The 57,671-nt window shown below is 71.7% G+C and carries 42 protein-coding genes and 1 CRISPR repeat array (1 of these 43 only partly in view); of the genes, 25 read left to right on the top strand and 17 right to left on the bottom strand.

Annotated elements, in window-relative coordinates; genetic code table 11:
- Positions 1–904: 904 nt before the first annotated feature.
- On the bottom strand, positions 905–1,570 hold the full coding sequence (locus AHOG_RS21335) for a response regulator (RefSeq protein ID WP_093942931.1): 666 nt from the start codon (positions 1,568–1,570) through the stop codon (positions 905–907).
- Positions 1,567–2,733 (bottom strand): sensor histidine kinase, encoded by a 1,167-nt coding sequence (locus AHOG_RS21330; protein ID WP_157736965.1) that lies wholly within the window; start codon positions 2,731–2,733, stop codon positions 1,567–1,569. Before AHOG_RS21330 ends, AHOG_RS21335 begins: the two co-directional genes overlap by 4 nt.
- A 173-nt stretch (positions 2,734–2,906) precedes the next feature.
- Here AHOG_RS21330 and AHOG_RS21325 point away from each other — a divergent pair, with 173 nt between their 5' ends.
- The 7 genes from AHOG_RS21325 (at position 2,907) to AHOG_RS21285 (ending at position 13,093) form a co-directional block, all read left to right on the top strand.
- The gene (locus AHOG_RS21325) at positions 2,907–3,368 is read left to right on the top strand and encodes a helix-turn-helix domain-containing protein (protein ID WP_211290470.1); all 462 of its coding nucleotides are present in this window, start codon (positions 2,907–2,909) and stop codon (positions 3,366–3,368) included.
- Positions 3,361–3,729 carry a DUF4180 domain-containing protein gene (locus tag AHOG_RS21320; RefSeq protein WP_093942928.1) on the top strand — a complete coding sequence of 123 codons (369 nt, stop codon included), beginning with the start codon at positions 3,361–3,363 and terminating at the stop codon, positions 3,727–3,729. The genes AHOG_RS21325 and AHOG_RS21320 overlap by 8 nt, the downstream gene beginning before the upstream one ends.
- 150 nt (positions 3,730–3,879) lie before the next feature.
- Positions 3,880–4,395: direct repeats of the CRISPR family, unit length 28 nt; unit sequence GTATTCCCCGCGCAGGCGGGGGTGAGCC.
- 207 nt (positions 4,396–4,602) lie between these two features.
- Positions 4,603–5,277, top strand: a complete 675-nt coding sequence (locus AHOG_RS21315) for a hypothetical protein (RefSeq protein WP_157736964.1) — start codon at positions 4,603–4,605, stop codon at positions 5,275–5,277.
- 1,342 nt (positions 5,278–6,619) lie between these two features.
- Positions 6,620–10,141, top strand: a complete 3,522-nt coding sequence (gene dnaE / locus AHOG_RS21305) for a DNA polymerase III subunit alpha (RefSeq protein WP_245857048.1) — start codon at positions 6,620–6,622, stop codon at positions 10,139–10,141.
- Positions 10,138–10,494, top strand: coding sequence for a DUF6300 family protein (locus tag AHOG_RS21300; RefSeq protein ID WP_093942924.1), 357 nt, complete (start codon positions 10,138–10,140; stop codon positions 10,492–10,494). Before dnaE ends, AHOG_RS21300 begins: the two co-directional genes overlap by 4 nt.
- A 654-nt stretch (positions 10,495–11,148) precedes the next feature.
- Complete coding sequence (locus tag AHOG_RS21290; RefSeq protein ID WP_093942922.1) at positions 11,149–11,838, top strand: hypothetical protein; 690 nt, start codon at positions 11,149–11,151, stop codon at positions 11,836–11,838.
- Positions 11,839–12,316: 478 nt separating this feature from the next.
- On the top strand, positions 12,317–13,093 hold the full coding sequence (locus AHOG_RS21285) for an alpha/beta fold hydrolase (RefSeq protein ID WP_093942921.1): 777 nt from the start codon (positions 12,317–12,319) through the stop codon (positions 13,091–13,093).
- Positions 13,094–13,112: 19 nt separating this feature from the next.
- Here the strand turns inward: AHOG_RS21285 and AHOG_RS21280 are convergent, their stop codons facing one another.
- The 4 genes from AHOG_RS21280 to AHOG_RS21265 all read right to left on the bottom strand — a co-directional run bounded on the left by AHOG_RS21280 (position 13,113) and on the right by AHOG_RS21265 (position 16,325).
- Positions 13,113–14,279, bottom strand: a complete 1,167-nt coding sequence (locus AHOG_RS21280) for a methyltransferase domain-containing protein (protein WP_245856364.1) — start codon at positions 14,277–14,279, stop codon at positions 13,113–13,115.
- A gap of 720 nt (positions 14,280–14,999) precedes the next feature.
- Positions 15,000–15,188 carry a DUF397 domain-containing protein gene (locus tag AHOG_RS21275; RefSeq protein WP_093942920.1) on the bottom strand — a complete coding sequence of 63 codons (189 nt, stop codon included), beginning with the start codon at positions 15,186–15,188 and terminating at the stop codon, positions 15,000–15,002.
- 90 nt (positions 15,189–15,278) lie between these two features.
- Positions 15,279–15,467: a DUF397 domain-containing protein gene (locus AHOG_RS21270; RefSeq protein WP_093942919.1), complete on the bottom strand. Its 189-nt coding sequence runs from the start codon at positions 15,465–15,467 to the stop codon at positions 15,279–15,281.
- 6 nt (positions 15,468–15,473) lie between these two features.
- Positions 15,474–16,325: a helix-turn-helix domain-containing protein gene (locus tag AHOG_RS21265; RefSeq protein WP_093942918.1), complete on the bottom strand. Its 852-nt coding sequence runs from the start codon at positions 16,323–16,325 to the stop codon at positions 15,474–15,476.
- A gap of 803 nt (positions 16,326–17,128) precedes the next feature.
- Between AHOG_RS21265 and AHOG_RS21255 the strand changes: the two genes are divergently transcribed.
- The 4 genes from AHOG_RS21255 (at position 17,129) to AHOG_RS21235 (ending at position 20,497) form a co-directional block, all read left to right on the top strand.
- The gene (locus tag AHOG_RS21255) at positions 17,129–17,527 is read left to right on the top strand and encodes a hypothetical protein (RefSeq protein WP_093942916.1); all 399 of its coding nucleotides are present in this window, start codon (positions 17,129–17,131) and stop codon (positions 17,525–17,527) included.
- Positions 17,528–18,164: 637 nt separating this feature from the next.
- The gene (locus AHOG_RS21250; RefSeq protein WP_093942915.1) at positions 18,165–18,725 is read left to right on the top strand and encodes a hypothetical protein; all 561 of its coding nucleotides are present in this window, start codon (positions 18,165–18,167) and stop codon (positions 18,723–18,725) included.
- On the top strand, positions 18,722–18,976 hold the full coding sequence (locus tag AHOG_RS21245; protein ID WP_093942914.1) for a hypothetical protein: 255 nt from the start codon (positions 18,722–18,724) through the stop codon (positions 18,974–18,976). Before AHOG_RS21250 ends, AHOG_RS21245 begins: the two co-directional genes overlap by 4 nt.
- 1,032 nt (positions 18,977–20,008) lie before the next feature.
- Entirely contained in the window at positions 20,009–20,497 is a 489-nt protein-coding gene (locus tag AHOG_RS21235; RefSeq protein ID WP_093942912.1) for a MarR family winged helix-turn-helix transcriptional regulator, read from the top strand.
- Between the two features lie 500 nt (positions 20,498–20,997).
- Here AHOG_RS21235 and AHOG_RS21225 read toward each other — a convergent pair whose 3' ends face one another.
- Positions 20,998–21,915 carry a Vgb family protein gene (locus tag AHOG_RS21225; RefSeq protein ID WP_093944670.1) on the bottom strand — a complete coding sequence of 306 codons (918 nt, stop codon included), beginning with the start codon at positions 21,913–21,915 and terminating at the stop codon, positions 20,998–21,000.
- 365 nt (positions 21,916–22,280) lie between these two features.
- On the opposite strand from AHOG_RS21225, the gene AHOG_RS21220 reads away from it, so the two are divergent.
- The 9 genes from AHOG_RS21220 (at position 22,281) to AHOG_RS21170 (ending at position 36,374) form a co-directional block, all read left to right on the top strand.
- On the top strand, positions 22,281–23,246 hold the full coding sequence (locus tag AHOG_RS21220) for a nucleoside hydrolase (RefSeq protein WP_184451039.1): 966 nt from the start codon (positions 22,281–22,283) through the stop codon (positions 23,244–23,246).
- 744 nt (positions 23,247–23,990) lie between these two features.
- Positions 23,991–25,316: a methyltransferase domain-containing protein gene (locus tag AHOG_RS21210; protein WP_260404288.1), complete on the top strand. Its 1,326-nt coding sequence runs from the start codon at positions 23,991–23,993 to the stop codon at positions 25,314–25,316.
- A 491-nt stretch (positions 25,317–25,807) separates the two neighbouring features.
- Complete coding sequence (locus tag AHOG_RS21205) at positions 25,808–26,200, top strand: pyridoxamine 5'-phosphate oxidase family protein (protein WP_093942909.1); 393 nt, start codon at positions 25,808–25,810, stop codon at positions 26,198–26,200.
- Between the two features lie 127 nt (positions 26,201–26,327).
- Positions 26,328–28,760 carry a Tex family protein gene (locus AHOG_RS21200; RefSeq protein WP_093942908.1) on the top strand — a complete coding sequence of 811 codons (2,433 nt, stop codon included), beginning with the start codon at positions 26,328–26,330 and terminating at the stop codon, positions 28,758–28,760.
- Positions 28,761–29,244: 484 nt separating this feature from the next.
- Positions 29,245–30,351, top strand: coding sequence for a methyltransferase domain-containing protein (locus AHOG_RS21195; protein WP_093942907.1), 1,107 nt, complete (start codon positions 29,245–29,247; stop codon positions 30,349–30,351).
- Between the two features lie 313 nt (positions 30,352–30,664).
- Complete coding sequence (locus AHOG_RS21190) at positions 30,665–32,011, top strand: bifunctional o-acetylhomoserine/o-acetylserine sulfhydrylase (RefSeq protein WP_093942906.1); 1,347 nt, start codon at positions 30,665–30,667, stop codon at positions 32,009–32,011.
- Complete coding sequence (gene metX, locus AHOG_RS21185; protein ID WP_093944668.1) at positions 32,011–33,153, top strand: homoserine O-acetyltransferase MetX; 1,143 nt, start codon at positions 32,011–32,013, stop codon at positions 33,151–33,153. The genes AHOG_RS21190 and metX overlap by 1 nt, the downstream gene beginning before the upstream one ends.
- A gap of 418 nt (positions 33,154–33,571) precedes the next feature.
- Positions 33,572–34,924 carry a helix-turn-helix domain-containing protein gene (locus AHOG_RS21180; RefSeq protein WP_245856362.1) on the top strand — a complete coding sequence of 451 codons (1,353 nt, stop codon included), beginning with the start codon at positions 33,572–33,574 and terminating at the stop codon, positions 34,922–34,924.
- Between the two features lie 856 nt (positions 34,925–35,780).
- Positions 35,781–36,374 (top strand): hypothetical protein, encoded by a 594-nt coding sequence (locus AHOG_RS21170; RefSeq protein ID WP_093942904.1) that lies wholly within the window; start codon positions 35,781–35,783, stop codon positions 36,372–36,374.
- Between the two features lie 936 nt (positions 36,375–37,310).
- Here AHOG_RS21170 and cas6e read toward each other — a convergent pair.
- The 6 genes from cas6e to AHOG_RS21135 form a co-directional block, all read right to left on the bottom strand.
- Positions 37,311–37,952, bottom strand: coding sequence for a type I-E CRISPR-associated protein Cas6/Cse3/CasE (gene cas6e / locus AHOG_RS21165; protein ID WP_093942903.1), 642 nt, complete (start codon positions 37,950–37,952; stop codon positions 37,311–37,313).
- Positions 37,949–38,716 (bottom strand): type I-E CRISPR-associated protein Cas5/CasD, encoded by a 768-nt coding sequence (cas5e, locus tag AHOG_RS21160; RefSeq protein ID WP_093942902.1) that lies wholly within the window; start codon positions 38,714–38,716, stop codon positions 37,949–37,951. The genes cas6e and cas5e overlap by 4 nt, the downstream gene beginning before the upstream one ends.
- Positions 38,713–39,858: a type I-E CRISPR-associated protein Cas7/Cse4/CasC gene (gene cas7e, locus AHOG_RS21155; RefSeq protein WP_093942901.1), complete on the bottom strand. Its 1,146-nt coding sequence runs from the start codon at positions 39,856–39,858 to the stop codon at positions 38,713–38,715. The genes cas5e and cas7e overlap by 4 nt, the downstream gene beginning before the upstream one ends.
- On the bottom strand, positions 39,855–40,748 hold the full coding sequence (casB, locus tag AHOG_RS21150; RefSeq protein WP_157736962.1) for a type I-E CRISPR-associated protein Cse2/CasB: 894 nt from the start codon (positions 40,746–40,748) through the stop codon (positions 39,855–39,857). Before casB ends, cas7e begins: the two co-directional genes overlap by 4 nt.
- A complete protein-coding gene (gene casA, locus AHOG_RS21145; protein ID WP_093942899.1) occupies positions 40,745–42,286 on the bottom strand; it encodes a type I-E CRISPR-associated protein Cse1/CasA in 1,542 nt (513 codons plus the stop codon). Before casA ends, casB begins: the two co-directional genes overlap by 4 nt.
- A 1,601-nt stretch (positions 42,287–43,887) precedes the next feature.
- Positions 43,888–44,703, bottom strand: coding sequence for an SAM-dependent methyltransferase (locus AHOG_RS21135; RefSeq protein WP_093942897.1), 816 nt, complete (start codon positions 44,701–44,703; stop codon positions 43,888–43,890).
- Positions 44,704–45,197: 494 nt separating this feature from the next.
- On the opposite strand from AHOG_RS21135, the gene AHOG_RS21130 reads away from it, so the two are divergent.
- Positions 45,198–45,854: a GOLPH3/VPS74 family protein gene (locus AHOG_RS21130; protein WP_157736961.1), complete on the top strand. Its 657-nt coding sequence runs from the start codon at positions 45,198–45,200 to the stop codon at positions 45,852–45,854.
- A 208-nt stretch (positions 45,855–46,062) separates the two neighbouring features.
- On the opposite strand, the gene AHOG_RS21125 is transcribed toward AHOG_RS21130, so the two are convergent.
- Positions 46,063–46,707, bottom strand: coding sequence for a TetR/AcrR family transcriptional regulator (locus tag AHOG_RS21125; protein ID WP_093942895.1), 645 nt, complete (start codon positions 46,705–46,707; stop codon positions 46,063–46,065).
- Positions 46,708–46,821: 114 nt separating this feature from the next.
- Here AHOG_RS21125 and AHOG_RS21120 point away from each other — a divergent pair, with 114 nt between their 5' ends.
- Positions 46,822–48,393, top strand: a complete 1,572-nt coding sequence (locus AHOG_RS21120; RefSeq protein ID WP_093942894.1) for an MFS transporter — start codon at positions 46,822–46,824, stop codon at positions 48,391–48,393.
- 165 nt (positions 48,394–48,558) lie between these two features.
- Here AHOG_RS21120 and AHOG_RS21115 read toward each other — a convergent pair whose 3' ends face one another.
- A complete protein-coding gene (locus tag AHOG_RS21115) occupies positions 48,559–49,908 on the bottom strand; it encodes an NHL domain-containing protein (protein WP_093942893.1) in 1,350 nt (449 codons plus the stop codon).
- Positions 49,909–50,688: 780 nt separating this feature from the next.
- Between AHOG_RS21115 and AHOG_RS21110 the strand changes: the two genes are divergently transcribed.
- The 3 genes from AHOG_RS21110 to AHOG_RS21100 all read left to right on the top strand — a co-directional run bounded on the left by AHOG_RS21110 (position 50,689) and on the right by AHOG_RS21100 (position 54,269).
- Positions 50,689–51,627 (top strand): tetratricopeptide repeat protein, encoded by a 939-nt coding sequence (locus AHOG_RS21110; RefSeq protein WP_157736960.1) that lies wholly within the window; start codon positions 50,689–50,691, stop codon positions 51,625–51,627.
- A gap of 732 nt (positions 51,628–52,359) precedes the next feature.
- Positions 52,360–53,298, top strand: coding sequence for an SDR family oxidoreductase (locus tag AHOG_RS21105; RefSeq protein ID WP_281258042.1), 939 nt, complete (start codon positions 52,360–52,362; stop codon positions 53,296–53,298).
- Between the two features lie 125 nt (positions 53,299–53,423).
- The gene (locus AHOG_RS21100) at positions 53,424–54,269 is read left to right on the top strand and encodes a helix-turn-helix transcriptional regulator (protein WP_093944666.1); all 846 of its coding nucleotides are present in this window, start codon (positions 53,424–53,426) and stop codon (positions 54,267–54,269) included.
- Positions 54,270–55,203: 934 nt separating this feature from the next.
- Here AHOG_RS21100 and AHOG_RS21095 read toward each other — a convergent pair.
- Both AHOG_RS21095 and AHOG_RS21090 read right to left on the bottom strand, forming a co-directional pair.
- Positions 55,204–57,093: a rhamnogalacturonan lyase gene (locus AHOG_RS21095; RefSeq protein WP_157736959.1), complete on the bottom strand. Its 1,890-nt coding sequence runs from the start codon at positions 57,091–57,093 to the stop codon at positions 55,204–55,206.
- Between the two features lie 465 nt (positions 57,094–57,558).
- Positions 57,559–57,671 carry the 3' end of a hypothetical protein gene (locus AHOG_RS21090; RefSeq protein WP_093942890.1) on the bottom strand. 580 nt of this gene lie beyond the right edge of the window, so 113 of the gene's 693 nt are visible here — the last part of the coding sequence; its start codon lies beyond the right edge, outside the window; it ends in the stop codon at positions 57,559–57,561.

Here is a 57,671-nt window from a genome sequence, read left to right as displayed (position 1 = left end):
TACGACCCCGGAGACCCTGACTACTCCGGATGACCTACCCCGAGGGGCGGCTCAGGGTGGCCCCGGAACGACGGCGGGGCGCCGAGCGGTCTTGGGGGCATTCGTCGGCGGGGGTCGAAGAGCTGCTGACGTGTGGCGCGCCGCGGTGGCCGTCGACCGGGCGGGCCGCCGGTGCGCATCGTCGGCGGCATCCGCCGAGGCCCGGGCCGTCGCGGCGCGGCGGGCGCGTGCTTCCCTGTTCCGCACCACGGCATGGGCGGCGGACCGCCGCGGCGGGCGGACCGCCGCGGCAGGCAGGCCCGTGCTTCGGCGTTCCGTTCGCCGAGAGCGGCCGAGGCTGATCAGTCGATGCGGTCGTTCCGGCTCCGGGGACGGGTCCGCGCGGTCCCGGGCTGATTGAGGGCGCCGGTTACCTCGGAGGGCGGCGTGCGAGCCCGTACAACCGAGGCCTGCGCAATCGGAGCCCCTACGGCCGAGCCCGTACACCTAGGAGCCTGCACACCGGAGCCCGTACAGCCCGACCCCGTACACCGAGGGCTCGCAGCCCGTACGTCGCGAAGCCGCACGGCACGAGCCGCACACCGGAAGCTCGCCCACTTGGTGCCCCCGCACGGGAGCCCGTACACGGCGAGTCCCGTGCTGCGGACCGGCACACCGGACGCTCGCCCACTTGGTGCCCCCGCACGGGAGCCCGTACACGGCGAGTCCCGTGCTGCGGACCGGCACACCGGAAGCCCGCACATCGGCGCACCGCGAGCCGCACCGCCGGCCCGCATCCCCTCGCCCGGCCGGATCGGGGAGGACGTCGCGGCGCGGTGCCGTCCGTCCGCATCGCGGACGCACGCACACCGCACACCGCACTCCGCACTCCGCACGCGGCCGGGGCCGGGGTCGGGGCCGCTGATCAGGCCAGCCAGCGCGGCGTGATCATCCCCGACTCGTAGGCGGTCACGACGAGCTGCGCGCGGTCGCGGGACCGCAGCTTGGTCATGATCCGGCTGACGTGGGTCTTCGCGGTGGCGGGGCTCAGCACCAGCCGGGCCGCGATCTCGTCGTTGGAGAGCCCCTCCGCCACCAGCCCCAACACCTCCCGTTCCCGGTCGGTGAGTCCGTTCAGCAGCGGGCTGGGCTCCGGTGCCCGCCTGCGGCAGGCGATCTCGGCGATGAGTCTGCGGGTGACCGCCGGGGCCAGCAGCGCATCGCCTCGGGCGACCACGCGCACCGCGTGGATCAGCTCCATCGGCTCGGTGTCCTTGACGAGAAAACCCGCCGCACCGGATCGCAGGGCGTCGTAGACGTAGTCGTCGAGGTCGAAGGTCGTGAGGATGACCACCCGGACCCCGCCCAGCCGGGGATCGGCGGCGAGGCGCCTCGTGGCCTCCAGCCCGTCCATCTCGGGCATCCGGACGTCCATCAGCACGACGTCGGGACGGTGCTCGGCGGCCAGCCGCAGCGCGCCGTTCCCGTCGGAGGCCTCGGCCACCACCTCGATGTCGGGTTCGCCGTCGAGGATGGAGCGGAAGCCCGCGCGGACGAGGGTCTGGTCGTCGACCAGCAGGACGCGGATCATCGGCGGTCTCCCGTCGGCAGCAGCACGGTCACGCGGAGGCCGCCCTCTCGCCTGCCGCCCACGGCGAGTTCGCCGCCGAGCGCCCGTGCTCGTTCGTCCATGCCCCGCAGGCCGTTGCCCGGCACCGGGGTGCCACCGCGTCCATCGTCGTCGACCGTCACCCGTACATCCTCGTCCTCGTAGCCGATCCGTACGTGAGCCGTCCTCGCCTTCGCGTGGCGGGTCACGTTGGTCAGCGCCTCTTGGACGATCCGGTAGGCGGCGCGGTCCACCTCGGCGGGCAGCTCCCGTGCGACGCCGGTCGTCTCCACGGTGACGGCAAGCCCCGCCGAGCGGGCGTGTTCGGCGAGCTCGTCGAGTCGATCGAGGCCCGGCGGGGCCGTCGCGGGCGCGGCCTCGTCGACCTGCCGCAGCATCCCGAGGGTGGCGCGCAGTTCCCGTAACGCCGAGCCGCTGGCCTGTTTGACGGCGCCGAGGGCCGCCCTGGCCTGGGCCGGGTCCTCGTCGAAGCGATGCAGCGCCGCGCTCGCCTGCACGTTGATCAACGAGATGTTGTGCCCGAGCGCGTCGTGCAGCTCCCGGGCGATCCGCAGTCGTTCCTCGCTGGTCTGTCGCCGGGCCTCCTCGATCCGGCTGTGCTCGGCGACGGCCGCCCGCTGCTCGACCTCGTGGAGGTAGGCGAGCCGATTCCGCTGGACGGCGCCGATCGAGATGACGGCCACCAGCCAGCCCGCGAGGAGGAACATCGTGGCGTCGTCCACGTTGCGGTGCTCCGCGCCGGCCTCGCCGTAGCCGACGGCGAGCATGGTGCCGACGGCCATGAGGACGGCCGCCGTGACGTGACCTCGGGCGGTGGCTGTGTAGAGGCTCACGGCGAAGGTGACCAGCACCGGCCCGTCGACCTCGAACAGCGGGTAGTACACGCCGCAGACGGCGAGGGTGACCAGGGCGACCGCGACGGGGAACCGGCTGCGGAATGCCAGCGCGGCGCAGGCGAGCACGACCAGCAGCCAGCCCCAGCCGGGGAGGGCGTCGGGATGGCCGGGGGTGCGGTCGTCGAGCAGGGTCCAGATGACGACGACGGCCGTCACCGCGAGGGCGATCAGCCCGTCGTCGTGCGCGCCGCTTCGTTGCCCACGGCGTCTCCCGCCGACGACTGCCATGGGCGGAAGTCTAGGACCCGCCCGTGCGAGGACGGCCGTCCTCGATTCGTCGCTCATGACGAGCCGGGGTCCGGCCCGCCGGGTCGGCGGCGTGTGATCGAGAGGGGAACGAGAGGACGTAGTCCTGCGCTATAGTTCCCTATCATTACCTATCAGGGGTTCTTGAGGGAACGATGAGTGAGGAAATGCTCTCGGTCGAGCAGGTAGCGGACCGACTCGGGCTGCACGTTCGCACCGTGCGCGGCTACATCCGCTCCGGCAGGCTCCCCGCCGTGCGCATCGGCAAGCAGTACCGCGTCGCGCACGCCGACTTCCAGGCGCTGACAGGGGCCGCGCCGGACCGGTCGGGGCCCGCGCGGGCCGCCGACCCGGAGGCGTCGAGCATCGTGCAGATCGAGGGGCTGACGTCGGGTGCGGCGGATCGGCTCGCCACGCTCGTCCTGGCCTCGGTGAACCACGCGCGAGCCCCCGGGCGTCCCCTGCGGGTGCAGACGATCTACGAGGAGGAACGAGCGCGGATGAAGATCGTGATACTGGGCGGCCTGGCCGAGACGGCCGGGGTGCTGACGCTGCTCGACAGCGTGCTCGACGGGGACAACGGACTGGTGACCACCACGGAGGCGCACGATGGCTGACGAGCTGGAGCAGCGGGCGGGCGTCTCGGTGCTGGTCTGCGACCCCGAGGGGCCGACCGTGGCGACGGTCCAGGACGCGCTGGACCTGGTGGGCGCGGTGTTCCTCGGCGCCAGGGCGGTGGCCGTCCCCGCCGGCAGGCTCGACGAGGCCTTCTACACGCTGAGCACCGGCTTCGCGGGCGAGGTCATGCAGAAGTTCGTCAACTACGACCTGCGGCTCGCCGTCATCGGCGACATCTCCGCGCACCTGGCGGCCAGTTCGGCGCTGCGCTCCCTGGTGCACGAGTCGAACCGCGGGGGTCACGTGTGGTTCCTGCCCGACCTCGACGCCCTGGACGCGCGGCTGGCAGCCCTCGCCTGAGCCTGGCACCCCCGACCGGCCTCAAGCCGCCGACCGGACGGCGCGGGTCGACTTCGGACGGTGGGATACGGTGACCCCGTGTTCCAGGTCTCCGGCCCGACGGCTAGTCACAAAACGATAACGCGCCACTGAAAGCCCAGTTGGCGAAGGGTATTCCCCGCGCAGGCGGGGGTGAGCCGCCCGGTGTCGCGCCCGCCGCGCGCCGGCGGCAGTATTCCCCGCGCAGGCGGGGGTGAGCCTGCACCACGACACTGACAGCAATCGGGGCACTCGTATTCCCCGCGCAGGCGGGGGTGAGCCCGCCGTGATGTCGGTGATCTCGTTGACGCTGAGGTATTCCCCGCGCAGGCGGGGGTGAGCCGCTACGACCGGCTGGGGGAGATCGGCAGGTTGCGTATTCCCCGCGCAGGCGGGGGTGAGCCGGCGGGCGGCGATGGCGTCGGCGGTTGGCGGGTGTATTCCCCGCGCAGGCGGGGGTGAGCCGGCCTGGTGGTCGTCGGTTTGGCGCTCCCCCGCGTATTCCCCGCACAGGCGGGGGTGAGCCCCACCTCATGGAGACGATCCTCGACAACCAGATGTATCCCCCGCGCAGGCGGGGGTGAGCCCCCGGACGTGGACATCCACGAGCCGCCGCTTCCGTACGCCCCGCGCAAGCGGGGGTGAGCCGCCCGCCACCAGCCTGGTGGGAACGCGGTGGCGCGGCCGGCGGGCAGGCTTCTCGACCGACCGGGCGACACCCGACGGTTCCGCTTCGCCACTCGGCCGGGCGCGCGATGGTCGCGGGCGACGGGCGGCCCGCGCCCGGCCGTGTCAGGCTGCCAGCAGTGCGCGTCGACCCCGCCAGGCGTGCGGCCGGAGGAAGGGGGAGGGCCGGTGTCCGGTCGTCGGGACCATCCGCCCGCCATCGACCGTGCCGACGCCGACCTGGCCCTGATGGGCCGCTGGCTCGTCGACGGACCGGAGAAGCAGGCCCGCGCGGCGGACGCGCTGCTGGCCGAGCGGTCCGGGTGGGGGTGGCTGGAGGGGCTGATCTCGATCAGCTGCTTCGCGGGCCTGGACGGCCGGGGGATGCTCACCTACTCGCAATGGGTGGACGAGGCGTCGTTGCGGCACTTCATCGCCGTGGAGCGCCCGTCGATGCTGCGCTTCGTCGACCGGATCGTGCAGGGCATCGAACGGCCGGGCGCCGTCCCGTATCGGGTGTATCGGGCGGCCGTGCTGCACGAGAATCGGCCGCCGTTCGAGCGGATCAGCATCACGGTCTACGAGACGGCCGGGCACGAGCAGCAGCGAGAGTTCTCCGACATCGTCGTCGACGGGCTGGCCGCGAGCCGACCGGCGGGCCTGCTCGCGGTGTACATGCACGTCAGCCTCGACGGACATCGGGTGTTCCAGTACATGGAGTGGGCCGAGCACGGCGCCTACGACGAGTACGTCGGCATGTACGCCAACCGTGAGCAGCTGCGGATGGTCGCCCGCTTCCCCGGTGCCTGGCTGATCGAGGTCGGCCAGTACCGGTTCCTGGGCGGCGTCGAGACGGTGGGCTGACCGGGCACGGCGTCGGCCCGCTGATGCAGCGTGCATCGCCTCCGCGCCGGACGCGGTCCTGCCGGTGCCGTACGCCAGTCCTGGTCTGCCGCCGCCACACATGCTGCGGCCGGGCGGGGGCACCGAAGCCGAGGCGTGGCACGGGTGCTCGCGGAGTTCTCGGTTCCCGACGCCGACGCCGACGCCGACGCCGTGACGCCCGCCGCTCCTCGCCGGTCGCCGCTGTCGGCCTGCGGAGTTCGCGGCCAGGTGCGTCTGAGCGGCCCCGCTGCGCGAGCACGCGACGAGATCGCCGCCGGTCGGGTGGTGGCCGCTCATCGGCCGAGGAGGTCGACGCCGGCTGGTCGGCCGCCACGCGGGCGGAGGACGCCTTGGGTGTCCGCGGCGATCCCCGGCCTGCACGGCAGTCGGGACGTCCTCGGTGGCGCAGGCGATCGAGTCGCGTCGCCGCGTCCGATCGCCGCCTGCTCGCTCGGCGAGGCACCGTCGGCTCGTGGCCCCCGCGTCGGTGAGCCACGGCGCGGCGGCTGTTGACACAGCGTCAGCGAAGGCGGTCGCCGACCCGTCGACGCGGGGCGGCCTGCACCGCCGACACGTGCCGCGGGGGCTCCCGCACCGCTGCTGACCGCATCATTCCGCCGGGAATCCGACGTCCCCGGTACGGGCGAGGTTGATCACGGAGAGTATTGGTTGCGGGGTGGTCCCGGTGGCCGCCCGTCAGGCGGGCGGCGGCCGGGTCGCCTACCGTGTCGTCGACGGCATCCTTCGGTGAAACCGCAGTTCAAGGGGGATCTGGCGCCAGGTGATCCCTGGGCTATTGTGGTGTCTCTCGATGGCGGGTCGTCGAGAAGGACTCACTGGGAATTTCACTGGATTTTACTCACGGTATGTGACTATGTTCGATTGGTGAGGGTGCACCGCTGACACGATCATCTTCCACGTAAGCCGCGGCACGGGCGCTGTTTCGGCGATGCCGGCCCGTCTCGGCGGCGAGCGACGGCCGGGCGGGCACGACGTGACGCGCGGCTCGCGGGCGCCCGAGGGATGCCGCACCGCCGACCGTTTCGGGGTCGTGAAGGCGGGGCGTGTGATCTCCGTGCCCGAGGGCCGAGGGCGAGGCGGCTCGGCGCCGGGCGCGCGGTACGCGAGTCCGGCGCCGCGGGCGGCCGGCGGCTCGTCGCCGAGGTCGCCTGGTGAGAGTGCCCGGTCCGGGCACCGCGCGGGCGGGGGCGACGGCCCCAGGGGCGTGGATGGTGAGGTGCCGTGCAGTCACCCTCCGGCCGGGGAAGAGAGCGCTGTGTCGGATCAGTTCGTCCACCTGCACGTACACACCGAGTACTCGATGCTCGACGGGGCGGCGAAGGTCGCTCCCCTGTTCGCCGAGGCCGCCAGGCTCGGGATGCCCGCCGTGGGCATGACGGACCACGGCAACATGTACGGCTCGGCGGAGTTCTACCGACAGTCGAAGAAGGCGGGCATCAAGCCGATCATCGGCATCGAGGCCTACATCGCGCCGGGCAGCCGGTTCCACAAGAAGCCGGTGTTCTGGGGCGAGTCGGGGCAGCGGTCCAGCGACCAGTCCGGTGAGGGCGGCGACGTCTCCGGTGCAGGCGCCTACACGCACATGACGATGCTGGCGGGCAACGCCACCGGGCTGCGCAACCTCTTCGCGTTGTCGAGCCGGGCGAGCTTCGAGGGCTACTACCGGAAGCCTCGGATGGACCGCGAGCTGATCTCGGAGTACGCCGAGGGGATCATCGCGACGACGGGGTGTCCGTCGGGCGAGGTGCAGACGCGGCTGCGGCTGGGGCAGCCGGAGGCGGCGATGCAGGCGGCCTCGGATTACAAGGACATCTTCGGCGCGGACAACTTCTTCCTGGAGTTGATGGACCACGGGCTGCCCATCGAACGTTCGGTTCGTGAGGGGCTGCTGCGCATCGGCCGGGAGCTGAACCTGCGTCCGCTGGCCACCAACGACTCGCACTACGTGACCAGGGACCAGGCCGCGGCGCACTCGGCGTTGCTGTGCGTCCAGTCGGGCAAGACGCTGAGCGACCCGACGCGGTTCAAGTTCGACGGCGACGGCTACTACCTGAAGTCGGCCGAGGAGATGCGCGCCTACTGGGACGCCGAGGTGCCCGGCGCGGCCGACAACACGCTGCTCATCGCGGAGCGCATCGAGTCCTACGACGAGGTCTACGCCCACGTCGACCGGATGCCTCGGTTCCCGCTGAAGGAAGGCGAGACGGAGAACGGTCTGCTGCGCGCCGAGGTCGAGCACTACACGCCGACCCGTTTCCCGGACGGCCTGACCCAGGAGTATCAGGACCGTATCGACCGTGAACTCGGCGTCATCGCCAACATGGGCTTCCCGGCGTACTTCCTCGTGGTCGGCGACCTGGTGCGCTGGGCCAAGGAACAGAAGATCGCCGTCGGCCCCGGCCGTGGTTCGGCGACCGGGTCACTGGTGGCCTACATCCTGCACATCACCGATCTCGACCCCATCGAGCATTCGCTGCTGTTCGAGCGGTTCCTGAATCCCGAGCGCATCTCCATGCCCGACATCGACCTCGACTTCGACGAGCGTCGTCGGGGCGAGGTCATGGACTACACGGTCAACAAGTGGGGCGCGGAGAACGTCGCGCAGGTCATCACCTACGGCACGATCAAGACGAAGGCGGCCATCAAGGACGCCGCGCGGGTGCACTTCGGGCAGCCCGGCTTCTCGATCGCCGACCGGATCTCCAAGGCGTTGCCGCCGCCGGTCGCGGCCAAGGACATCCCGTTGGCGGGCATCGTCGACTCCTCCCACGAGCGTTACGCCGAGGCGGCGGAGATCCGCACGCTGATCCAGAACGACCAGGAGGTCTCGACGATCTTCGAGACCGCCCGAGGTCTGGAGGGGCTGACCCGCAACGCGGGCGTCCACGCCTGCGCGGTGATCCTCTCCTCGCAGCCGCTGCTGGACGTCATCCCGTTGTGGAAGCGGGACGACGGTTCGATCATCACAGGCTGGGACTTCCCGGCGTGTGAGGACATCGGGCTGTTGAAGATGGACTTCCTCGGGTTGCGGACGTTGACGGTCATCGACGACACCGTCAAGGAGGTCGAACGCAACCACGGCCGGGTGATCGACACGGCCACCCTGGGGTTGGACGACACCGCGTCGTACGAGCTGTTGAGCCGAGGCGACACCCTGGGCGTCTTCCAACTGGACGGCGGCGGCATGCGGGATCTGCTGCGCCGCATGCAGCCGACCCACTTCGGTGACATCGCCGCCGCCATCGCGTTGTACCGGCCCGGTCCGATGGCGGCCAACGCGCACCTGGACTACGCCGAGCGTTCGAACGGTCGGCAGAAGATCTCCCCGATTCATCCCGAGTTGAAGGACGCGCTGGAGCCGATCCTCGGCGAGACCTACCACCTGCTGGTCTATCAGGAGCAGGTCATGGCGATCGCCCAGCAGCTCGCCGGCTACACCCTGGGCGGCGCGGACCTGCTGCGTCGCGCCATGGGTAAGAAGAAGAAGGAGGTCCTGGAGCAGGAGTTCGAGAAGTTCCGCTCCGGGATGGCGGGCAACGGCTATTCCGCGGAGGCGATCCAGACTCTCTGGGACGTCATGCTGCCCTTCGCGGGTTATGCGTTCAACAAGTCCCACACCGCCGGTTACGGCCTCGTCGCGTATTGGACCGCGTATCTCAAGGCGAACTATCCGGCCGAGTTCATGGCGGCCCAGCTCACCTCGATCGGCGGCGACAAGGACAAGTCCGCGATCTATCTCGCCGAGTGCAGGCGCCTGGGCATCAAGGTCCTCGCCCCGGACGTCAACGACTCCGGCCTGCATTTCGCCGCCGTCGGCAGCGACATCCGCTTCGGGCTGGGTGCCGTGCGCAACGTGGGTGCGAACGTCGTCCAGTCCATCGTGTCCCGGCGTAAGGAGAAGGGCGGCTACACGTCCTTCACCGACTTCCTGGACAAGGCCGAGATCGTGACCTGCAACAAGCGGGTGGTGGAGTCGCTGATCAAGGCGGGCGGCTTCGACTCGTTCGGTCATTCGCGGCGGTCGCTGTTCGAGCATCATGAGGCGGCGGTCGACGCGGTGATCGGCCTCAAACGCCAGGAGGCCCTGGGCCAGTTCGATCTCTTCGGCGGGGGTGACGAGGACGGGGAGAAGTCTCCCGACGCGTCGCCGCTGGCTCATCTGACCTTCGCGCCGGAGGAGTGGCCGCGTAAGCAGCTGCTGGCCTACGAGCGGGAGATGCTGGGTCTGTACGTCTCGGCTCATCCGTTGGACGGCGCGGAGCGCATCCTGCGCAAGCACGCGCCGAAGACCATCGCCGCCGTCCTCCACGAGGCGCCGAAGGAGGGCGAGATCGTCATCGCGGGGATGATCTCCAGCGTCGACCGGCGGGTGAACAAGCAGGGCGAGCCGTGGGCGATCGTCACGATCGAGGACCTGGACGCGGCGGTGGAGGTGCTGTTCTTCGCCAAGAGCTACAGCGTGCTCCACGCCGACCTCGTCGCCGACTCCGCCGTCGCGGTGAAGGGCCGGGTGAACTGGCGTGACGACCGGATGTCGGTCTTCGGTTCGGGGGTGATCCCGCTCGACATCAGCGAGGCGGAGACGAACCCGGGCGTGGCGCCTGCCGTGGTGCTGCGGGCCGAGGCGGAGCGACTGACCAGGGACGCGGTCGCCGAGCTGCGGAGTGCGCTGCTGGCTCACGCGGGGGACGCTCCGCTGCGCCTGGTGCTCGCGCACGACGGGGTGGAGGAGACGTACACGGTCGACCGCTATCCGGTCTCGGGGTCGCCCGCGTTCGCCGCCGAGTTGAAGGCCATCCCGGGGTTGACCGTCGTCTCGTGACCGATGGTGTCGAGGTCGATCCGACGCGCGACACGTGCCATCGGTGTGGTGGCCCGCTGTTGTTGTCCGTGCGGATCCCGCATTCGATCACCGGTCGCGGTGGCGGCGGGGAGCGGTTCGAGGTGCGGGGGCGGCGGACCGTGCCGCTGTGCGCTCGCTGCGATCGGGACGACCCCGGCGCGATGGGCGTCATCGCGTTCTTCACGGTGCACGAGACGATCTCGGACGAGACGGTGCAGGCGGCGGCTCCGGTGCTGCGGCAGTGGATCGACGAGGCCGTCGCCAATCCGCCCGTCTACACCGACGCGGATCTGGACGCGGAGATCGACGCCTGGGAGGCCGGGGAGACGTAGTTCCGAGGTCGTCGAAGCCCTGCCCGCGCGGACGGGCGGGGTTTCGACGATCGGGAGCGGGGTGCCGGTGTCGGTGTCGGGTTAGCCCTCGTCGGCGGCCTCGGGAGCGTCGGTGCCGGAGTGTTCGGTGCCGGAGCACGCAGGGCCGGGCTGTCGTCGGCGGCGTCGGACCGTGCCCGGTTCGGCGGCCGTCGGCGGACCGCCCTGCCGTTCACGGGCGGCCGGTCCACGTCGGCGCTCCGATCATGGCCGGGCAAGGAGGGCGTCGACCTCGCCGACCTCCCCACCGCCGCACGGCGGACGGCTGCCGGTCGTGGCCGACACGCGGGGAGACGCCGTCGATCGTCCGAGGCACGAGGGTGTGCCGTCGGGCCGATCCTCGGCGGCGGACGCCCAGGAGGCCCGGGCGTGGCGCGGGCCGAGGGGGACAGACCCGCCGAACCGGGGGCTGCTGCGCGCGACGCGCGGCCGTCTCGCCGGTGGCGGCGTCACCGCGCCGGGCTGGTCGTCGATCGCTGAGTTCGACGTGGCGCACCTCGGCCGTGGCCGGGCGGGCCGTTCTGCTGCCGGGGTGACGAGGAGTGTTGACCTGAACCTTAGTTCGGTTTGCAGGATGGTCTCGATCTGACGGCACGATGATCGGAGTCCTCGGCGATGACCACCACTGTCCCGGAGCGGCGTGATGAGACACCCCGCGAAGCAGGCACGATCCTGATCAGTCCGTGGATCGTCGGCACGCCTCCACGGCAGCGTGCCGCGGCGGACTCGTTGATCGGCGAATGGGAACGCCCGCCGTGGCCCGCCGGATTCCAGGCCTTGACCTGCCTGTTGAGCGTCGACGGCACCACGGTGCTCAACTATGCGCAGTGGCGGAGTGACGCCGACCATCTCGAGTTCGTGCGGACTCGGCGCCCGGCCATGGTCCGCGGTATCGATGAGGACGTCCCGGACATCGAACGTCCGGGGGTCGTCCGATATCGCCTGCACGGCGTCGTCGGCGCGGGCGCGGCGGCGGGCCGTGTCGATCATCGGGCGGCGGCGGTCATCGAGATCAGCACGGCCGACACCGAGGACGCCGAGGCGCAGGCGCGGCTGCTCACCGCGTGGGCCGGCGCGGCCGCCCGGCCGGTGGCGGGCCGGACCGCGTTCTACCTGCACCGCAGCGTGGACGGCACCCGGGTGCTGGCCTGCTCGCACTTCTCCGACGAGGCGGCGCGCGACGCCTTGCACGCGGAGCCGCGGGCAGCTCTCCCCGCGGTCGACGCGATCGAGGGGGCGGGCGGCCTGCGGACCGCGGTCTTCCGGTGGTACCGCGAGGTGGTGCCGTCCGAGCTGCCGGGCTGACGTCGGAGTCGACGAACGCGATGCCTGCGCACCTCGCGCCGTCCCCGCCGTCCCCGCCGTCCCCGCCGTCGATGCCGTCCCCGCCGTCGACGGTGCCGGACGCGACGCGCCGACGGGTGATCGATCGACGAGCGCCCGGAATCTCGGTGCCGAGCCTCGGAATGTGCGGCCGAGGACGCCGTTCTTCCGGCTGCCGTGGTTCGGTGAGCGAATCGTCGAGTCCGTTCGGGCACGGGAATATGTCCGTTCGGTCGAATAGGAGAAGTCGTCAAGTGAATTTCGGGTCTGTTCGGGCAGGGAGGACTACCCGTCTGGTCGTGCACCATTGGTCGGCGAGTGAACCGCGGATCGCACGAATCACGTGATAGGCGTGATGTCCGTCATCGAGCGCGGACGTCGCCGTCGAGCTGATCCGGGAGTCGTTCATTCTTCTCGATGACGTGATCGACGAAGAGCGAATATCGAAGAGGAGTCGGATGTGACTGCGGTGTTCCTGCACGGGGTCCCGGAGACGGGCGCGATCTGGAATGGCGTGCGTCTGCGGCTGGCGGACGCCGAGGTGCCGAGCGTGGCCCTCGACCTGCCTGGTTTCGGGTCGCCGAGGCCCGCAGGCTTCGGCGCCACGAAGGAGGAGTACGCGCAGTGGCTGGCCGCCGAGCTGCGGGGCTTCGACGGCCCGGTCGACCTCGTCGGGCACGACTGGGGAGCGGGCATCGTGCTGCGCGTGGTCACCGCGTTCGACGTCCCGGTCCGCAGCTGGGCGGTGGACTGCGCCTCGGTGACGCATCGCGACGTCGTCTGGCACGACATGGCGCGGATCTGGCGCACTCCCGGTCGCGGCGAGGACTGGATGGCGGAGTTCGTGGCCGCGTCCGCCGATGCGGGCGGTCGCCCCGGTGAACCGGGCTGGATGAAGACCGCGCTGCTGGCGTCGTGCCCGACGCCGGGGGACGCGGCACAGATCGAGAAGGACCTCGACTCCACGATGGGCGAGTGCATTCTCGCCCTCTACCGGTCGGCGACCCCGAACATCTTCGCCGACTGGGGCGCCGAGCTGTCCCGGCCCACGTCGGCGCCCGGCCTCGTCCTGCGGGCGACCGCCGACGACTCCGACGACCCGGCCCGGTCCGCCGAGATGGCGCGCGGGCTCGGCGCGCGCACGGCGGAGCTGGCGAGGCTCGGCCACTGGTGGATGATGGAGGACCCGGACGCGGCGGTGACGGCGCTGCGGTCGTTCTGGGCGTCGTCGCCGTAGCCGTCGGCTCCGATCAGGGCTACGTGGGGTGCGGGTCGTGGAGCGTCCAGGCCGGTCCGGCGGGATCGTCGATCCACACCACATGGGTCCGGCCGGTCACGGTGAGCCCGAGCCGCGACCAGGTCGGCCTGCCGCGTGCTGTCCAGATCTCGTGACTCCGTTCGACGGCGGACCACAGTGCCGCGGGGCCGCCCTCCCACACCTGCCGACCGTCGCGGGAGACGTCGAGAGCGACCTCGCACCACGAGCCGTCGGGGCAGCTCAACGACACGGCGTCCGGGCGGCCCGTCTCCGGATGCAGGGTGTAGCCGAAGCGCACGCCCGAGGGCATCGACAGACAGGCGAGGAACCACCACACCGGGGATTCCCATGGCCGTTCCTCCCGCACCGCCGTGTGCCTGCGGCGTGCCCGACCGCGATCCCGCTCCGGATACCCGGTGACCGGTGGGTGCGCCTCGCCGCGCATGAGCATGAACGCCGAGTACCCGTCCAGGAAGGTGCCCTCGGCGCCGTGCGCGGTCCGGCGCAGGCGGACGAGGTTCCCCGTGCTGGTCCCGATCTTGAGGTCCGCGAGGATGATCCCGCCGTCGCGAGTCTGTTCGAGCCATGCCGTCGGTATGCGGCTCACGGCGCAGGTGGCGATGAACCGGTCGAACGGCCCGCCGCCGGGCCAGCCCGCGACGCCGTCGGCCCGCGCGAGGTTCGGTTCGTGGCCGACGCGGCGAAGACCGGCGGCGGCCTGTTCGACGAGTTCGTCCTCCAGATCCACGGAGAACACGTTCTCGGCACCGAGGCGATGCGCGAGCAGGGCGTAGTTCCACCCGGTCCCCGTGCCGATCTCGCACACCCGATGTCCATCGTGGATGTCGAGTGCCTCCAGCATTCGCGCCATGAGCGCGGGCGACGAGGATGACGAGGTCGGCCCCACGCCGCCGTGATGCAGGGTGCCGAGCCGGGTCACCAGCGGCCGATTCGTGTAGATCCGCGTCAACCAGTGTTCCGGGTCCGAGTCGGCGGTGACCGCCTGCCATCGTCGGTCGTCGCGCTGCTCGTAGAACCGCGACACGAACTCGTGCCGGGGAACCGCTCGGAACGCGGCCTGCCATTCCGGCGCGGCGACCTTGCCCTGTGCCACGAGTTCGTTCACCAGGTCGTCGGCGAGACGCGGCCATGCTGGGACCGTCACGTGAGCCCTTTCGTCAGTAGGCGTGCCATCGCGCCGACCATGGAGCCGGGCGCGGGGCTGGTGCTGTCGGCGTCGGGTGGACCGCCCTTTCTCGCCATGGGGCGCCGGGTGTCTGTCCAGGCCCGTCCGGTCCGTGCTCCAGGGCTCTCCGGTCGGGTCAAAACTCCCGTCCACCGCGTCGGCGTTCTCGACATCCCCGTACAGCGTGTGCGCGTCAGGAATCCGATACGTCGGATATCGTCGCCCGAGCCAGTAGGGATCAAACTCCATGCCGGTCTGTTGCTCCATGAGCGCGAAACAGGTCTGACGGACGACAGCCGTGTCCTGTTCCGGTCCGACGGCCCAGGCGGGCGGATCTCGCCCGGTTCCTGACTCGTCGCGACGGGGTAGAGCGTCTCGAACCGCGCGACGATGTCGCCGTCTTTCGCTTCGGTGACGAGCCCGAACGCGTTGGCGTTCCAGTACACGCTGAAGAAGTGCCCGCTTCTCGTCGAGGGAGTGGCCGGTGAACGCTTGTTGATCAACGGGCGTTCGCAGCGGCGACGGGGCGGCCACGGTGCGAGGTGCCTGCGGCGCCAGTCGGCGTTTCACACCGACTGGCGCTCGGCGGTCGGCGAGGTAGACAGGCCTCGGCGAGACAGACAGCGCCTCGGCGAGATCTCGACGATCGACGGCCATCGAGAAATCGGCCCACGGGCCGGCGGGTCGCCGTTGATGTCGTCAGCGGAGTCGGTCGGCGCGGATGGAGGTGAGGAGCGCGTCGAAGGCCGCGTGGGTGACGAGGAGGGTGCCGCCGTGGCGGTTCTTGGTGTCGCGGATGCCGACAAGGCCGGGGGCCTGGCCGATCTCGACGCACGACGACTCTGCGCCGCTCCGCGAGGACTTCTTCCAGTTGCGCAGCTTGGTCATGGTGCTGTCTCGATTCGTCGGGTGGTGCCTCACATGGTCGGGTTGCCGTCGGGGTGGCGGCCACCGGCTGACGCGGTGGCCGCCACGGGGTCAGCGGAGTCGGTCGGTGCGGATGGAGGTGAGGAGTGCGTCGAAGGCCGCGTGGGTGACGAGGAGGGTGCCGCCGTGGCGGTTCTTGGTGTCCCGGATGCCGACGAGGCCGGGGGCCTGGCCGATCTCGACACACTGGCTCTGCCCGCCGGATCGACTGCTCTTCTTCCAATTGTGGAGTACCGTCATCGTGCGCTACCTCTCAGTGACTGCTGTCTGGCGGTGCTGGTCCTGATAGGTCGCGATGAGCCTGACCGAATCCTGTGGGCTCATCGCGACCTCACGGAGACTATCGATCGCTCGGAAGAACACGTTGACCTCGGATGTGTCGTCTACGAACAAGCCGCTGCTCAGGTGCTCCAGATGGACGATCGGGTCATCTTCGGCGAACTCAAACGTCGAGAAGGGGCCGTTGATCGCGATGTTCGACCGTGTGACCGGTACAACACGCACGATGACGTTCTTCCTTCCGGCCTCCTGCGACAGGTGCCCGCACTGATCGGCCATGGCCGCCGCACCGCCGAGCGGTCGCATCAGCACTGACTCGTCGATGATCACCTCGAACTTCAAGCCTTTGTCGAGGAGTTTCTGACGTCCGAGCCTGACGGCGACCATCGCCTCGATGGACTCTTCCGCGTTGCCGGAAACCCGCATCACCTCCTCGGCGTACTCGGAGGTCTGGAGCAGTCCGGGAATCAAGAGCGGTTGCACCTCCATCACACGGGTAGCGCGTCGTTCCCACCGCAGCAGCGCTGTGAGCTGATGGGGGAGACCCGCCCCGGTCGCGGCCCACTGCGGTGCAGCGGCGGTGTCGACCATCCGTAGGAGTCGGTCGCGGTCCTCACCTACCACGCCGAGCGTTGCTAGAAGGGTCGCCAGGACCGTCGGTGTCGGTGTGCGTTTCCCTGACTCGATCCTGGAGACGGTGCTCGGATGGAACCCCGATCGGAGGGCAAGTTGCCGCGCGCTCATACCGACTTCTTCTCGCCGTGCGGCAATTTCGTCGCCTAGTGCCCTGGTTGCCGGATTGCCAGTGTTGCCAGCCATGCAATGAATTCTAGGGCGGCGTCCCGGCGATTGACAACCCAATGTTGCCTCAAAAGTTCGTTGTGGATAAAGTGTTGGCAACGGGGCTGAGCTGCAAGAATCGGGAGAATATTCATGTTCATTGCCTCAAGTTGTGCCGCGTTCATCTCCGGGTTCGTTGATCCATTCGTGGCCAGGTTGTGCCCGATGGTGGCAGAGGGGAACGTTGTCGCTCGTCTTGCTTCGGCGGGAGCCCGTCATCCTGGACTCGGTGACCGCCCTGATCCCATCGTTTGCTTGCCCGGCGTCGCAGCATGTGGCTCGGCGCTACTTAAGAACCACTCCAGCGGACCGCCAAACCGCCATCTCACGGACGCCCGATGAAGCCCTGGATGCGCCCTCGGCAGGGCGAGACCGAGCGTGCGCGCGGCGGGCGGCTGGCGCGGACCTGTTGTTGGTGTGGGCGGGAGGACGTGGACTTTCCGACCTCCGATGCCCATGAGACCGACTGTTCCTTCAAGCCCGATCGGGGGCGTCGATCCGTCGCCCCCGCACCGACTACGCGCGAATCGAGGTGTGATGACGACGGCATTGGCTGATCCTCGGCGGGACACCGGAATCACGAGAACTCCGCTCGTCCCGGACTCCCGCTTCGGCCGGCGCGAACGGGTCGGGGCTCTCCCGGCCGCTGTTCCGCCCGCCGCTGTTCCGCCCGCCGCTGTTCCGCTCGCCGCTGTCCTGCCCGCTGCTGTTCCGGTCGCCGCCGTTCCGCTCGTTCTGGCTTCGCCGAACGCCGCGTGCTCGGGTGCCGTCGGCGGTGACTCATGACCACCGTGGCCGACGGGCTGTTCGCCGTGCTCCTCGCCCTCTGCATCGGCCTGCCGGTGCTGGACGTCGTCTGGCGCCGGTGGCGCACCGCGCATCCGGCTCGGCGGGCGCCCTCGCGGGCGGACTGGGCTCGGCTGCGTCGCGCCGACGAGCGGGCCGCCGAGGCACGACGCTCGACGTCGGCGCGTGACCCGAAACCCGCCGTGCGGTCGGCGGCCGCAGCCGACGGCGACGCCGAGGCGCGGCGGCGGTTGCGGGCCCGGCGTGCTGCGGTGCGGCGGCGGCTCGCGGTGGTCGCCGACCAGTGCCGTTCGGCGGCCCGGACCCGGCCCGCCGCGCCGCCGGACGGGCCGCCGCCCGGCTGGACACGGGCGATCTCGGGGACGCTGACGTGACCGGGCAGCGCGCCAACCGTCGTAGGCCGCGACGGGCGACAGCGTCGCCGCCGGGTCTGGGCGCTCGCCGGCGTCGGCGGGCCGGGGTCGCCGTCGCCGGCCGGCTGCTCTCCCGACTCGTCCGCATCCCGCGCGATCTGCTCGGACAGGTGGCCTCGGGCTCGGCGCGGGCTTCGGCGTCGGCTCGGGCCTCGGCTCTGGTTTCGGCGTCGGGCTCGGGTTCGGCTCTGGCTTCCACGTCGGCGCTGGCCTCGTCGGCGCCGTCTCCGTCTCCAAGCGGGTCCGGCACACCGGCTCGCGTCGCTGCCGACCGCGTCAGGGGCGCGCGTCGGCGGGCCGGGTGCGGTGCGGCCCTGCCCGCCCTGCGCGCTGCGGCCCTGGGCGCTGCGGCCCTGCGTCCGGCGGCGCGGCGTGTTGCGGCCCTGTCTGCTCCGGCCCTGCGCGCTACCCGGCCCGCTGCGATCGGCCACCGGCAGGAACGACACGTCCGGGCCGTGCCCGGCGAACCGCCGCGCGGCCAGGGCATGTGCGGCCCCGGTCCGCGCGGCCGGAGTGGTGCGGCACGGGTACCTCGGGCGGCCCTCGCCGCGCGGGTCCGGCCGTTCGTCCTCATCGGACGAATGCGGACGGTGGACACATGAGCGGCGTCGCCGAGACGGTCGGCCTGGTGACACCGCAGCGCGAGCGTCCCGCCGAGGCGGCCCGCGCGGTGATCCCGCCGCGTGCGCGTCCCACCGGCACGGCTCGCGTGGTGATACCGCTGCGCGAGCGTCCCGCCGGGGCGGCCGGCGTGGTGACCCTGCTGTATCCGCGTCTCGCCGCGACGGCCTGCGCGGTGATACCGCTGCGCGAGAGTTCCGCCGAGACGGCCGACGCGGTGATTCCGCTACGCGAGCGTCCTTCTGAGACGGCCCGCGCCGTGAATCCGCTGCGCGAGCGTCTTGCCGAGAACGACCCGTTCTCGGGAGGCTGGGGTCGGCTGCCCGTGCCCGCCGCCCCGCAGCGCTGGGCGGGCCGCTTCCGGCGGCTGGAACACCGCCGGGACGACACCTACCGATCCCTTGACGTGGCGGTGTGCGGGGCGGCCCTGGTGTCGGTACAGGAATGGGTGCGGTTACTCCGCTGCCCGGCCTGCTTCCCGGCGAGCGAACAGGCCGGGTCGCAGGCCGATCCCGCACCGACGGCGGCCGAGCCATGACGGCGCGGGCCTGGTTCGTGCGCACCGTGCGCACCGGCGACACCCATCTCGCCGCCGCCGACTGGAACGGCTCCGACCCGATCCGCCCGCTCTGCGCGCCCGACGTCCAGTACCGACCCATGAACCGACGCCCCATGCGGGTCTGCTTCTACGACGAACAACGCTGCCCGCTGTGCCTCGGGCACGCCGCGCCCTCACCGCCCGTCCTGCGGGCGGCCGTTCCCGCCGGGAACACCGACGACCCGAGATGAACGACGCCCAGGCCGCGTCGATCCGGCTGCCGCACACCCGACCCGGCCGCCGCACACCGACCGCCGGCGTTCGGCAGCACCCTGACCCCGTGCCCCGCCCCGGCCGTCGGCTCGGGGGAGCCGACGCCGAGTCGTTCCGAGCTGCCTTCCTGCCCTGATAGCTCCGGCCCGTCCGGAAATCGCCAGGTCTCCGGCTGCGCCGCGCGGTGCGCCGAGCCCGACGCCGCTGATCCCGACGCCGCTGATTCCGATACCGCTGATCCCGATACCGCTGATCCCGATACCGCTGATCCCGATACCGCTGATCCCGATACCGCTGATCCCGACACCGCTGATTCCAACACGGCTGATTCCGACACCGCCGAGCCCGACGCCGTGTGACTCCGGCACCGCCGGGTCCAGCACCGCTTGATTCCCACCCCGCCGAGCCTGACACCCCGCGCCGGACGGGCCGATTCCGACACCGCCGGCCCGACATCGCATGGCCCGACCCCGCCGAGCCTGACACCCCGCGCCAGACGCGCCGATTCCGACACCACCCGGCCTGACCCGCCCAGCCCGACCCGCCCGGCCCAACCCGCCCGATTCCGACACCGCCGACCCGAGTCCCGCCGGACTACACCGCCGGACCGCCGAGATCCCCGGCGGCACGAGCACACCAGCGGGGCGCCCGCCGTCGGTCCCCGACATCGATCGATTCGAGGAGAGAACCAACGCATGTCCGACAACACTCCGACCGTTCATCCCCGATCCGTTCCGGCGTCGCCGAGTGCTCGGTTCGCCGAACCGTGTTCCCCGGAGTCGGCTCCCGCATCAAAGCCGAATTCCTCGCCGGAGCCGAATCTCTCGGTGGGACGGAATTCGTCGGCGAAGCCGACCGGTTCGGCGCCGGTGAATCGTTCATCGGACCCGAAGTCCTCGGTGGAGCGGAATTCGTCGGCGGGGCCGAACACCACGGCGTCGCCGAATCCCTCATCGGGGCGGACGTCCTCGGCGGGGTCGAAGTCCGCACGGACGTCGAGGTCGCCGGGTGTGCCGGTCGCCGCAGGCGCCCGGCGGTCGGTTCGGCCGGTTCCCCTGGACGTGGCGGTGGGGGCGGGTGCGGTGTCGGCGGAGCCGTGGGTGATGTGGGAGACGTTGATCGCGGCGGTGCAGCGGTGGACGGTGCGGCCCGCGGATGTGTTGCGTCATGATCATGGGATTTCGGTGTATGACTTTCGGTTGTTGCGGTTGTTGGCGCGGTCGCCGCATCCGGTGCGGAAGGCGATCGCGAACACGGCGTTGGATCTGCCGCCTCGGAGTCTGGATCACAGTGTGGTGCGGTTGGCGGATCGGGGTTATGTGGTGGTGGCGGGTCGGGGTGGTGAGAAGCGGTTGGCGTTGACGGATTTCGGGATCGAGTTTCTGGAGGCGGTGGTGGAGACGTTGCGGGCGGCGACGGCTGAGGGGTTGGCGGGGACGTCGTTGGCGCCGGGGGATCGGGCGGTGCTGATCACCCTGCTCAACCGACTACGCCGCTGACCCCCACCCGCAGCCCCCGCCCGTGCGGTCGGTCGGCGTGCGGATCGTCGCCGCCCGCGAACCCGGCCTCGCGGTGCCCGGCCCGGCGGCCGGTGTCTCGGCGATTGGTCAGCAGGCTGCCCGCCCGGCTGCGATACGGACGGCAGCGGCATGCTCGATGCTCGATGCTCGATGCTCGATGCTCGATGCTCGATGCTCGATGCTCGATGCTCGATGCTCGATGACGGGCGACGGGCGACGGGCGACGGGCGACGGGCGACGGGCGACGGGCGACGGGCGACGGGCGACGGGCGACGGGCGACGGGCGACGGGCGACGGGCGACGGGCGACGGGCCACGGGCCACGGGCCACGGGCCACGGGCCACGGGCCACGGGCGACAGCGGTCGGGCGACAGGCCACGGAAGACAGGCGCCGGGCGACGGAGAACGGCCACGGGAGACGGCCCGTTCGGTACCCGTCCGCCAGGCGCCCGCCGCACCGACGCGCCGCGTGGAACCGATCAGCCGCCCGTGCCGACGGCGATGCGTGCGAGCGCCCCGGACTCCAACGCCGCCCACAGCGCCCCGTCCGGACCGGCGGTGATGCCGTGCGGCTCCGAACCGGGCGTCGGCAGCGGGAACCGCTCGGTCCGGCCGTCCTGCTCGATACGCCCGATCCCGTTGCCGCCCCACTCGGTGAACCAGCAGGCGCCGTCCGGACCCGCGACGACGGCATGGGGACGGGCGCCCGAATCGGGCAGCGGGAACTCGGTGATCTCGCCGCCGACGGTGATCCGGCCGACGGCGCTCGCCCCGATCTCCACGAACCACAGGGCACCGTCGCCGCCCAGGGTGATGCCGACCGGCGCGGCGTCGGGCGTCGGCAGCCGATGAAGCGTCACCGCGCCGCCCAGATCGACGCGGCCGACGGCGTTCGCCTGATTCAGCGTGAACCACAGCGCGTCGTCGGGGCCAGCCGTGATCGCCGACGGCATGGCGTCGGGGACGGGCAGCGGGAACTCGGTCACCTCGCCGTCGACGGTGCAGCGACCGACGCGGTTCGCCGCCAGCTCCGTGAACCACACCGCCCCGTCGGGTCCGGCGGCCACGCCGTACGGGCCCGACTCCGGCGTCGGCAGCTCGAACCCGACGACCTCGCCGTCGGTGGTGATCCGGCCGAGCCGATGGCCTCGGTACTCGCTGAACCACAACGCGCCGTCCGGGCCGGGGACGATGACCGTGGGGCCGCCCGTCGCCGAGGACAGCGGATGCACCCGGACCTCGCCGTCGGTCGTCACCCTCGCGACGGCGCCCGCGTGGACCAACGTGGTCCACAGTGCCCCGTCCGGCCCGGCGGCCACGCCGTACGGGCCCGCCGCCGACGCCGAGACCGGGAACTCCTCGATGACGACCCGCGTCGCCCCGTCGTCGGTCCGCACCCTGGCTCCTCGTCGTCGGCGATCGACTCCGCCGGAACCGTAGCCGCGCCGCCGCCCGCCCGCATCCGGATATCGCGCCCGGTCCGACCATCCGGGGTGGTCGTCCGGCGTGGTCATCGGGCATGACCGTCCGGCGTGGTCATCGGGGCGCGACCACCCGGCCTGACCACCCGGCGCGGTCATCCGGCGCGATTCGCCGGCCTGACCACCTGACGCGACCACTCGATGCGACCACCCGGCCCGACCACCCGCCCCGACCCCCGGCGTGCACCCCGCCCGACCATCCGCCCGGCGCCCGCCTGCGCATGGTCTACTGCGGACCGCCGCCCGGCCCGCGACGGCGACAGGAGAAGGGAGCCCGCCCGATGACACCGATTCGCGTGATCGTGGATGCCGACCCCGGAGTGGACGACGCCGTCGCGCTGCTCTACCTGGCCGCCCAGCGTGAGCGGGCGGAGATCGTCTCGGTCGGCAGCGTGCACGGCAACCTCGCCGCCCGACCCGCCGCCGAGAACGCCCTGCGCATCCTGGAGGTCGGCGGCCTCGGCGCGGTGCCGGTCGCCGTCGGCGCCGAACTTCCGCTGGACCGCTCGGCGCTGCCCGCGGGCGGATTCGTCCACGGCGACGACGGGCTCTCCGGCGCCGCCGGACCCGCCGCCACCGCACGGCCGGTCGACGAGCACGCCGCCGTCCGACTGGCCCGGCTCTGCCGCGAGAACCCCGGCGAGCTGTCGATCCTCGCGCTCGGGCCGCTGACCAACCTCGCGCTCGCCCTGCACCTCGAACCGGCCCTGCCCCGGCTGGTCCGCTCGGTGATGTGGATGGGCGGCGCGTTCCATCGCCCCGGCAACATCACGGCCCACTCCGAGGCCAACGCCGCCCACGACGCCCAGGCCGCCGACCAGGTGCTGAGCGCGGGCTTCCCGCTGACGATCGTGCCCGTGGACGTCACACTCCAGGTGTGGGCCGGTGCGCCGTGGTGGGAGGCCGTCGCCGCGGGCCCCGGCGCCCGCGCCCGCGCCATGACGGCCTGGGCCCGCCGCTACCGCGAGGCCTACGCGGTGTACGAGGGCAAGGGCGAGCTGGGCACCGTCATGCACGACCCGCTGGCCGCCGTGCTGCTGTTGGAACCGGACCTCGCCGAGTACGAGGAACACCCGGTCGTCGTGGAGCAGACGGGCAGCCGGACGCGCGGCGCCACGCTGATCGACCGGCGCGGCTACACCACCGAGGTCGACCCCGGCCCGAACCGCCGCGCCGTCCGCATCGCCACCGCCGTCGACGCGCCCGCCGTGCTCGACCGCATCCAGGCGGCGCTGCTGGCGGAGTGACACGGTCGGCGACGCCCCGCCCGAACCCTCGGCGAGACTCGGCGGGACGGGCCGGCCCGCCGTCGTTCGAGGAACGAGCGGAGGCCTCGGACGCCGACGGCATCGCACCGTCGGCGAGCGGAGGCCGCACCTCGATGCTCGCCCACACCCGGCCTCGCCGACACCGTGGATTCTCCGCCTGGGAGGACCGGCGCCGCTTCAGGGAAGGGCGGGCCGGCGGTCCGACCTGTCACCGGTGCGGTAGACGGCCGGACGTGGTGGCGGGATTCGGTGAGGGCGGCGGGTCTGCCGAGGGTGAGGCGGATGGAGGCGCCGAGAGTGTGCGGCTCGGTGATGTCAGGCGACAGCGGCCGGCCGGGCTTGTCGTAGCCGTAGACGGTCAGGAATCGGCTTCCGTCCGCCTCGGGTTCGGGGAGGTGATCAGAGACGCCGGTGCCGAGGTTCAGTTCACGGGGGCCACGGCAGGTGCCGTCCCAGTCGATCAGCGGCCGACGGTCCTGATCGGAGTCCGGGTCTCGGACCATACGGCGCACCGGACACCCCATCGGCGGCCGGGCACGGCCGTGGCCGCTGCGCGACGCCGCCGGCTGCGACGTGGAAGACCACATCGGGGGCGGGTCTTCGACCGCGACACCCCCGGCGGCATCGCGCCGCGCCCGCGATCCGACGCCGCCACGCTGGTGGCGGTGGCCAGTCTTCTTCGCTCGTTCGGGATCTTGCGCCGATCAACCCGCGCTCCCCAGGATGGAGGAGTCCAACGCGACATCGACTGACGAGCGGGACGGCCGGGTCAGCCTGGCCGAGCACGAGAACGAGGCCGAAGGCGACGGGCATGGCACCTTCGACCTGTCGAAGACCAAGGACGTCGACGACTCCGGTAGCGGCCGCCACGACTTTCGAGGACAAGGGCGAGGACAAGTAGATGACCGCCGATACCGCCCCGGCCTGGCGAATCCTGTTCGAACAGGTCCCGAGGGCCGGGTTCATCCCGGACACCATCTGGGTCGACGACCCCGACGGGCCGGGATTCACCGCGGTATCCCGCCACACCGACCCCGAATCCTGGGATGTCGCGGTCGCGGCGAACGCGCCGGTGATCACCCAGATCAACCTCGGCGACCCGCACCGCGACGGTGGGGAGAACTTCCCGTCCAGCTCGTCTCGCAGCCGAGCATCGTCGCGGACATGCTCGCCGCTCTCGACCCGCAGCCGGGTGATCGGGTGTTGGAGATCGGCACCGGAACCGGGTGGAACGCCGCCCTGCTTCGGCATCGGGTCGGCGCGGCCGGGCGTGTCACCACCATCGAGGTCGACCCCGGTCTCGCCGAGAGCGCCCGTCGGGCACTCGCCGCGGCTGACGTCGCGGCGGAGGTCGTGACCGCGGACGGTACCGCGGGTTGGCCTGCGGGCGCGCCGTATGACCGGATCATCGCGACCGCGTCGGTGCGGGAGACCGTGCCGCCTGCGTGGCCGGCCCAGCTGCGGCCCGGCGGGCGGCTGGTGACCCCGTGGGGCACCGACTACGGCAACGGCGCGCTGCTCACCCTCGACCTCGACGGCACCGCGGCCGGGCGGTTCGCAGGCAACCTCGCGTTCCTGCGGCTGCGAAGCCATCAGCGCAGCCTTTTCGGCTGGGAACCCGATCCGGACACCGTCGCCGCCGCCGAGGTCACCACGACCGATGTCCGTGGCAAGGACCTGGACATGATGCTCAACCCGGAGAAGGGCCGCTTCGCCATCGGTACCCGGCTGCCCGGCGTCGCGCTGGTCGTCGACTGGGACGCGAACGGTCCCGGCCGACACGTTCTCGAGCTCGACGACCTGGCCACCCGCTCCTATGCCCGGCTCGACGCCGACGTGACCGACCCGGCCCCGTTCACCGTCCGTCAGCTCGGGCCACGCCGGCTGTGGGACGAAGCCGTCGACGCCTACGACTGGTGGTACGAGAACGGCAGGCCCGGCCCCGACCGGCTCGGCCTCACCATCACCGGCGATGCCCAGACCGTGTGGCTCGACACCCCCGAGACCGTCCTGCGCACGTGGCCGCAGGCCGCCGAGCGGCGCCGGTGATCTCCTCGTCGATCCCGACCCGCTCGGCGGTGGGCCAGGCGTGAAGCGCGACGCGGGAACCGGCGGCGTCGCCGCTCCGGACCAGTCGTGGCTCGCCTTCCACAGTGTCGAACGGTGTTCGCGCGGGTTCGTCGGACCAGGACGGTGGACGTCATGGCCACGCCGCCTGCGATGACCGACCAGGGCGCCGACCGTGCCGGGACGCGGCAGGCGGACAAGACACAGCCGGATCGGAGACCACCGCAGGCCGGCCCCGTCGCAGGCCGACGCCGTCGCCGATCGACGCTGTAGTCGATCGACACCGTCGCAGGACAAACACCGTCCCAGGACAAACACCACCGCAGGCCGACGCCCCGAGTCCGCAGGCCCCCACGGCAGGCCCGCCCGCCCCGCGCCCCGGCCGCCGCGACCGTCCTCGCGCACACCCGCTTTCGCCTCGTCCGACCGAATCCGGCTGCCCGGCTTTCCCGCCGTACTGGTGGGATGGGGCGATGGCCGAACTGAGCGATGCGGCGTCGAAGCGCCTGACCACCGAGCGCACCACCTGGCTGTGCACGGTCCGCCCCGACGGATCACCGCATGTCACGCCCGTCTGGTTCGTCTACCGGGACGACACCTGGTGGATCAGCACCCAGGAAGGCAACCGCAAGACCCGCAATCTGATCGCCGAACCCCGCGTGTCGCTGGCCCTGCCGGACGGCGACGCCCCGCTGGTCGCCGAGGGCCGGGCCGTGGTGCACCGCGAACTCCACCCCGAGATCGTCGCGGCCTTCGCCGAGAAGTACGACGGCTGGGACCTCACCGAACCCGGCTACGGCTCGGGCGCGAGCGTGCTCGTCGAAGTCCCGGTGACCCGCTGGCTGCTCGCGGGCGAAGCGCACTGACCCCGGAATCGGCCTCGTGGACCGGTCCCGCGACCGGGACGCGCCGCAGACGGGCGGCGCACCGGAGACGGGCCGTGGCGCGGCAGAATGCACGGCGACCGTGACGCAATGGAGGCGGGCCCTAACAGTGACGACGTCCATTCATTCCAAGATCGCCGACGAGCTGGGTGTACGGGAGACCCAGGTGCGCTCGGCGGTCGAGCTGCTCGACGGCGGGGCGACGGTGCCCTTCATCGCCCGATACCGCAAGGAGGTGACCGGCACCCTCGACGACGTGCAGCTGCGGACCCTGGAGGAACGGCTCCGCTACCTGCGTGAACTGGAGGAGCGCCGCACCGCGATCCTGGATTCCATCCGATCGCAGGGCAAGCTCGACGAGGCGCTTGAGGCCAGCATCATGGCGGCGGACTCCAAGGCACGGCTGGAGGACGTCTACCTCCCGTACAAGCCCAAGCGGCGCACCAAGGCGCAGATCGCCCGCGAAGCCGGGCTGGAACCGCTGGCCGACCGCCTGCTCGGGGACCCGACGCACGACCCGCAGGCCGAGGCGGCGGGCTTCGTCGACGCCGACAAGGGCGTCGCCGACGTCCAGGGCGCGCTGGACGGCGCCCGTTCGATCCTCGTGGAGCGCTTCGCCGAGGACGCCGACCTCATCGGCGGACTGCGCGAGCAGATGTGGACGCAGGGTCGACTCACCGCCCGGGTCCGCGAGGGCAAGGAGGAGGCGGGCGCCAAGTTCTCCGACTACTTCGACTTCTCCGAGCCGCTCACCCGGCTGCCCTCCCACCGCATCCTCGCGATGTTCCGCGGCGAGAAGGAGGAGATCCTCGACCTCGTCGTCGACCCCGCACCCCAGGAGGGCGGCGAGGCCCAGCCCGGAACACGGCCCGCCCCCACCGAATACGAGACGCGGATCGCGGCCCGCTTCGGCATCGCCGACCAGGGCCGACCGGCCGACCGCTGGCTGGGCGACGCCGTGCGCTGGGCCTGGCGGACCCGCATCCTCACCCACCTCGGCATCGACCTGCGGACCCGGCTCCGCCAGGCGGCCGAGGAGGAGGCGGTGCGCGTGTTCGCCGCCAACCTGCGGGATCTGCTGCTCGCCGCGCCCGCGGGCAGCAGGGCGACGATGGGACTGGACCCCGGCTTCCGCACCGGAGTGAAGGTCGCCGTCGTCGACGGCACCGGCAAGGTCGTCGCCACGGAGACGATCTACCCGCACGTGCCCGCCAGGAAGTGGGACGAGTCGCTGGCCGTCCTGGCCCGCCTCGCGCAGCGCCACGCCGTGGACCTCGTCGCCATCGGCAACGGCACGGCCTCGCGCGAGACCGACAAGCTCGCCGCCGAACTGATCGCGAAGCACCCCGAGCTGAAGCTGACCAAGGCCGTCGTGTCCGAGGCGGGCGCCTCGGTGTACTCGGCCTCGGCCTACGCCGCGCAGGAACTCCCCGGCATGGACGTGTCGCTCCGCGGCGCGGTGTCCATCGCGCGACGGCTTCAGGACCCCCTCGCCGAACTGGTCAAGATCGACCCGAAGTCCATCGGCGTCGGGCAGTACCAGCACGACCTCGCCGAGGCCCGGCTGTCCCGATCGCTGGACGCCGTGGTGGAGGACTGCGTGAACGCCGTCGGCGTCGACGTCAACACCGCGTCGGCGCCGCTGCTCACCAGGGTGTCCGGCATCGGGGAGGGCCTGGCGGAGAACATCGTCGCCCATCGCGACGGCAACGGGCCGTTCCGCTCGCGCACCGCGCTGAAGGACGTCGCCCGCCTCGGCCCGAAGGCCTTCGAACAGTGCGCGGGCTTCCTGCGCATCTCCGGCGGTGACGATCCGCTCGACACCACCAGCGTTCACCCGGAGGCGTATCCGCTGGTCCGCCGCATCCTCGACGCGGGCAAGACCGAGATCGGCGCCGTGCTGGGCAACGGGCGGGTCCTCGCGGGCTTCTCCCCGGAGCAGTTCGTCGACGAGAAGTTCGGCCTGCCGACGGTCACCGACGTCCTGAAGGAGTTGGAGAAGCCGGGTCGTGACCCTCGGCCCGCCTTCGTCACCGCCACCTTCAAGGAGGGCGTGGACAAGATCGGCGACCTGGAGCCGGGCATGCTCCTGGAGGGCGTGGTGACCAACGTCGCGGCCTTCGGCGCGTTCGTCGACGTCGGCGTCCACCAGGACGGGCTGGTCCACGTCTCGGCGATGTCGAACGACTTCGTCAGCGACCCCCGCGAGGTCGTCAAGTCCGGCGACGTGGTGCGGGTCAAGGTCCTCTCGGTGGACGTGCCCCGGCAGCGGATCTCCCTGACCCTGCGGTTGCAGGACGAGGTCGACAAGCGGGGCGGCAACGGCTCGGGCGGCAACGGCAGGCGGGAGTCCGGCGGCGGCCGCAACGGCGGCGAGGGCAGGCGCGGCGGCGGTGGACGCGGCCGGTCCGGCGGGGGCGGCGGCGGCAACGCCGGTCGCGGGGGCAACGGCCGCGACCGAGACCGCGTCGGCTCCGGCGGCGGCGCGATGGCCGACGCCCTGCGGCGGGCCGGGCTCGACAAGGGGCTCGGCGGGCGCTGATCCTCCGCGAGCGTGCCGGACGGGCCGCGTCGATCCGATTCGGTCGGGCTCGGCGCGGCCCGTCCGTCGTCGGCGGGTCGGCGTCCGCGCCGCGCTCATCCGGCCGCTCGGCGCGAGACGTCGGACCGGGACGGCGGGCGCCGGGCTGCTTCTCCGCTGCCGGAACGGCGTGGTCCGGGAGCGCCGCCCCGACGGCCCGGGCCCACACCGCACGGGCTGTGGCCGCAGACGCCGAATGAACGCCAGTCGACCACACTTTGTGATTCTCGTGTTGCTGACAGTTGTGTTTCGGTCGTGGGTGCCGTAGTCAGGACGTGTGGGAGATTCCGCGGCACACGAGACGACGGGGGTCCCGACGATGGGTGAGAAGGACGTCGACCGCGACGGTCAGGGCGAGGCGCAGCCGGACAAGTGGGAGAACCGGGGCAGCAAGGACGACCAGAACAAGCACGAAGGCGACGACGACAAGTAGGGCGGCACCGTCGTGACTGGCTGGCACGAACAACTCGCCGTGCCGCGTGCGCCGTTCATCCCGGCCGTCGTGTGGGTCGACGACCCGGCAGGCGACGGGTTCGTCGCGCTGTCGCGCGACGACGACGAACCGCGCTGGCGTGCGCTGGTCGAGGAAGACGAACCGATCATCACCCAGGTGGACGACGGCACGACGAGACCAGGCGAGACCGGGCGGCGGCCGTCCAGCTCCTGTAGCCGACCATCGTTGGTCGCGGCCATGCTGATCGCGCTGGACGTGCGCGAGGGACACCGTGTCCTGGAGATCGGGACGGGAACCGGGTGGAACGCCGCCGAGCTGTCCCGGCGGGCGGGCAGGAGCGGACATGTCGTGTCGGTCGAAGTGGACCCGGCCGTGGCCGACGACGCCCGCCGCGCGCTGGCCGCCCTCGGCTGCGCGCCGCTGGTGGTCACCAGCGACGGCACCAAGGGCTACGCGGCCGACGCGCCCTACGACCGGGTCGTCTGCACCGCGTCCGTCAGGACGATCCCCCGGTCGTGGGTCGACCAGACCCGGCCCGGCGGCGTGATCGTCGCCCCGTGGGGCACCGACTACGGAGACGACGCGCTCACCCGCCTGGAGGTGCGCGAGGACGGTTCGGCCGCAGGCCGGTGCGGAATCGACCTGGCGTTCATGCGGGTACGCCACCAGCGTCGGGACTTCCTCGAACCGACCGCCGACGAGGTGAACGACGCCGACACGACCCAGACCGCACACAGCGGCCGGGAACTGTTCGAGATGGTCGCCTTCGCCCGTGCCGCGTTCACGATCGGCCTGCGGGTGCCTGCCTGCTACCTCACCGTGGAGGACGTCACCGACGACCGCCGGCTGATCGAACTGCACGACGTGCGGTCACGATCATGGGCACGGGTCACGCTCGTACGCGGACGAGATCCGTGGACGGTCCACCAGCTCGGGCCGCGTCGCCTGTGGAACGAGGTCGCCGCCGCCCACTCCTGGTGGCAGGAGGCGGGCAGGCCGACCCCGGACCGCTACGGGCTGACCGTCACCCCGGACGGAACCCACGAAGTGTGGATCGACGCGCCCGCCGCCGACCGACGGTGGTCCTTGACGTTCTGATGCCCCCCGTGACCCTCGATTCGTCCGGTCGATCCCCCGACGGGCCTCGAGACCGACGGCGTCCCGGCGACGCTCGGGCCGACTTACTCGCTTTGGTTTCCCCCGAACGAGTGGAGATCGGTCCACATGGTGGACACGGTGGACCGGCCATTGGGAGCAACCTAGCCTCGCCGACAGGATGGCGACGACATCACCACCGGTGACGTCCGACCGCCGCCGTTTCCGGCCGCGCGTCGAGGCAGGTCGGGCACCGGTCGAACCGGCGTCCGCCTCGACCCGGCGTCGAGGCAGTCCCGCGAGGAGGAGTCCACCGATGACCGTCGAGGCACCCGACACGACCCCCGTTCCCGAGCCGTCGGCACCGGACACCTCGGGCTGGTCCTTCGAGACCAAGCAGGTGCACGCGGGCGCCGCCCCGGACCCGGCCACCGGGGCGCGGGCGACCCCGATCTACCAGACGACGTCCTTCGTCTTCCGCGACACCCAGCACGGCGCCGACCTGTTCAGCCTCGCCGAACCCGGCAACATCTACTCGCGCATCATGAACCCGACCCAGGACGTCCTCGAACAGCGGCTCGCCGCCCTGGAAGGCGGCGTCGCGGCGGTCGCCTTCGCCTCCGGCTCGGCGGCGACCACGGGCGCGATCCTCAACCTGGTCAACGCTGGTGATCACCTCGTCTCCAGCCCGTCGCTCTACGGCGGCACCTACAACCTGTTCCACTACACGCTGCCCAAGCTCGGCATCGAGGTCACCTTCGTCGACGACCAGGACGACCTCGACGCCTGGCGGGCCGCCGCCCGGCCGAACACCAAGCTGTTCTTCGCCGAGTCGCTGGCCAATCCCGGCAGCAACGTGCTCGACATCCGCGCGGTCGCCGACCTCGCCCACGAGGTCGGGGTGCCGCTGGTGGTCGACAACACCGTGCCCACGCCCTACCTGCTGCGGCCGCTCGAACACGGCGCCGACATCGTGGTGCACTCGGCGACCAAGTACCTCGGCGGGCACGGGACGACCATCGCGGGCGTGGTCGTCGACGGCGGCACCTTCGACTTCGGCGCGGGCGACCGGTTCCCCGGCTTCGTCGAGCCCGACCCCAGCTACCACGGCCTGAAGTACTGGGAGGCGCTCGGGCCCGGCGCCTTCGCCGCGAAACTGCGCGTGCAGCTGCTCCGCGACACCGGCGCCGCCCTCGCCCCGCTGAACGCCTTCCTCATCCTCCAGGGCATCGAGACGCTGTCGCTGCGGCTGGAACGGCACGTCGCCAACGCGCAGGCCCTCGCCGAATGGCTGGAGTCGCGCGACGAGGTCGAGGTCGTCCACTACGCGGGCCTGCCCAGCAGCCCCTTCCACGCCGCCGCGCGGAAGTACCTGCCCAAGGGTGCGGGCGCCGTCGTCTCCTTCGAACTGCGGGGCGGCGTCGACGCGGGCCGGGCCTTCGTCGACGGCACCGAGCTGTTCAGCCAGCTCGTCAACATCGGCGACGTGCGCAGCCTCATCGTCCACCCGGCCAGCACGACGCACAGCCAGCTGACCGAGGCGGAGCAGCGCTCCTCCGGCGTCACCCCCGGCCTGGTGCGGCTGGCCGTCGGGCTGGAGGGCGTCGACGACCTGCGGGCCGACCTCGAAGCGGGCTTCCGGGCGGCCAAGGCCCACCAGTGATCCCTGCGCCCAGCGGGCCGCCCACCCCGGTCGGCCGGTTCTGGCGGGACGGCGACGATCCCGGCGACCGGCGGTGGGCGGCGCTCGACTCGCCGCTGCGGCTGGAGTCCGGGACGTCGCTCCCCGGCGTTCGGCTCGCCTACGAGACCTGGGGCACGCTCGACGCCGCCAAGTCCAACGCCGTGCTCGTCCTGCACGGACTCACCGGCGACAGCCACGTCGTCGGCCCCGCCGGGCCGGGACACCCCACGCCGGGCTGGTGGGAAGGGCTCGTCGGCCCCGGCCGCCCGCTGGACACCGACCACTGGTTCGTCGTCGCCCCCAACGTCCTGGGCGGCTGCCAGGGCAGCACCGGACCCGCGTCGCCGGCCCCCGACGGCGCGCTCTGGGCCGCCCGCTTCCCCCGGATCACCGTCCGCGACCAGGTCGCCGCCGAGGCGCGGCTGGCCGACACGCTCGGCATCGACACCTGGGCGGCCGTCCTCGGCGGCTCCATGGGCGGGATGCGCGCCCTCGAATGGGCCGTCGGCAGACCCGACCGGGTCCGCGCACTCCTGGCACTGGCGTGCCCGGCGGCGTCCTCCGCGCAACAGATCGCCTGGACGTCGACGCAGCTGCACGCCGTCCGCGCCGACCCGCACTGGCACGGCGGCGACTACCACCGCCACGGCACCAGCCCCGACGTCGGCCTCGGCGTCGCGCGACGCATCGCCCACGCCACCTATCGCAGCGAGGGCGAACTGGGCGAGCGGTTCGGCAGACGGGTGCAGGACGGGGAGGAGCCGAGCCGGGGCGGCCGGTTCGCCGTCGAGTCCTATCTCGACCACCAGGCCGCCAAACTGGTGCGCCGCTTCGACGCGGGCAGCTACGTGGTGCTCGCCGAGGCGATGAACTCCCACGACGTCGGACGCGGCCGGGGCGGGGTCGCCGCCGCGCTGCGCCGCATCACGGCCCGCACGCTGGTGGCGGGCGTGGACTCCGACGCGCTCTACCCGCTCGCCCAGCAGCGGGAGCTGGCCGAGGGCATTCCCGGCGCGGGCCCCCTCCGGCTGATCCGGTCGCGCTACGGACACGACGGCTTCCTACTGGAGACGGAGCAGTTGGGCGTCCTGGTGCGCGACCTGCTGCCCGCCCCGCGCTGACCGCGTGCCCGACCCGGCTCCGGGGCGGGCAGCCTCGCCGGACGAGCCGATCGCAGCGGCGAGACCGTGCCGTACTCGCTCGGGCCGTCGACGCCGGCCGGCGGGTCGACTCTCGACGTCCGACCGGGCGTTCCGCCTGCGACGGCGGGGAATGCGGCGCATTTCCCGCCGGATCGGTGCGTCGGCAAGAACAGAAGTCGATCTAGGAATGCGTCGCCGATTCCCGGATCCGCTTCGGACCCACCCGATATCCTCGTCTTAAGCCGCCGCGGGGAAGTCGACGAAGATCACTCGAACGGTTCTCCCGGGCCGTGATCCCCGCGGGTGATCTGCTTGGCCTATCACCTTGCTCCGAAATGCTCCTTCGCTACCCGCGATCGGATACGTTGATCGGCGGGGGAGTGGTAAAGGGGGCGGAATGAACACAGCCGGTGACAGCCCGAAGGCACCCGTTGATCCGGCCGTGTGGCACGAACCGGAGATGCGTGCGTGTCTGGCGGTCCGCGATATCGGTGCGGTCTATCGGCAGCTCAAGCGACGCGGCGTCTCGCAGCGCAGGATCGCGGGTCTCACCGGCCAGGCGCAGCCGGAGATCTCCGAGATCATGAACGGCCGACAGGTGATGGCTTATGACGTGCTGTCTCGTATCGCCGACGGTCTGGGTGTGCCACGTGGATTGATGGGTCTGGCATATGACGGTGCACAGGCCGTCGATCTGCGAGAACAGACGGAAGGAGACAGCGACATGGAGCGTCGAGGCTTTCTCGGCCTGGTAGCCAAGGCCGCCGTCGTGGGTTTGAGCGCCAGTGAACTCGAGAGTATTCGCGTGCTCCCGGAACCTGGACCCAGACCGAGTCGCGTCGGAATGCAGGACGTCGCCAATCTGGAGGCGACCATCGGCTTCTTCCGCGCCCAGGACGACAGATACGGCGGTGGTTCCGTCCGATCGGCCGTCACCGCACACCTGAACTGGGCGGACGGACTCCTGGAGGCCGCCGCGAGCGACGTGGTGCGCACCCGATTACAGCAGACCCTCGCCGACCTGCACTCCCTGGCCGGATGGGTCTCCTTCGACCTCGGCTCGACCCGACAGGCCGTGCGGCACCTCGCCAACGCGCTGGTGCTGGCGAAGGACAGCCGCGAACACGCGCTGGCCGCGAAGGTGCTCTTCCAGATGGGACGGGTCTACCTGCACGACGGCGAGCCGGACAACGCCCTGAAGGTCTTCCAGCTCGGGCAGATGTCGGCGCAGGACGCGAACTCCCCCCGCGCGGTCGCCCTGCTGCACCTCAACGAGGCATGGGCCTACGCGGAGCTGGGCAACGCGCAGCAGACGAGGGTGCAGCTCACCAGGGCGGCCGAGGAGCTGACCAGGGACACCGATCAGGATGTGCCGTCCTGGCTGGCCTTCATGAGCCAGGCCGAGATCGAGGGCATCGCGGGCATGGCGTACACCGCGCTGTCCGCCCGGGACCGCTCGTTCGCCGAGGCAGGCCTCGAACACGCCACCCGCTCCTTCGACATGCGGGCGGAGACCGACGCGCGCTCCCGGACCTCCGACCTCATCGCGATCGCCGTCAACCGACTGCGCGCGGGCGAGGTCGCGGGCGGGGTCCGAGCGGGCGCCGAGGTGCTGGAACGGATGAGCGGCGTGCGATCCTCCCGGCTGGTCGACCGGCTGGGCTGGGTGCAGCAGGCCGCCGAACTGCACGCGGGTCGGTCCGACGCCCGGGACCTGGCCGAACAGGTCTCGCGGCTCCGTTCCGCCTGAGACCTCGCCTGAGACCTCGCCGGAGACCCCCGTGACACCCCGTCGGATCCCCTTCGGACGCGGGCGTGCCGCCGCCTCGGCGGACCCCCGGGGTCGCGCTGGTTGGGTCGGGACTATCGGCTTCGCTCCTCGCTCGTTCGGGTGGTCGGCCGCCACCCTGAAGGCGTCCGCCCAGCGAGGGGAGTGTTCGAGATGTCCTGGTCTCCGCATCCGACGGTCTCGCCGACCACGGGGCACCCCGCGTCACCCGCCCACGGCGCGAACCGGCCCCGACGTCCTGCCACGCCGTCCGGGGCGGCGCATCGCCATGCCGACGGCCGGCGGGCGGGAGCCGACCGACGCGGCAGACCGGTGCCGCCGATCGGCCGCCACACCGCGCCCCGCCTGCACGGCACACCGGTTCGCGGGCTCCCTCGCCCCGCCGTGCGTGGCCGGCGATGACGGCGGACGGCGGCTCCGAGCCGACGGCGGCGGGCGGTCGTCGTTGGATCGGGGTGTTCCGACGTCTGGAACACCGGATGGACCCCCATTACCATTCGGTGACCGTGGCGGTCTGTGGTGCGGCATTGCGTCCGGCGGACGCGGCGACCCCGATGTCGCCGTGTCCACTGTGCTTCCCTCCGACGCCGCCCGCGGCGGAGTCTCGGACCGACGCGGTGCGACCGGGGCCCGAACGGGGGCGGGAGCGCCCCTCGGCGCCGCGTCCCGAGGCGCCTCCCCCGCCGTCGACCGGCGGCGGGCCGCCGCGATCGACTCCGATCCGCCGAGCCGCGCCGATCATCGACGACGTCCGGCCGGTGCAGGCCCGCCCGGCCGCGCCGGTGTCGATGGCGGGCCGCTGAGCAGAGGAGACGACATGCGATCACGGGGGGACGCCAGAGGACCGGAGACGTTCCGGCAGTCGGGCCGGGGCACCGTCGCTCCGCCTGCGGCGGGACGGCACCAGGAGGCCGAGCGGTACCACCAGGACACGCTTCCGGACTTCGGCCTGCTGCTCGACCGCCATGTCCTCATCGGCGGCAGACCGCCGCCCGGCGCCGAGGCGACCACGGTGTGCGGGCGGAACGTGACGATCCGGCCCGCACCGCTGGAGATCGAACCGGGAGTGCCCGCCGTCGGCGCTCGCGACTGTCTCGACTGCCAGGACGTGCTCCGCGGCACGCCGCGCGAGGCGCTGTCCGATCGCGGCGCCCCGCCGCTGCTGCCAGCCCGCCTGTCCGGTCGATTCGACGTCGTCGGGACCGCCCGCTGGGTAGTGCATCTGTGCTCGCTCACCGAACCCGACGGCGTGACGGTGACGACGCGCTGCGGAATCGATCTCCCCGTCGACGAGATCGAGACGGTCGACGCGGGCGAGGGCATGCCCTGCACCGCCTGCCTGCTGGCCGCGGAGACGCCCGCCGCGCAGCAGGCGACCGCCGACCGGCTCGGCCGCGCCGCTCGCTGCTGACCGCGGCACGTCGGCACCCGCCGGCACCCGCGTGCACGTCGGCACCCGCCGGCACGTCGGCACCCGCGTGCGGCTCGACACCGAGGAGGACGTCAGAGGCCGTAGCGGCTGCGAGGCTGTCGCCAGAAGTCCTTGGCCACCGAGGCGTCGAACTCGGTGACGTGCGAGGCCGTGCCCGCCTTCACCAGGAAGCCGCCGACACCGGTGGGCGAGTCGTAGGAGTCGTCCAGTCCGAACGTGTGGCCGACCTCGTGCAGGCGGATATGGATGTTCTCCTGCCCGAGCGAGTCGACCAGGTACTCGTCGTCGAAGCACTACCCCGGTCACCGCCCGCGCCGCCGAACCAGCGGACACCCCCACGAGGGTGGGGAGAACGGCCGCGGCCGCGGCGGTCGAGCCGCACCCTCGGACTCACCCCCACCGTGGTCGTGAGGAGACCGGCATCGGCCGGACCGGTGATGCGGTGCCGACGGCCGACCCCGGTAGACCCCCACGGTCGTGAGGAGATGGTGTCGTTCCGGGGAACTCACGCTCCCGCCGTGCGGAACACCCCCACGGACGTGGGGAACGGCGAGCCGGCCGTCGATCTTGCTGTGTACCTCCGTGGCACCTCCACTCGGATGGAGACGACAGTGAGGAGACGCGCCACGTCCTCGGGCGTGACGCGGTTTCGACCGGAGAACTCGCGCGATCTCCGTTCCGCCGCCGTCGCGTCGCGGCGGAACCGGTATCGAGAGGGAGAACCCTCACGGAGGTGAGGAGAAGACCTCGCCCGACGCTGGTCGCCGATGCGGACTGGGGTGCACCCCCACCGCTGTGGGGAGCGACGCGGACGCGCCCGGCAGGACTGCCCACACCGCCGGGAGACCGGCCGGTTCGTCAAGCCCGGCGATGCGACCCGCCGGCCGGCCGTCAGCCGCCGAACGGCCACCGAGATCACGCCCGCGCTCTGGCGGGAACCACGCTGAGGAGCCCGCAGCCGTAGGCGCGCGCCCGGCCGATGCCGGAGAGCACCGCGTCGCGCAGCCGCTCGGCGTCCACCACGGTGGCGACCCCCTGGAACCGGGTGCGGGCATGGCGGATCGCCGCCCGATCCCTGCTGCGCGGCGCCGTCACCGCCGTCGCCTCCACCGACGCCAGCGCGAGGCCGTGCTCGGCACTGCGTCGATGCCACCAGTCCAGGATCTCCTCGCCCTTGAGAGAGACGAGCTGCCCTCGACGATGGCGATCGGTGTCCTTGGCCAGTCGCTTGCTGGTGTTGGCGACCAGCCGGTAGTGCACGACCATGGTGTTCTCCAGTGTGTCGAGCAGCGTGGTCAGCTCGGTGGTCCGCAGCGTGCCGTAGTCCGGCGGCAGCCGGGCAGGCTCCGGGCGCAGGCTGCTCTGCACCAGCAGCTGGTCACCGGCCGGGCCGGAGTCGACGCGGAACAACGCGCCTGCCTGCCTGCGCGGTGTGTCGCCCAGTTTCGCGGGGAACAACGACATGACGGTCCGGTGCAGCCCGACGAAATCGTGCAGATCCGCCCGGCTGCGCGAATTGCTCAGGTTCGGCTGAATACGGGTGAGCCATGTGGTCATGGTGCGGAGATCCCAAGGTAGGCGGCCAGGGTGTCGAGATAGTCGGCGCCGATGCCGCCGCACAGGCCGGCGGGCAGCGCCTCGGTACGGACCACGACTCGTCTGGTGTGGTAGGTCCGTCGATGCGGATGGAACGAGATCGGGATGTCGTCCAGCTCCTCGCCGTGGTCCGACCCGGTCGGACCGCCGTGCGCGGAGCGGATGAAGTCGACGTCGACCCGATCGCACGGCCGGTCGGGACGCGGACGCGCCAGCGGCACCCGGTACAGCTGCGCCTCGGCGTCGTCGATCGGTTCGCTGGTGAGCAGCATCGGCTGATCGGCCGGGCAGGACCGCCTGCCGAGGTAGGGCGCCCAGTGCGGCGCCCGCAGCGCGGCGGCGGCCCGGTCGAGAAGCTCGTCGGGGCCGTGGGCGGCCACGACGAACGCCGCGTCGCTCAGATAGTGCCGTCGGGAGACCAGCGTGGCGGTGGCCTCGGACCGCCGCCTGCCCTCCGAGGTCGGCACGGTCCGGCCGCGCGGATAACCGCCGCCGACGGTGTGGAAGTCGACCAGCCGCGTGCCGGGCCGATCGACGCGCACGGTGAACTCCACGGCACCCCAGGCGGGATCGAGATCGTCGTCACGGGAGCGCCCCTCGGCGGCCAGGATCATGCCGAGCAGGGCCGATCGGGTCGGATGACTGCGGGTGTCGCGCTCGGCGAACGCCGCCGCCGTGCCCCAGGCCTGCAACGGGCCGGCGAGTCGGAGCAGCACACCGCTCATCCCGGCAGCCCGTTCACCGCACTCAACGCCTCCGAGACCAGCTCGGGGAAGCTGCGCCGCCGCTCGCCCAGGGCGTCGAACGGCCCGTCGTCCAGGGTGGCGTGCCCGTGGAACGCGAGGGCGACGTCGCCGAGCAGCAGGCCGATCTTCGCGTTGTAGTCGTTCAACCGATGCCGGGAGGCGGTGGCGAACCCCGCTCCGTCGCGGGCGGCCACCGCGTCCTCGAAGGCGGCGGCCAACGACACGGGCCGGTCGCCGCGCACCGCGACATAGGCGAGGTCCGGGACGGTGAACGGCGCGGTGCTGGTCTTCTTCGCATTCGGCAGCGCGCTCAGGAAGGCCGTCACGAAGGCCTCCGTCACGGCGGCGACCTCCGCCCGGTCACCGCCGAGGTTCCTGCTCAGGTCCGCGAGGTTGAGGCTGGCATAGCGATAGAACACCCCGGAGCTGAACTCGGCGGTGTTCAGGTGCCCGCCGCCGGTCGCCTCCACGGGATTGAGGTCGTCCACCGCGGTGAAGAAGTCGATCTCGGGTTCCGTGGCGTGCGTGGTGAAGGCGTGCGCGAGCTGCACCGCGCCGTCCACCTTGGACTCCGGCAGCTCGGCGAGCATGCGGCCGAACAACGCGGTGATGCTGTTGCGCCCGCCGATCAGCTCCTTCACCCGGGCGGCGGGCAGGACGCTCTCACCCTTCTTGGCCTGCGGTCGTGCCCGGCCTCTGAGCGCGACCAACGCGGCGTCCAGCTCGCCGCGGTGACCGACGCACAGTTCGACCAGCTCGTCGACGGCCTTGGCGGGCAGGAAGACGAGCACCGTCAGATCGTCCTTGTCGACGCCGAGACCCGCCGCCGCGGCGACGTGTCGACCGGCGAACTCGGCGAGTTCCGCTGGCCAGCCGTGTCGGTCGGCCAGCTCCCTGGCGACCTCGACGGGAAGCCTGCGGGTGCGGACCGCCGACTCTCCGACGCCGCTCTCCACCGCCAGCCGCACCGCGCGCTTCCAACATTGACTGGACACCCTGGTGCGGGGCGTGCCGCCGAAGAGCAGCGACTTCGGCGAGCCGAGGTCGTCGCGGTTCAGATTCGAGTACGGCAGCGTGTGCAGGATGTGGATGTCGAGATGACGGGGAGCGGGCGTGGTCATCGCTCTGCCTCCTGGGTAGCGGGGTGGATGTCGCGGGGGAGGGTCCGGTAGAACGACTGGAGCCACTGACGTGCCACCGTGCGCGGCTCGTCCTCCCAGGTGAGCAGGTCGCCGAGCAGTCGTGACCAGTCGATCTGCTGATCGAGGTCGTGCAGCCGTCGCACCACGGCGGGCAGGTGACGGTGAATACCGGTGAGGCCCTGCCGGGCCAGCAGGTGCAGGTGCTTCTCCGCGTTGCTCACCGGCATCGGTCGCCGCTCGCCTCGGTGGGCCACGGTGGCTCTGGCCAGGACGTGGCCGAGGTCGGGCTGGTGCGGCGCGGCCGGACGCCGGTCCGCCGGATGAAGCGACCTCGGAGGTGCGGCCGTCGACGGCGTCACGTGCCCGTGGAACGCGGTCGGATCGAAGGGCGCCGGTCCGGCCGCGGCCTCGTCGAGCGGTGTCGGACCATGCGGTGTCGGATCCAGGGCCGCCGGATCGAGCGACACGGGAACCGGACAGGCCGGACTCGCGACCGGCTGCCGGGCACTCGCCGTCGCGTCGGCCACCCGTGTCTCGACGATGCGGACGTCCAGGCCGGGCGGCTCGCCTCGGTCCGGATCCGCGTGGTCGGCGTCCGCACCGTCCTGCCTGCCCGCTTGCTCGCTCGGCGGCCAGGGACGGGCGGCGATCAGACCCGCGATCGTGTAGAACGCCTGCTCGGTGCCGGGTGAGACGTCCGGAGGGAGACTGCTCGTCACGGCGGCGTGCACCTCGGGGGCCATGCGCTCCGGCCTGCGGCCGATGCCCGCGCGCAGGGCGGACCGAACCCGTGTCGACTCCGAGCACAGGCGCATCACGTGCGCGACGAACTCCTCTCGCATCTCGCGACTGGGCTGGGCTCGGGTCACCGGGTCTCCTTCGTCAGGGCTCGGCTCAGCCTGCGGCGGGCGGCCTCGACCGCACGCGCGATGCGCAGATCCGCCTCGTCGGTGGGGCTGAGCGCCGCGTCGATCGCCCGATGAGCGAGCTGCTGGAAGACCCACGGGTCGGCGTCCACGTCTCCGGTGCGCAGCCGGGTCCAGAACTCGCGTTCCGCCGCGGGCCAGTAGTGCTGCGCGGCACGCACCGGCCAGGGGCCGCCGCGATCCTTCTCCCGCGACGCCGCCGACGTGACGTCGCGCCAGGCGTCGGCGAGACAGTGCTGGAGCCTGCGGCCCACGGCCTCGGCGCTTCGGCGCAGCTCGCCGATGTGGACCGCCGTGATCGGGTCGTGCTCCTCCAGATGACGCAGGACGGGCGGTATCGAGGCGGAGAACCACTGCCGGTCTCGCGTCTGGCCGTCCTGATCGAAGCCGTAGGCGGAGAGCCGCAGCCGATCGCGTACCTCCGCGGGCAGCGTCGCCAGCCCGTCGAAGACGGCGGGCCTGCGTGGGGTCGCTCCGGAGTCGACCGCGTTGCGCAGCAGCAGGGAGTCCAGGTCACGCCACACCGCGCGATCGCTGGAGGCCGGCCTGGGGTAGGCCCGGCCCTCGCGGCTGACGTCGTAGACGAGGTAGGGATCGCGGGCCTCGGTGGAGGGGGTTCGCCAAGCCCACGTGAGGTAGGCGTCGGTGACCAGGGTGCCGGTGACGTCGGGGACGAGCAGGACGGCGTGGCGAGTGCGGCCCGTCAAGAGCCCGCCGGGCCAGGTCGGCTCCGGCGGCCGGCCGAGCGGATCGAGGAGCGGCTGTTCCCAGCCACAGCGATCGTGATCGTCGTTCGAATTCGGCGGCGGGCCGGGCACACCGGCGACGAGGGACTCGAAGAGGTTCGCCCCGATGGGATGAAAAGAGGTGGTCGAGCGCAGGATGCCTTTGGTGCTGTTCGATTCGGCGTGGCCCGCGATGCGGCGGGCGGTGCACTTTCCCGCCGGCCCGTAATAAAGCTGTACCAGCAGGTGTAAGGCCGCTTCGCCCGCTGGTATCGGTTGTGGCTCGACATCGCTGAAGTGCCCGAACCAGACCTGATTGTTGCCCGCGGGCCTGCCTGCGACGAGCTTGTTGACACCGGACGCAACTAAGCATTCCTCGACGAGGCGAGGTTCTTGCATCCAGGGCCGGTCCCCGTGAAAGAGGTAGAACTTTGAACGATGTGCCGCGAAGTGCTCCGCGACGAGGTCCGCGCTCAGCGCACCCCGTGCCAGCACGGCGTTCCTGGCGTCCGTCCAGACATCATCGCCGGGATCGGAGCCGGTTAACGCCCTGTTCAGCCCGGTTATCTGTGCCGTGATCGCATAGAGCACCCGCCAGAGCGCCGCGGCGGCGGGTGGGATGGGCACCGCCAGATCCTCGATCTCGTGGGCTTTCTCGAACAACTCTCGTAAACCGATGTGGCGTACCGCCGCACCGGTACGTACCGGAATCCAGGGTTGTTCGGTCAGGTTGAAAGTCGACCGGTTGTCGACCATTACTCGACTCCTGTTCACTGCGTGCCGTCAGGTCGGCACGGTACATTCTGTTCGAGCATCGTCCGTCTGCGCGACCCCGTTACGGCGTACGGGTGATTGCCCGACCGGGGCTTTTGTCGCCGCCAATTCGGCCACGAGCTTTTGGCCGTGGGCCGATTATTCGTGGTTCGTCCGCGACGTGAACTGCGGCGACGGCTCTAACGGCTGCCCTCGTCGGCCGCCTCGCCCGTGGTGGTGCGGCCGTGACCGCGCTGCCGGGCAGGCTCGGTCTCGATGCTCCTCGGCCGAGGGAACCGGGCCGGAATGACAGGCCGTGCGGCAGGCGCGCTCGGGTGGGAACCCGTCGTCTCAAGGTCCTCCCGGCCCCGCACCGTCCGCCGGCCGGGCAGGCCGACGTCCAGGTGCCGTCCGGACACGACGGCGCCGATCAGCGACAGATCGATCGCGAAGCGGCAGCGGCCGGCGGGGTCGGGATCGACGCGGCCGGCATCCGCGGGGCGGTGGTCGGCTGGGCCGCGAACGTGGTCGACCGGGTCGGGCTCCGAGTGCGTCGGGACGCCGCGACGCTTCGTGCCTGCGTCCGGCCCGGCCGCGCCCCGCCGATCGTTCGACGGCCGAGTGCCCGCGGACCCGGCGCGGTCGACGTCGCCGTTCACCGAGGAGTGGCGGGGCGCCGAGCGCGAGTCGGCCGCGGGCTCGACGACGCGGGCGAGGACGTCGGGCCGGGAGCGCCTGCCGCTCGGTCCCCGATGGAGCCGAGGCAGCCTCGCCGCGGCACCGGCCGCGGTTCCGACGTTCCCCGCCGAGGTGGGGGGACGGCGGGGGACGGGTTCGAGGACGGCGGCAGGTCGGCGCATGTGGTTCGACGGCGTCACGATCGGCCGAGACCCGTCGACGGATGTCGGCTCGACGGCGACCATGACTCGGCCCGGCCCCAGTGGGGCGCGAAGGAGACCGGCCGACTCGGACACTCTCGCTCGCGACCAGAGGGCTGCCTCTGTCTCCAGACTCACGGTGACTCCACCCTGCTCATCCATCTCCCCGCACACAGCTTGTTCACTGTGCTCACAAGATGCAGCAGCTTCGGCAGACATCACCCGATTAGGTGAGATTCCGTCGCTCTGCCTGTTTCGGGGCGTGGCGTGATCCCCGACGGCGCCGCGTCGGGGTCCGGGAGTTCCTCCGCACGTTGATCCGCTGCCCCGGGCCGTCGACGGCGCGACAGGCGAACCGTGCTCGCGGGTCGTCCTGGGGTGTCTCCGTCGGGGGCGTCTCCGTCGCGGCGCCGCTGCCGGGGGCGACGTCCTGCCGCGATGGTCCTGTCGCGACGGCCTTGGCAGGTGCCCACGCGGAGCGCTCGGCGTCGCTCCGTCGTCGGCGTCGAACCTCACCCTAACGGCGTAGTCAGGTGACGGAAAGGCGCGCCGATCTACTGGGTACCTCCTTACCGGCCCCGGCACTGTCCATTCGTGTCGGGGCCGTGCTCTTTCTCGGAGATCCCCGTCGCACCTCCCGACGTCGGTGATCCGCCGCCACGAGGTGGCGGCGTGTCCTCCGGCGGGCGGCCCGCCCCGATCGGCATCCGAGGCGGGCCGGTCGAGTCAGTCGCGCTTGCGTCCCAGGGCGGCATAGGTGCCGGACCGTTCCGGTTCGTCGCTGAGCAGCTCCTCCGGGCCGTCCGGGCGCCACTGCGGCGTCCAGACGATGCCCGGCTCGACCAGGTCCACCTGCTCCGACAGCAGCGAGGTCAGTTCCGCCCGGCTGCGGTGGGTCACCGGGCTGGACGTCGAATCGAAGAGCTTCCGCATCTCGGCGGCCTGCACCGGATCGACGGCGTCCACGGTGGTGTGGGAGACGGCCAGCAGGCTGCCCGGCGCGAGCGGGCCCAGATACCGCGCGAGCAGCCCGGCCGGGTCGTCGTCGGGCGAGACGTAGTGCAGGACGGCCACCGCGAGCAGGCCGACGGGCTGCGAGAGATCGAGCATCGCCGTCTCGGGCGCACCGAGCACCGACTCCGGGTCCCGGATGTCGGCGGCGACCATCTCGACGCCGTCGATCGCGTTGAGCAGCCGCCGCGAGTGCGCGACCGCGACCGGCTCGTTGTCCACGTAGACCACCCGCACGGTCGGGTCCACCGACCGGGCGATCTCGTGGGCATGGCCCTGGGTGGGGATTCCCGAGCCGAGATCGAGGAACTGCCGGATGCCCTGATCGACGCAGTACCGCACCGCCCGACGCAGGAACGCCCGGTTGGTCTGGCCGACCAGCGCGGCGTCGGCGTCGATGGTCAGCAGCTTGTCGAATGCTTCGCGATCGACGGCGAAGTTGTGTGCCCCGCCCAGCGCGTAGTCGTACATCCTCGCCGGGTTGGGCCAGTCCAGATCGATCCCGAGCAGCGGCTCTTCCTGGTCGGACATCTTCGGCCTCCTGGCTGGCACGCTCGTTCATGGGTACGCCGCCTGCTCGACCGGCTGCACCGGTTCCGCATGGCGGAGGGATCACCGTATCGGGTGATGGTGTGATCTGTTCGAGTGTAATGACCAGGGATATTCCGGGCACTTCGCGGCGATGCCGATCCGCTCGGCCGCCGCGGTCGGCCGTGACGGCTCGCCTGTCCCGTCGGCCCGGGAGCAGCCGTGCCTGCGTCGACGGTCCTCCGGACCGCGCCTGCCTGCGCCGAGATGCACCGCCGGGCGTGCCGGTTTGAGACGGGGCGGTACCGGTGGGCAGCGCGGACGGGCAGTGCGGACAGACGGCGACGCGGACAGACAGTATGGACGGGCAGGGCAGGCGGGGACGGCGCGGACGAGGCGGCCGGAGCGCGGCGCTCTCGGCAGCCCCGACCACGCGGCACGAACCGATTCACGGACTCTTCGGCGCTCGGCGGGGCGGACACCGGAAGATTGGTGCCGTGGATGTTCCAGAGACTCTCGCGCCCCGGCTCTACCTGCTCGCCTGCGACCTCCGGCGGCAGCGGCTCGTGAACCGCGATTACCTCGGGCTGGTGCTGCGTGCCGCCGCCCTCGATCAGCTTCTCACCGCCGGGCTCCTGACCGACGAGAACGGCAGGCCCGCCACGGTCGACTCCGGCGTCACCCCGACCGACCGGCTCCAGGGAGATCTGCTCGCCGCCGTCGCCGAGGAGAAGCCGCGCGCCTGGAAGTGGTGGGTGCGGCGCCACGGCAGGGCCGCCGTCGACGGGGTCGGCGAGCAGTTGGCCGACGCAGGCCTCATCCGGGAGTCGCAGGGCCGGACACTGGTCATCCTGCCTGCCAGGCGCGTCGAGGTGCTGCGGCCGGAGATCGTCGAGGAGCTGCGTCGCCGGGTGACCGAGGTCCTGCGGGAGGACGTGCCGGTGGAGCGGGTCGACCGGCAGGACGCGGCGATGGTGTCGCTGGCCGCGGAAGGGCAGCTGCCCACGGTCCTCTCCGGGGGAGAACGGCGGCGGCACCGTGCCCGGCTCGCGGAGCTGCGTGCCCACGTCGGCCCCACCGCCCTCGCGGTGCGCAAGGCCGTCGAGGAACGTCAGGTCGTGGTGGCCGGCAGCGGCGGCGGCGGGGGCGGCTGAGACGCCCGCCGGGTGCCCGCGTTTCCGCTGATCGCGGCGTGTCCCGGCGCCGTACTCGGCGGGGCCGTGCCGTGTTCGGCGGCACCCGGCTCGCGCCGGTGATGATCGGCGGCGCCATGCCGACGGCGGCCTCGAACCCGTGGCGGGCGCCGCCTGCGGGAGGGGTCGCCGACCGGCGGGACGCGGAGGCCGCCGCGGGGCCTCGGCCTCAGTCGGCGGAGCCGGGCAGGTGCCACTCCGTGGTCAGCGAGGACGGCAGCAGATCGAGGGTCAGCTCGATCGCCTCACACAGGTCGGCGGGCGCAGGCCCGGCCCGGCCGCACAGCATGCCGTGCGCCACCCGGATCGCCGTGGTGAAGGCGCCCACCGCCAGCCAGGCCCGCAGCACCACCTCCCGGCTCGACCGGCCGCTGCGTCGGACGATCTCGTCGACGATCATCGCCTGCCGTTCGTCTCGACGCCGCAGCTGCGCCGCGAGCAGCGCCGGATTCTCCTCGCAGAGCCGTGCCGCCAGCGTCTGCCGTCGCGAGACGGCCTCGTCCAGGCTTCCCCAGGTGGCCAACGCGGCCGTCCGCAGCGAGACGAGCGGGTGTTCCTCCACCGGGCGCTCCCGGAACCGCTGGAGGAAGTCGTCGTCCACCGTGTCCTCGACGGCGGTGACGACGTCCTCCTTGCTGTTGAAGTAGCGGAAGAACGTGCGCTGCGACACCTCGCAGGCGGCCGCGATCTCCTCGGTGGTGGTCGTGGCGAACCCGCGCTGGGCGAACAGCCGCAGGGCCGTGTCGATCAGCGCCTCATGAGTCCGCGCCTTCTTGCGTTCCCGAAGGCTCAGGACCGCGGCCGAATCCTCCATGGGACATCGCCTCCTGAAAAGGAGGGTATCGGGTCGGGCAAGTTATGGCATTCTATGTCAAGAGTCAGCGATTGCCATTTCGTGTCCGACGGCTCACCGAAAGTGAGGACGTTCATGAGCCTGCCCACCGCCGATGCTCACGCGCCGCCGAAGGCGTCCAAGGTCAACCCCTGGGCGACCCTCGTCGCGATCAGCTTCGGGGTGATGATGGTGGCCGTCGACGGCACCATCGTCGCCGTGGCCAACCCCGCGATCGGCGCCGACCTCGGCACGACGCTCGCCGAGCTCCAGTGGGTCACCCACGGTTACCTGCTCGGCCTCGCCGTCTTCCTGATCACCTCGGGGAAGTTCGGCGACCGCTTCGGCCATCGCCGCGTCTACTTCATCGGAGTGATCGGTTTCGGCGCCACCTCCCTGGCGATCGGCCTCTCCCAGGGCATCCCGGCGCTCATCGGACTGCGCATCCTGCAAGGCGCCTTCGGCTCCGCCATCATCCCGTCGGCGCTCGGACTACTCCGCCTGAGCTTCCCGAAGGAGAAGCTCAACCGGGCGATCGGCGTGTTCTCCGGCCTGATCGGCGCCTCCACCGCAGCCGGTCCGATCGCCGGCGGCGTCCTCGTCTCCGCCGTGAGCTGGCAGGCCGTGTTCTTCGTCAACGTCCCCATCGCGGTGATCGCCGTGGTCCTCGGCCTGCGCCTGCTGCCCGCCAACCACGCCGTCGACCCGGACTCCCGCTTCGACGTCGTGGGCATCCTGCTGCTCTCGGTGGCGATGTTCGGCGTCGTCTTCGCCCTGGTGAGTGCACCGGAAGAGGGCTGGACGCACCCGGTGACCCTCGGCTCCGCCGCCACGGGCCTGGTCATCGCCTGCGCGTTCGTCTGGTGGCAGAGCAGAGTGCGCGAGCCGCTGCTGCCGCTGAGCATCTTCCGCTCCGCCTCGCTGTCGATCGGCACGGTCCTCACCCTGCTCATGGCGTTGGCGATGTTCGGCTCGATGTTCTTCCTGACCTTCTACTTCCAGGGCGTCCAGGGCCTCACCGCGCTGGAGACCGGGCTGCGGGTCATGCCGCTGTCGGTGATGCTCGCCTTCGGCCCGCCCGTGGCAGGTCGGATCATCGAACGGTTCGGCATCCGGCTGCCCGCCGCCCTCGGCCTCCTCGCCACCGCCGTCGCGCTGTTCGGGATGTCGCTGGTGGACGGTGACACCGGACCCGTCACGACCGGATCGCTGTTCCTGCTGCTCGGCGGCGGCCTCGGCGTGGTGATGGTCGCGGCGACCGACGCGATCGTGGGCAACGCGCCGATGCGGCTCTCCGGCGTCGCAGGCGGGATGCAGCAGGCCGCCATGCAGCTCGGCGGCTCCCTGGGCACCGCGGTGCTCGGCGCGCTGCTCGGCGGCCGGGTGGCGGCGTCGCTGCCGGACCGGTTCGTCGAGGCCGGACTCCCCGCGCCCGGCGCGGGCGAGATCGAAGGCATGCGCAGCCAGGTGTCGCAGGCGGTGCCGGTGATCCCCGACGGGGCGAGCGCCGAGGTCGCCGCCGCGACGGCCTCCGCCAGCCACGCCGCCTTCCTCGACGGGATGGGCTTCGCCTTCACCGTCGGCGCGGCCGTGGCACTGGTCGCGGCGGGCCTGGCGCTCTTCCTCAGCAGGGGCGAGGCGGAGAGCGGGCCGGTGGTGCACGTCTGAGGCGACACGCACGCCTGCGGCATGAGCCGCAGGCGTGCGTGCCGGTGAAGACCGACGCGACGTCGGGCAGGGGTCGACGTCGAGTCCGCGGGACGTCGGCGGAGATCGGGGTGCCGCTTCGCGATCAGCGCCGTCGTGCGGTGCTCGGTGTTCTGACGCCGCCGCTCATCGGGCCGGGCTCGCCGCCGCCCGCGGCGACTCCACGGCGGCGGTGAAGGCGGCGACCCGGATGCCGACGGCCGCCTCGATGCGCACCGTGCCGGGCGTGGGACCCGCCGTCAGCTCCGCGGCGGCCTCCCCGGCCAGGTTCGTCCTCGCCACCCACCGCGTCGGCGTCGACTCGCTGAACCGAGCGCCCGACGTGGTGTCGCCGGTGATGGTGAACGTGACCGGCACGGCGATCACCGGCCTGCCCTCCCTGGTGATCCGCACCGTGAGCGGCCGGGGGAAGATCGAGCCCGGTGCGGGCCGCTGCCCGTCGCCGCCGACCGTCGCGACGCGGTCCACGAGCGTGATCTTGCGAATCCGATGGCTGCCCGTGTCGGCCACGAAGACGTTGCCGAACTCGTCGACCGCGACACCGCGCGGCGAATCGAACGGCGTCGTGACTGCCCGGCCGCCCAGCTCGCCGCGCCCCGGAAGCCCGGTGCCCGCGACGGTGCGCAGGACGCCCGCCGCGAGCTTGCGGACGCGGTGACCGCCGGTGTCGGCGATGTAGACGTCGCCGTCGCCGCCCACCGCCACCCCGCACGGCCCGCACAGCCGCGAACCGGCGCGGTCGTCGTCGACTCCCCGACCCGCGATCGTCGTGACCGTGCCGCCGGGCTCGATCCGGCTGACCCGATCCGCCCCGTACTCGGCGACGTAGACCACGCCCGCCCGATCCACCGCGATCGCCGTCGGCTCCACGAGCCGATCCCGCACGGCCGCGCCGCCGCCCGCGACGGTGGTGATGTGTCCGGTGTGGTCGACGCGGCGGACGCGGTGGTTGTCTCGGTCGGCGATGTAGAGGATTCCGTTGTCGTCGACGGCGACCCCGGTAGGCGAGGCCAGCCTCGCCGCCACGGCGGCGCCGCCGTCACCGCCCGGCCCCGGCTCGCCGGTGCCCGCGACGGTGGTGATGTGTCCGGTGTGGTCGACGCGGCGGACGCGGTGGTTGTCTCGGTCGGCGATGTAGAGGATTCCGTTGTCGTCGACGGCGACCCCGGTAGGCGAGGCCAGCCTCGCCGCCACGGCGGCGCCGCCGTCACCGCCCGAGCCCGCCTCGCCGGTGCCCGCCACCGTGGTGATCACGCCGTGCTGGATGCGGCGCACCCGATGGTTTCCCGCGTCGGCGATGTAGACGATCTTGCGTGCCGCGTCGACCGCGATCCCGGTCGGACGCCGTAGTTGCGTGCGGACGGCCCGCCCGTCCCTGTCCTCATCGGATCCGCCGGTGCCGACACCGGCGACGGTGGTGACCACCGCGTCCGTCCCGCCCGTCGATCCCGGCCTGGATGTCATCGAGCCTGTCATGACTGACACTCCCGTTACCTCGGCGCGCCCGACGTGCGCGACGCGCGATGAAAAGGGACACGCCGAATCGATCGACGCGCGTCCCGGCGAGGAGAGGCCCTGGCAGCACCGAAGCCGCCGCTTGCGCTTCTCCTGCCACCGGAATCGTGGAGTGCCGGGCTGAGGGACAGCAGTCTTCTCGACCCAAGATCACCACAACGGGTGGTCGACCGGCCCCGAACCGGTGGGCCGGCCGTCACACGGCGGTCCGTCGTGCGGCGGGCCGGCCCGCGATCGGTGCCGTCGCACCGTCGAGGAGCGGCGAGCGCGGTGCGACGAGATCTGGCGCGGCCTGATGCGGGGTGCGGGGCGGAACGGGGCGTTGCGTTGCGGTGCGGCGAGGCGCGGCCGGGCGCGCGGGGCGCGGTGTGGTGCGATGCGGTGTGGTGTCGGCCGTGCGCGGATCGGCGGTGCCGACGACGTCGACACCGCGGGCGAACCCCGAGATGCCTGCCGCGCACCGCCACCGCGAAGGCACCCGACCACTGCCGATCGGGATCGGTGGTGGTGTCGGTGTCGGACGGCCGTCTCCGGAAGGGGGTGGCGGTTGCCGTCCGGGGCGTTCGATCGTGGAGCTGTCGGGTGTCCGACGACTGTCTCCGGAGCGTCCGGCCGCTGCTGCCGAAGCGCTGGGGCGTCGCCGTGAGCGCACCAGACCGCCGTGCCGAGGGCATCCGGCCCGCGGCGACCGCGACCGACTTGTGTCCTCAATGGAGTGTCAGCCCGTGCCATAGTCGACGGGTGACTCATTCTGGTGCCGCCCAGGACGTCATGACACCGCCCTGGGCGGCGACCGCGGGACGGCGACGCGTGATCGGCCGCGACGTCGTCCTCGCGGCCCTCGCCACGGTGCTCGCCCTCGTCGTCGCGGTGTTCACCGCCGCGCCGCAGGTCTTCGCCTGGTGGCTGGGCCTGCTCGGCCTCATCGCCCTCGCGGGACCGATCCGCCGCGGCGGGGCCGCATACCGCTCTCCGCCCGACCTCGACCCCGACGGGAACGTGGACTTCGAGGCGACGAGCGCGCTGGCCCGCAGCCTGCGCGACCGGTCGGGCCCCGACGCCGAACAGCACCATCGGCAGCGCATCGCGCTCCACAGCCGACTGCTCGGTCCCGATCACCCGGACACGGTCCTCGCCCACAACGACCTCGCCCGGACACTCGGCGAATACGGCAGGACAGCCGAGGCGGTCGAGATCCTGCGGGAAGTGCTGCCCTCCGTCGCGCGGACCCGAGGCGACGAGCATCCGGACACCCTCAGCATTCGCAACAACCTGGCGGCGGCCCTGGCGGCGGCAGGCCGCCCCGACGAGGCGACACGGCTCTTCACCGAGGTGCTGGCGTCCCGGGCGAGGGAACTGGGCGCACTGCACCCCCACACGCTCAGCGTCCGGAACAACCTGGCTCAACTGCTGGCAGGCCTGGATCGATCCGACGAGGCCGAGACGCATCTCCGCATCGTCCTCGACGGCAGGACCCGCCTGCTCGGCGACGACGACCCCCTGACCGCGAGCACCCGGCACGGCCTCGCGGTCATCGTGGCGGCCCGCGGTGACGACGCGGAGGCGGAACGGCTCTTCGTCCGGGCGCTCACCGCCCGCCGTCGACGACTCGGGCCCCGGCATCCGCTCACCCTGGCCACACGGACGGCCTTGGCCGAGCTGATCCGGCGACGCGCCTGAGGACGTGACGGCCCCCTCCCGATGCCGCCCGAGCTCGGGCGGCACCGGGCCTCGACGGACGACGGGACGACCTGCGGTGAACCGGCCGAGCCGGCGGTGGCCGGGCCGTCCTCTGTGGTGAGTCTGATTCGACGACGGCGGCCTCGTCCGCGGCGAGCTGGTCGGGTGCGGGTGGGTCGATCGCGTCCGAGACGGATCGACCGTGTCCGGGATGGGCCGGTCTTGTCGGTGATGGGCTGGTCGTGTCCGCGCGGCCGTGCCTGCGGCGGATCGACCGCGCCCGTACTGCCGGCGACCGCCGCCCGAGCGCACGGACGACGGCCAGGCCGGGATGCCTGCCTCGGCACCTCCGACGCCGAGGCGGACACGGTGAGCGCCCACGAACCGCACGGGTCGTGGAAATCGGCCGCCGCCCGGCGGTCGCCCGGTCGCCCGGTCGCCCGGTCGCCCGGGCAGCGGCAGGCGGGAAGCGCGGGCCGGCTCATCGTCATCGCCTCGCGCGGGGCCGGGGCAGGGCCCGGCGGAAGACGGCCGCGGCTTCCGGCGAGACGGCCCCGGCGGCCGGCGCGGTCGCTCCGCCGCCGGGCTCGCCGGCTCCCCGTCGTACCCACTACGGCCGCCAGGGATCGGCGATCCCTGGTTCGACGAGTCCTGAACAACCGCGCCGCGGCGGCCGAGCATGGGTGACATCGCGCCGAACCACCGGCTCGTGCGACTCCAGGAGAGATCCCATTGCCGAAGACCATGGACATCCCCGTACCGGACCTCACCGGGAAGCGCGCCCTCGTCACGGGTGCGAGCGACGGGATCGGCCTCAACATCGCCGCCCGGCTCGCCAGGGCGGGAGCCGAGGTCGTGATGCCGGTCCGCGACCAGGCCAAGGGGGACGCCGCCGCACAGCGCATCAGGGAACGCACACCGGGCGCGCGGCTGGAGGTGCGCGGCCTCGATCTCTCCTCGCCCGCGTCGGTGGCCGCGCTCGCCGACGAGCTGCTTCGCGACGGACGTCCGCTCGACATCCAGATCAACAACGCGGGCGTCATGAGGCCGCCCGGTCGACGGGTCACCGACGACGGCTTCGAACTGCAGCTCGTCACCAATCACCTCGGTCATTTCGCCCTGACCGCGCGGCTGTCGCCCCTGCTGCGGGCCGCCAGGGCACACGTGACGACCCAGGTGAGCATCGCCGCCGACGAGCGCTCGGTGAACTGGGACGACCTCAACTGGGAGCGCGGATACAACGCGAGCGGGGCGTACAGCTCGTCGAAGATCGCGGTCGGCCTGTTCGCGGTGGAACTCCACCGGCGCAGCGCCCGGCACGGCTGGGGCATCCGAAGCACGTTGGCGCAGCCGGGAATCTCGCCCACGAACCTGCTGGCCGCGCAGCCGAGCATGGGCAGGGCGCGAGACACCACCGGGGTGAAGGTGATTCGAGCCCTCTCCCGCCGGGGCATCCTGGCGGGCACGGCGGAGTCGGCCGCGTTGTCGGCCGTGTACGCCGCGACCAGCCCGGCGGCCCAGGGCGGTCACCTGTACGGTCCGAGCGGATTCCTACGGCTGAGCGGCCTGCCCGCCGAACAGCCGCTGTACTCCCGCCTGGCGAGCGAGGAGGACGGCAGACGCATCTGGGAGCTGTCGGAGCGGCTGACCGGCGTACGCTTTCCGGCCTGATCCCGTCCGCCGAGTCGATCGCGCCCGAGCCGGGGATCGTCGATCCCCGCACAGACCGCCGAAACCCGGCGACCATGGGACGGCGACCCCCGTACACCACCCGCCCCCGTTCGGAGACCCGCCTGATGGACAGAGATCAGCTGGCCGACTTCCTCCGCCGCAGGCGCGAGGCGTTGCAGCCCGAGGACGTCGGACTCGGCCGCGGCTCACGCCGACGCACGCAGGGCCTCCGCCGCGAGGAGGTCGCCGCGCTGTGCGACATGTCGGTCGACTACTACGGCCGCCTCGAACAGCGCCGAGGACCGCAGCCGTCCGAACAGATGCTCACGGCGATGGCGCGAGGCCTGCGACTCACCCTGGACGAACGCGACCACCTGTTCCGGCTCGCGGGCCACAACGCGCCGCTTCGGGCACTGCGCGGTGACCACGTCTCGCCGGGCCTCATGCGCGTCCTGGACCGGCTCGCCGACACGCCCGCCCAGGTGATGACGGAGATCGGCGAGACGCTGGTGCAGACCCCGCCGGCGACGGCGCTGTTCGGCGACGAGACCCGATTCCAGGGGCTCATGCGCAGCATCGTCTACCGCTGGTTCCTGCACCCCGAGTCCCGCGCGGTCTATCCCGCCGAGGACCACGCGGCGCTCTCGCGGGCCTTCACCGCCGACGCCCGCACCGTCTACGCCAAGCACGGGGCCGGCTCCCGTGCAGCCGCGGTCGTCGACGCGCTGCTCGCCCAGAGCACCGAGTTCGCCCGACTCTGGCAGGCACACGAGGTGCGCACCACGCACGCTCAGGAGAAGCGATTGCGGCATCCGGAGGTGGGAATTCTGGAGATGCAGTGCCAACTTCTGCACGATCTCGGGCAGGGTCAGTCCCTGCTGGTGCTCACCGCCACCCCCGGCACCGACAGCTACGAGAAGTTGCGGCTGCTCTCCGTGCTCGGCGCCCAGCGCCTCGGCTCAGGCGCCTGACGGGGGACGCGTGACGCCTCTCGCGGTGCGCATTCGACGTCCTCGGGGTTGTCGCCCGGTCCGACGGGCGAGCGGGAATCGAGAGAGGACGACGGCCCGTCAGGCGTGAGAACGATGACGGGCGTCAGAAGGAAGAACGGCGACTTGTCAGGCGTGAGAACGACGAGTTGTCAGATGTGACGACGCGACGTCATAATGTCGAGTGCCCGAGCCTCAGATCGTGACGATGTGAGATCGGGTCCACTTCGGTAGTGGGTGTGACAGGAGGGACAGTCCTGCCACACCCTTCTCACCGACCGAACAGACGCGAGACTTCCGCCAGGAATTCAGTCGCCTGCGTCAGCACGATGCAGAGGACCAGCCACGTTCCGACCGAAGCACCGAATCGTGGCTGGTCTCTCCTCGCTGGACGATTACACACGGACACCCCCTCTCGAACCCGATGATGCGGCCTCCCTGTGAGGTCGCGACATCACACGCGAGAGGGGACGCCGTTCGCCGATCCAGGTGAACTGGATCTTATAACAAGATGGCAACTATCGCGAAATTCGTTGACTGAGCAATGACATCGCGATGGTCGGCGTCGCGGCGTCCCGCGGAGACCGGACGGAACAGCCGCGAGACGACCAGAAGGCGTGAGGTCGGGCGGTGCGTACGACGGGACGACGCGCTGTATCCGGTGACGTCGCCGCGGTCGGTCGCACGGACGGCGTGATCGAGGCGTCGGAGACCCGGCGGATCCAGGTCGGCAGGGGATCGCCCCGCCGGTGTCGCGGCCTCTCCCACGGCCGTGGATCGTGCTCACCCGCTCGCAGATCCCGATCCGCCCCGGTGGCCCCCGACCAGACGAACGCCGATCAACGGAACTGGAACGGGCGGAGCAGGCCGCCCGGCCGCCCCGCCCGTGCCGTCCCACCCGTTCCGTCCTGTCAGGTCACGGCGTGTACACCGCAGGCCTGGGCGCGGTGGCCATGCCGTCGCCGAGGAAGAAGCTCGGGTGCGGCGGCTGGTTGTAGGCCGTGTTCTGCCAGGCGATGGCGACCCGGTACTGGGTGTCGTGCATCAGGGTGGTGATCCGGCGGTCGGTCTGGTGCGGCGTGCTGTAGATCCGCAGCGCGCGATGGTCGGTCGTCGGCCAGATGACCTCCTCGCGCCAGTCTCCGAACAGGTCCCCGGACAGCGACGGCGTCGCCTTCGTGCCGTTGTTCGAGGTGACACCGCTGCCGGTGAGCAGCCTCGTGTCGCCGGACGGCCCGTACTTGTCGATACGGGTGCCGTCGAGCAGCTCACGCACCGGGTCGGCGTCCCACCAGATGAGGAAGTTGGTCGACGAGGGCTTGCGGCCCACGTTCTGGCCCTGTGGATTGCGGATCTGACCGTCACGTGACGACCACGACTCGGCGCCGGGACTGCCCGCCCAGATGTCGCCGGAGACGCCCCGCCCGTTGTCTCCACCGGAGGCCGTCCGCCACAACGTCTCGCCGGTGCGGGCGTCGGCGAGCCAGGAACCCGGCTGGTTGGAAGCCTCGTTGACCTTGAAGTACTCCAGGCCGGGCCTGCTCGGATCGAGATCACCGACGTGTCCGGCGTCGCCGTGGCCGGTGCCGTTGGCCCACAGGCCGTGTCCGTTGTCGTCGACGGCCATCGCGCCGTAGAGGATCTCGTCCCTGCCGTCGCCGTCGACGTCGGCGATCGACAGACTGTGGTTGCCCTGGCCGGCCCACCGCGGGCCGTTGGTGGAGCTGTTGCTGTCGAAGGTCCACCGTCGGGTCAGCGAGCCGTTGCGGAAGTCCCAGGCGACGATGACCGACCGCGTGTAGTAGCCGCGAGCCATGATCAGACTCGGCCGGACGCCGTCGAGATAGGCGGTGCCCGCCAGGAACCGGTCCACGCGGTTGCCGTAGTCGTCGCCCCAACTGCTGACGTTGCCCCGGAGCGGCACATAGTCCACAGTCGACAGAGCTCGTCCCGTGGTGCCCTCGAACATCGTCAGGTACTCGGGGCCTGCCAGTACATAGCCGGAGGAGTTGCGATGATCGGCATTGGCGTTGCCGATCACGGTGCCCACCCCGTCACGGGTCGCGTCGGCGGTCTTGGCCGCCACCTCGGCGCGGCCGTCGCCGTCATAGTCGTAGACCTGGAACTGGGTGTAGTGCGCTCCGGCCCGGATGTTGCGTCCGAGGTCGATCCGCCACAGGCGTGTCCCGTTCAGCTTGTAGGCGTCGAGATAGACGTTGCCGGTGGTCCCGGATTGGGCGTTGTCCTTGGCGTTGGTCGGGTCCCACTTCAGCACGATCTCGTACTGCCCGTCGCCGTCCAGGTCGCCCACGCTGGCGTCGTTGGCGACGTAGGTATAGCCGCTGCCGCCTGCGGGCTGCTGGATCGGCACGTCCAGATAGCCGGCGCCGAACCGCAGTGCGGGCGGCGATGCGGCCTGCTCGGATCCGTCGACCACGGCTCGGACGGTGTAGGTGCTGCCCGCCGCCGCACCGGCGTCCAGATAGTTGGTCGAGTTCGTGATGGGGGAGGAGTTGAGTCGTGTGGAGCCCCGATAGACGTTGAAGCCCACCGAGTCCGGGTCGGTGGCCAGCCAGCGCCAGCTGACCAGATTGCCGTTTCCGGAGCGGACGCTCACCACCCCGCGATCGAGGGCCTCCACCTGGCGCGCCGTCTGCGACGGGGTCGGGTCGTCTGCGATCGTGTCGGTTCGGGACGAGTCCACGGGGGAGGGCTGGTAGGCGTTGGCGGTCGGGACGGCCAGCGAAAGCGAGGCCAGCACGGCAAGCGCGGGGAGGGTGCTACGGCGTAATCGTCGTGATCTCACGCAAAGATCTCCTTTGATCTCCAGTGGCTGACGGCGGCCCGCCGCGCCCCGGCGACGCCGATCGCACGGGCAGAATGAGGACCGCCAGGTCGACCCGGCACCTATCGCGGTATCGCGCGCCGCTCCCTGCGCTGCACTGTCACCTATTGTGCGATGTCGACCCTAAGAATGATTACCACGACGCTCCCCGACAGTGGTACCCGCCGACGGATCGTGGCCGGAATCGGCGATGACCTCCCCTCGCCCTGGTTGTTCGACGGCGCTCTCTGTCGTCAAGTGCCGTGCTGTCCGTGCAGGTGGGAGCTGGTCCGATCGGATCGCGACGGGGTCCGACCGCGAAGAGACACGACGTTTCTTCGTTCGATGAAGTGGAACTTCCTCGATTCCCTCGTCGAATATCGAGGTCACATTCGACGGGCGGCCGTCGGGGCTCTCGGCGGATTCGGCTGAGTGGTGGAGCAGTATTCATCCCGCCGAGGTCGACCCGGCCGACTCTGCGGACTCCGATTCGTCGTCGGCGGTCTTCTCGTCGCCGCGTCGACGGAAGAAGGCGAAGCCGGGAATGCCCAGCACCGCCT

Source organism: Actinoalloteichus hoggarensis (genome assembly GCF_002234535.1).
In the GTDB taxonomy this organism is placed as follows: domain Bacteria; phylum Actinomycetota; class Actinomycetes; order Mycobacteriales; family Pseudonocardiaceae; genus Actinoalloteichus_A; species Actinoalloteichus_A hoggarensis.
This window is presented reverse-complemented; position numbering and strand designations above follow the sequence as displayed.

Bases quoted from the DNA above. Each gene is read 5' to 3' on its own strand.
- AHOG_RS21335 (WP_093942931.1), bottom strand. From the start codon at position 1,570: ATGATCCGCGTCCTGCTGGTCGACGACCAGACCCTCGTCCGCGCGGGC.
- AHOG_RS21330 (WP_157736965.1), bottom strand. From the start codon at position 2,733: ATGGCAGTCGTCGGCGGGAGACGCCGTGGGCAACGAAGCGGCGCGCAC.
- AHOG_RS21325 (WP_211290470.1), top strand. From the start codon at position 2,907: ATGAGTGAGGAAATGCTCTCGGTCGAGCAGGTAGCGGACCGACTCGGG.
- AHOG_RS21320 (WP_093942928.1), top strand. From the start codon at position 3,361: ATGGCTGACGAGCTGGAGCAGCGGGCGGGCGTCTCGGTGCTGGTCTGC.
- dnaE (WP_245857048.1), top strand. From the start codon at position 6,620: ATGCTCGACGGGGCGGCGAAGGTCGCTCCCCTGTTCGCCGAGGCCGCC.
- AHOG_RS21290 (WP_093942922.1), top strand. From the start codon at position 11,149: ATGACCACCACTGTCCCGGAGCGGCGTGATGAGACACCCCGCGAAGCA.
- AHOG_RS21275 (WP_093942920.1), bottom strand. From the start codon at position 15,188: ATGACCAAGCTGCGCAACTGGAAGAAGTCCTCGCGGAGCGGCGCAGAG.
- AHOG_RS21270 (WP_093942919.1), bottom strand. From the start codon at position 15,467: ATGACGGTACTCCACAATTGGAAGAAGAGCAGTCGATCCGGCGGGCAG.
- AHOG_RS21265 (WP_093942918.1), bottom strand. From the start codon at position 16,325: ATGGCTGGCAACACTGGCAATCCGGCAACCAGGGCACTAGGCGACGAA.
- AHOG_RS21255 (WP_093942916.1), top strand. From the start codon at position 17,129: ATGACCACCGTGGCCGACGGGCTGTTCGCCGTGCTCCTCGCCCTCTGC.
- AHOG_RS21250 (WP_093942915.1), top strand. From the start codon at position 18,165: ATGAGCGGCGTCGCCGAGACGGTCGGCCTGGTGACACCGCAGCGCGAG.
- AHOG_RS21245 (WP_093942914.1), top strand. From the start codon at position 18,722: ATGACGGCGCGGGCCTGGTTCGTGCGCACCGTGCGCACCGGCGACACC.
- AHOG_RS21220 (WP_184451039.1), top strand. From the start codon at position 22,281: ATGACACCGATTCGCGTGATCGTGGATGCCGACCCCGGAGTGGACGAC.
- AHOG_RS21210 (WP_260404288.1), top strand. From the start codon at position 23,991: ATGGAGGAGTCCAACGCGACATCGACTGACGAGCGGGACGGCCGGGTC.
- AHOG_RS21205 (WP_093942909.1), top strand. From the start codon at position 25,808: ATGGCCGAACTGAGCGATGCGGCGTCGAAGCGCCTGACCACCGAGCGC.
- AHOG_RS21190 (WP_093942906.1), top strand. From the start codon at position 30,665: ATGACCGTCGAGGCACCCGACACGACCCCCGTTCCCGAGCCGTCGGCA.
- AHOG_RS21180 (WP_245856362.1), top strand. From the start codon at position 33,572: ATGAACACAGCCGGTGACAGCCCGAAGGCACCCGTTGATCCGGCCGTG.
- AHOG_RS21170 (WP_093942904.1), top strand. From the start codon at position 35,781: ATGCGATCACGGGGGGACGCCAGAGGACCGGAGACGTTCCGGCAGTCG.
- cas6e (WP_093942903.1), bottom strand. From the start codon at position 37,952: ATGACCACATGGCTCACCCGTATTCAGCCGAACCTGAGCAATTCGCGC.
- cas5e (WP_093942902.1), bottom strand. From the start codon at position 38,716: ATGAGCGGTGTGCTGCTCCGACTCGCCGGCCCGTTGCAGGCCTGGGGC.
- cas7e (WP_093942901.1), bottom strand. From the start codon at position 39,858: ATGACCACGCCCGCTCCCCGTCATCTCGACATCCACATCCTGCACACG.
- casA (WP_093942899.1), bottom strand. From the start codon at position 42,286: ATGGTCGACAACCGGTCGACTTTCAACCTGACCGAACAACCCTGGATT.
- AHOG_RS21135 (WP_093942897.1), bottom strand. From the start codon at position 44,703: ATGTCCGACCAGGAAGAGCCGCTGCTCGGGATCGATCTGGACTGGCCC.
- AHOG_RS21125 (WP_093942895.1), bottom strand. From the start codon at position 46,707: ATGGAGGATTCGGCCGCGGTCCTGAGCCTTCGGGAACGCAAGAAGGCG.
- AHOG_RS21120 (WP_093942894.1), top strand. From the start codon at position 46,822: ATGAGCCTGCCCACCGCCGATGCTCACGCGCCGCCGAAGGCGTCCAAG.
- AHOG_RS21115 (WP_093942893.1), bottom strand. From the start codon at position 49,908: ATGACAGGCTCGATGACATCCAGGCCGGGATCGACGGGCGGGACGGAC.
- AHOG_RS21100 (WP_093944666.1), top strand. From the start codon at position 53,424: ATGGACAGAGATCAGCTGGCCGACTTCCTCCGCCGCAGGCGCGAGGCG.